45 protein-coding genes and 1 pseudogene are annotated in these 57,671 nt (G+C 41.4%); 27 read left to right on the top strand and 19 right to left on the bottom strand.

Annotated features, from left to right (window positions below; translation table 11 throughout):
• The first annotated feature begins 85 nt into the window (after positions 1 to 85).
• Positions 86 to 850, top strand: coding sequence for a peptidylprolyl isomerase (locus tag ACH784_RS11845; protein WP_404390445.1), 765 nt, complete (start codon positions 86 to 88; stop codon positions 848 to 850).
• 69 nt (positions 851 to 919) lie between these two features.
• Here ACH784_RS11845 and ACH784_RS11840 read toward each other — a convergent pair whose 3' ends face one another.
• Positions 920 to 2,173, bottom strand: coding sequence for an aromatic amino acid transport family protein (locus tag ACH784_RS11840; protein WP_404390443.1), 1,254 nt, complete (start codon positions 2,171 to 2,173; stop codon positions 920 to 922).
• 227 nt (positions 2,174 to 2,400) lie between these two features.
• Here ACH784_RS11840 and ACH784_RS11835 point away from each other — a divergent pair, with 227 nt between their 5' ends.
• The gene (locus ACH784_RS11835; protein WP_404390441.1) at positions 2,401 to 3,084 is read left to right on the top strand and encodes a hypothetical protein; all 684 of its coding nucleotides are present in this window, start codon (positions 2,401 to 2,403) and stop codon (positions 3,082 to 3,084) included.
• An 88-nt stretch (positions 3,085 to 3,172) separates the two neighbouring features.
• Positions 3,173 to 3,844, top strand: coding sequence for a hypothetical protein (locus ACH784_RS11830; RefSeq protein WP_404390439.1), 672 nt, complete (start codon positions 3,173 to 3,175; stop codon positions 3,842 to 3,844).
• A gap of 24 nt (positions 3,845 to 3,868) precedes the next feature.
• Here ACH784_RS11830 and ACH784_RS11825 read toward each other — a convergent pair whose 3' ends face one another.
• The 3 genes from ACH784_RS11825 to ACH784_RS11815 form a co-directional block, all read right to left on the bottom strand.
• A complete protein-coding gene (locus tag ACH784_RS11825; RefSeq protein WP_404390437.1) occupies positions 3,869 to 4,777 on the bottom strand; it encodes a bile acid:sodium symporter family protein in 909 nt (302 codons plus the stop codon).
• A 182-nt stretch (positions 4,778 to 4,959) separates the two neighbouring features.
• Positions 4,960 to 7,122 carry a M3 family metallopeptidase gene (locus ACH784_RS11820; RefSeq protein ID WP_404390435.1) on the bottom strand — a complete coding sequence of 721 codons (2,163 nt, stop codon included), beginning with the start codon at positions 7,120 to 7,122 and terminating at the stop codon, positions 4,960 to 4,962.
• Positions 7,123 to 7,159: 37 nt separating this feature from the next.
• A complete protein-coding gene (locus ACH784_RS11815; RefSeq protein WP_404390433.1) occupies positions 7,160 to 8,086 on the bottom strand; it encodes an endonuclease/exonuclease/phosphatase family protein in 927 nt (308 codons plus the stop codon).
• 168 nt (positions 8,087 to 8,254) lie between these two features.
• On the opposite strand from ACH784_RS11815, the gene ACH784_RS11810 reads away from it, so the two are divergent.
• The 5 genes and pseudogenes from ACH784_RS11810 to ACH784_RS11790 all read left to right on the top strand — a co-directional run bounded on the left by ACH784_RS11810 (position 8,255) and on the right by ACH784_RS11790 (position 14,162).
• A complete protein-coding gene (locus tag ACH784_RS11810; protein WP_404390431.1) occupies positions 8,255 to 9,586 on the top strand; it encodes a dihydroorotase in 1,332 nt (443 codons plus the stop codon).
• A 204-nt stretch (positions 9,587 to 9,790) separates the two neighbouring features.
• Entirely contained in the window at positions 9,791 to 11,950 is a 2,160-nt protein-coding gene (locus ACH784_RS11805; protein WP_404390429.1) for a S46 family peptidase, read from the top strand.
• A gap of 83 nt (positions 11,951 to 12,033) precedes the next feature.
• Positions 12,034 to 13,071 (top strand): annotated as a pseudogene (locus ACH784_RS11800) (NAD(P)H-dependent flavin oxidoreductase).
• A 229-nt stretch (positions 13,072 to 13,300) separates the two neighbouring features.
• Positions 13,301 to 13,600: a hypothetical protein gene (locus ACH784_RS11795; RefSeq protein ID WP_404390427.1), complete on the top strand. Its 300-nt coding sequence runs from the start codon at positions 13,301 to 13,303 to the stop codon at positions 13,598 to 13,600.
• Between the two features lie 22 nt (positions 13,601 to 13,622).
• The gene (locus ACH784_RS11790) at positions 13,623 to 14,162 is read left to right on the top strand and encodes a hydrolase (RefSeq protein WP_404390425.1); all 540 of its coding nucleotides are present in this window, start codon (positions 13,623 to 13,625) and stop codon (positions 14,160 to 14,162) included.
• Positions 14,163 to 14,335: 173 nt separating this feature from the next.
• On the opposite strand, the gene ACH784_RS11785 is transcribed toward ACH784_RS11790, so the two are convergent.
• The 7 genes from ACH784_RS11785 to ACH784_RS11755 all read right to left on the bottom strand — a co-directional run bounded on the left by ACH784_RS11785 (position 14,336) and on the right by ACH784_RS11755 (position 22,946).
• Entirely contained in the window at positions 14,336 to 14,653 is a 318-nt protein-coding gene (locus ACH784_RS11785; protein WP_404390423.1) for a DCC1-like thiol-disulfide oxidoreductase family protein, read from the bottom strand.
• Entirely contained in the window at positions 14,650 to 15,069 is a 420-nt protein-coding gene (locus ACH784_RS11780; protein ID WP_404390421.1) for a hypothetical protein, read from the bottom strand. Before ACH784_RS11780 ends, ACH784_RS11785 begins: the two co-directional genes overlap by 4 nt.
• A 38-nt stretch (positions 15,070 to 15,107) precedes the next feature.
• On the bottom strand, positions 15,108 to 18,263 hold the full coding sequence (locus ACH784_RS11775) for an HD domain-containing phosphohydrolase (protein WP_404390419.1): 3,156 nt from the start codon (positions 18,261 to 18,263) through the stop codon (positions 15,108 to 15,110).
• A gap of 104 nt (positions 18,264 to 18,367) precedes the next feature.
• Positions 18,368 to 19,261 (bottom strand): LysR family transcriptional regulator, encoded by an 894-nt coding sequence (locus ACH784_RS11770; RefSeq protein ID WP_404390417.1) that lies wholly within the window; start codon positions 19,259 to 19,261, stop codon positions 18,368 to 18,370.
• Between the two features lie 235 nt (positions 19,262 to 19,496).
• Positions 19,497 to 20,510 carry an L-threonylcarbamoyladenylate synthase gene (locus tag ACH784_RS11765; protein ID WP_404390415.1) on the bottom strand — a complete coding sequence of 338 codons (1,014 nt, stop codon included), beginning with the start codon at positions 20,508 to 20,510 and terminating at the stop codon, positions 19,497 to 19,499.
• A 9-nt stretch (positions 20,511 to 20,519) separates the two neighbouring features.
• Positions 20,520 to 21,317: a DUF6671 family protein gene (locus ACH784_RS11760; RefSeq protein WP_404390413.1), complete on the bottom strand. Its 798-nt coding sequence runs from the start codon at positions 21,315 to 21,317 to the stop codon at positions 20,520 to 20,522.
• A gap of 246 nt (positions 21,318 to 21,563) precedes the next feature.
• Entirely contained in the window at positions 21,564 to 22,946 is a 1,383-nt protein-coding gene (locus ACH784_RS11755; RefSeq protein ID WP_404390411.1) for a M20/M25/M40 family metallo-hydrolase, read from the bottom strand.
• Positions 22,947 to 23,039: 93 nt separating this feature from the next.
• Between ACH784_RS11755 and ACH784_RS11750 the strand changes: the two genes are divergently transcribed.
• On the top strand, positions 23,040 to 23,552 hold the full coding sequence (locus ACH784_RS11750; protein ID WP_404390409.1) for a hypothetical protein: 513 nt from the start codon (positions 23,040 to 23,042) through the stop codon (positions 23,550 to 23,552).
• Positions 23,553 to 23,562: 10 nt separating this feature from the next.
• Here ACH784_RS11750 and ACH784_RS11745 read toward each other — a convergent pair whose 3' ends face one another.
• Positions 23,563 to 25,395, bottom strand: coding sequence for a tetratricopeptide repeat protein (locus ACH784_RS11745; protein WP_404390407.1), 1,833 nt, complete (start codon positions 25,393 to 25,395; stop codon positions 23,563 to 23,565).
• Positions 25,396 to 25,515: 120 nt separating this feature from the next.
• Between ACH784_RS11745 and ACH784_RS11740 the strand changes: the two genes are divergently transcribed.
• Positions 25,516 to 27,015, top strand: a complete 1,500-nt coding sequence (locus tag ACH784_RS11740) for an amidohydrolase family protein (RefSeq protein ID WP_404390405.1) — start codon at positions 25,516 to 25,518, stop codon at positions 27,013 to 27,015.
• Between the two features lie 38 nt (positions 27,016 to 27,053).
• Here the strand turns inward: ACH784_RS11740 and ACH784_RS11735 are convergent, their stop codons facing one another.
• Positions 27,054 to 27,614, bottom strand: coding sequence for an HD domain-containing protein (locus ACH784_RS11735; RefSeq protein ID WP_404390403.1), 561 nt, complete (start codon positions 27,612 to 27,614; stop codon positions 27,054 to 27,056).
• Between the two features lie 99 nt (positions 27,615 to 27,713).
• Between ACH784_RS11735 and ACH784_RS11730 the strand changes: the two genes are divergently transcribed.
• The 6 genes from ACH784_RS11730 to ACH784_RS11705 all read left to right on the top strand — a co-directional run bounded on the left by ACH784_RS11730 (position 27,714) and on the right by ACH784_RS11705 (position 33,620).
• Positions 27,714 to 28,664, top strand: a complete 951-nt coding sequence (locus ACH784_RS11730) for a GlxA family transcriptional regulator (RefSeq protein ID WP_404390401.1) — start codon at positions 27,714 to 27,716, stop codon at positions 28,662 to 28,664.
• A gap of 88 nt (positions 28,665 to 28,752) precedes the next feature.
• Positions 28,753 to 29,052: a DUF3088 family protein gene (locus tag ACH784_RS11725; protein WP_404390399.1), complete on the top strand. Its 300-nt coding sequence runs from the start codon at positions 28,753 to 28,755 to the stop codon at positions 29,050 to 29,052.
• Between the two features lie 140 nt (positions 29,053 to 29,192).
• A complete protein-coding gene (locus ACH784_RS11720; RefSeq protein WP_404390397.1) occupies positions 29,193 to 29,513 on the top strand; it encodes a GNAT family N-acetyltransferase in 321 nt (106 codons plus the stop codon).
• Positions 29,514 to 29,645: 132 nt separating this feature from the next.
• Positions 29,646 to 30,176: a GNAT family N-acetyltransferase gene (locus tag ACH784_RS11715; protein ID WP_404390395.1), complete on the top strand. Its 531-nt coding sequence runs from the start codon at positions 29,646 to 29,648 to the stop codon at positions 30,174 to 30,176.
• Positions 30,177 to 30,512: 336 nt separating this feature from the next.
• Positions 30,513 to 32,183, top strand: a complete 1,671-nt coding sequence (locus ACH784_RS11710) for a S8 family serine peptidase (protein WP_404390393.1) — start codon at positions 30,513 to 30,515, stop codon at positions 32,181 to 32,183.
• A 186-nt stretch (positions 32,184 to 32,369) separates the two neighbouring features.
• The gene (locus tag ACH784_RS11705; RefSeq protein WP_404390391.1) at positions 32,370 to 33,620 is read left to right on the top strand and encodes an adenylate/guanylate cyclase domain-containing protein; all 1,251 of its coding nucleotides are present in this window, start codon (positions 32,370 to 32,372) and stop codon (positions 33,618 to 33,620) included.
• Between the two features lie 76 nt (positions 33,621 to 33,696).
• Here the strand turns inward: ACH784_RS11705 and secF are convergent, their stop codons facing one another.
• The 3 genes from secF to ACH784_RS11690 form a co-directional block, all read right to left on the bottom strand.
• Positions 33,697 to 34,599, bottom strand: coding sequence for a protein translocase subunit SecF (secF, locus tag ACH784_RS11700; protein ID WP_404390389.1), 903 nt, complete (start codon positions 34,597 to 34,599; stop codon positions 33,697 to 33,699).
• Positions 34,592 to 36,451, bottom strand: a complete 1,860-nt coding sequence (gene secD, locus ACH784_RS11695; protein WP_404390387.1) for a protein translocase subunit SecD — start codon at positions 36,449 to 36,451, stop codon at positions 34,592 to 34,594. The genes secF and secD overlap by 8 nt, the downstream gene beginning before the upstream one ends.
• A 72-nt stretch (positions 36,452 to 36,523) precedes the next feature.
• Positions 36,524 to 36,970, bottom strand: a complete 447-nt coding sequence (locus tag ACH784_RS11690) for a hypothetical protein (RefSeq protein WP_404390385.1) — start codon at positions 36,968 to 36,970, stop codon at positions 36,524 to 36,526.
• A 314-nt stretch (positions 36,971 to 37,284) separates the two neighbouring features.
• Between ACH784_RS11690 and ACH784_RS11685 the strand changes: the two genes are divergently transcribed.
• From ACH784_RS11685 to ACH784_RS11635, 11 genes are all read left to right on the top strand, one after another.
• A complete protein-coding gene (locus tag ACH784_RS11685) occupies positions 37,285 to 37,608 on the top strand; it encodes a hypothetical protein (protein WP_404390383.1) in 324 nt (107 codons plus the stop codon).
• A 110-nt stretch (positions 37,609 to 37,718) separates the two neighbouring features.
• Complete coding sequence (locus ACH784_RS11680) at positions 37,719 to 38,147, top strand: GIY-YIG nuclease family protein (RefSeq protein WP_404390381.1); 429 nt, start codon at positions 37,719 to 37,721, stop codon at positions 38,145 to 38,147.
• A gap of 289 nt (positions 38,148 to 38,436) precedes the next feature.
• Complete coding sequence (locus ACH784_RS11675; protein WP_404390379.1) at positions 38,437 to 38,862, top strand: hypothetical protein; 426 nt, start codon at positions 38,437 to 38,439, stop codon at positions 38,860 to 38,862.
• A gap of 215 nt (positions 38,863 to 39,077) precedes the next feature.
• Positions 39,078 to 39,380, top strand: a complete 303-nt coding sequence (locus tag ACH784_RS11670; protein WP_404390377.1) for a hypothetical protein — start codon at positions 39,078 to 39,080, stop codon at positions 39,378 to 39,380.
• 68 nt (positions 39,381 to 39,448) lie between these two features.
• On the top strand, positions 39,449 to 39,958 hold the full coding sequence (locus ACH784_RS11665) for a GNAT family N-acetyltransferase (RefSeq protein WP_404390375.1): 510 nt from the start codon (positions 39,449 to 39,451) through the stop codon (positions 39,956 to 39,958).
• A gap of 202 nt (positions 39,959 to 40,160) precedes the next feature.
• Positions 40,161 to 46,250, top strand: coding sequence for a cadherin domain-containing protein (locus ACH784_RS11660; protein ID WP_404390373.1), 6,090 nt, complete (start codon positions 40,161 to 40,163; stop codon positions 46,248 to 46,250).
• Between the two features lie 444 nt (positions 46,251 to 46,694).
• Positions 46,695 to 48,494 (top strand): endonuclease, encoded by a 1,800-nt coding sequence (locus ACH784_RS11655; protein ID WP_404390371.1) that lies wholly within the window; start codon positions 46,695 to 46,697, stop codon positions 48,492 to 48,494.
• 184 nt (positions 48,495 to 48,678) lie between these two features.
• Positions 48,679 to 49,320 (top strand): hypothetical protein, encoded by a 642-nt coding sequence (locus ACH784_RS11650; RefSeq protein ID WP_404390369.1) that lies wholly within the window; start codon positions 48,679 to 48,681, stop codon positions 49,318 to 49,320.
• 123 nt (positions 49,321 to 49,443) lie between these two features.
• A complete protein-coding gene (locus tag ACH784_RS11645) occupies positions 49,444 to 51,630 on the top strand; it encodes an OsmC domain/YcaO domain-containing protein (RefSeq protein ID WP_404390367.1) in 2,187 nt (728 codons plus the stop codon).
• Between the two features lie 307 nt (positions 51,631 to 51,937).
• Complete coding sequence (locus ACH784_RS11640; protein ID WP_404390365.1) at positions 51,938 to 52,336, top strand: hypothetical protein; 399 nt, start codon at positions 51,938 to 51,940, stop codon at positions 52,334 to 52,336.
• Between the two features lie 264 nt (positions 52,337 to 52,600).
• Entirely contained in the window at positions 52,601 to 53,386 is a 786-nt protein-coding gene (locus ACH784_RS11635; protein ID WP_404390363.1) for a hypothetical protein, read from the top strand.
• A 165-nt stretch (positions 53,387 to 53,551) separates the two neighbouring features.
• Here ACH784_RS11635 and ACH784_RS11630 read toward each other — a convergent pair whose 3' ends face one another.
• The 3 genes from ACH784_RS11630 to ACH784_RS11620 are packed head-to-tail and all read right to left on the bottom strand — an operon-like array spanning position 53,552 to position 57,660.
• Positions 53,552 to 54,610 carry a lipocalin-like domain-containing protein gene (locus tag ACH784_RS11630; protein ID WP_404395253.1) on the bottom strand — a complete coding sequence of 353 codons (1,059 nt, stop codon included), beginning with the start codon at positions 54,608 to 54,610 and terminating at the stop codon, positions 53,552 to 53,554.
• The gene (locus ACH784_RS11625; protein ID WP_404390361.1) at positions 54,610 to 57,000 is read right to left on the bottom strand and encodes an FtsX-like permease family protein; all 2,391 of its coding nucleotides are present in this window, start codon (positions 56,998 to 57,000) and stop codon (positions 54,610 to 54,612) included. Before ACH784_RS11625 ends, ACH784_RS11630 begins: the two co-directional genes overlap by 1 nt.
• A gap of 3 nt (positions 57,001 to 57,003) precedes the next feature.
• Positions 57,004 to 57,660, bottom strand: a complete 657-nt coding sequence (locus ACH784_RS11620; RefSeq protein WP_404390359.1) for an ABC transporter ATP-binding protein — start codon at positions 57,658 to 57,660, stop codon at positions 57,004 to 57,006.
• Positions 57,661 to 57,671 lie beyond the last annotated feature (11 nt).

Here is a 57,671-nt window from a genome sequence, read left to right as displayed (position 1 = left end):
TTGTTACGCAAAGCGCGTATTTTCTTTGCATTCAATCGATTAAACAGTAGTCTTCAACTCAAACATTCTTTTTGAGGCAAAGACATTGATTAAGCATTTAATTTCCGCTGCATTTTTATTAGGTAGCAGCTCAGCGATGGCAACCATTGTTGAGTTCCAAACGTCACAAGGTAGTTTTCAAGTAAACTTGTTTGATCAAACTACGCCAAAAACAGTCGAAAACTTCATGAAATATGTGAATGCTGACCGTTACCAAGACGTAATTTTCCACCGTTTAGAACCTGGCTTTGTACTACAAGGTGGTGGTTTTTTTTATGAGGGCAGTATTCCACTGAGTGCCGTTGAGTCATTTGGAAGTGTTGAAAACGAGCCTGTTTATTCAAATGTACGTGGCACAATTGCAATGGCTAAATTTGATGGTGATCCAGATAGTGCAACTAGCCAATGGTTTTTCAATTTAAAAGACAACAGCGCTAATTTAGATGTGCAAAATGGTGGCTTTACCGTATTCGGTCAGGTTATTGGTGATGGGATGGATATAGTAGACAAAATTGCTAACTTAGAGCGCTGTGGTTCAGTGCCATTAGTCGATTTTTCTCAGCAAAAATGTAATGACCAACAAATCAATCCAGATGAATCTAATTTTATCGCTATTAACTCGGTAACTATTATTGATAACAGTAACAATACTGCTTCAGATTTATCACCAGTAAAAAATACGCTTTTGAAACCAACAACACCAGATACTGGAAATGGTAATAACAATAACAGTAGTGATAGCAGCTCAGGCAGTTTATTTAGTTTATTAATGATGCTTGGCGCGGGTTTATTCTTTAGAAGACGACGTTAATTTAGCTATTCATATAAAAAGCCCAAACTTAAAAGTTTGGGCTTTTTTTAGAAAATGATTTATTGCTAATTACCAGCTAAATAACAACGCAGATACCGCAAGCAGACCAACTACTAAAACAAAGTAGGTGCTTAAACGACCTTTGTATTTATTCAGGCTTGGTACTTTGTAGATGGCGATGGTTGGCATTACGAATAAGATCATCGCAATGATAGGGCCAGAAATCGCTTCCATCATGCCCAGAATACTTGGGTTAATCACCGCGCAAATCCAAATTGTCACAAACATCACCGCAACACCAATTTTATCCGCAGTTGCATTACCTAATTTAGTTTGCTTAGTTACAAGACCATTAAAGCTTTCGCGTGCACCTAAGAAGTGACCTAAGAAAGACGATGTAATCGCAACAAACGCCACGAATGGGCCAAGTAAAGCAATATATGGGTTGTCGTAGATATTTGCTAAGAATGACAGCACAGATACATTTGCTTCTTTCGCTTGCGTCATTTGCTCAGGCGTCAAAGAGAAAATGCAAGAAAACACAAACAATAATACGAATAAGATCAGCATTAATGACGTGTATTTTAGTATTCTTTCACTCTTCGATACGGCTTCTGCACGGTAATGACGGCGCTGAACATTGGCAAAGCTAGAAATAGCTGCAGCATGACTGAATGAAAACACAATCACAGGTACTGATAGCCATAATGTACTGCTTAGCTCGCCTAAGTCAGGCGCTGACACCGCAGGCATTTGCCAGTTTGGAATAAGGTAAAGTGATAAGAATAATAAAATTGCCACTAACGGATAAACGAGCGCAGAGAAGGCACGCATTAACAGCTTTTCACCACCCAGCATTAAGCCAATCATAAAGGCAACAAGAACGCCAGATAGCGCCACACGAGGGATCGACTCCATACCTAATTGGTTCACCATAAAGCTGTCTACTGTATTGGTTAAACCTACGCCATAAATAAGCAGAATAGGGTAGATAGAGAAGAAATACAGTAGTGAGATTAAACGACCCGCACCCGCTCCAAAGTGCTCTTCAACCACATCGGTGAAGTCGGCATTCTCTTGTTTTGAAGACAGCACAAAACGGGCAAGACCTCGGTGTGCTAAAAACGTCATCGGGAAGGCTAGCAATGCCATAATCAGCAATGGCCAAAAACCACCAATACCGATATTGATTGGTAAAAATAAAATACCAGCACCGACCGCTGTACCGAATAGGCTTAGCACCCATTGTGTGTCGTGCTGAGTCCAGCCACCCCTACTGGCTGAAGACATATCTAACGTCATGGCTTCTGGGGAGTTACTCATACTTGTTGTCCTAGAAATTATTATTGGTTACCAACTCTGAAAAAATAACTTAATCAACAGAATTGGCATACGAATTATTTTTGCGCGCGCATGATATAAAAATTGGCGCCAAGATGCATTTATAAAGGCTTAATCGACACTGAATGGTGTAAAGGGAGTTTGACGAATTTGCAGTTTGTTCCTGAATTAGCTAGTTTACGTGTTTGTTATTGCACAAAGGACAGACAATGCACGCAATATTGAACATCGCTTTAGTCGGAGACTTCGACTCACAAGTACTTGCTCACCAAGCCATTCCAAAAGCATTGAAGTTAAATACTTCTCAGCAAATTGAATATCACTGGATCCATTCATCAGAAGTCGACCTAAAAGACTTATCTCAGTTCGATGGTATTTGGTGTGTACCGAAAAGCCCGTATGAAAATATGGAAAACGTTTTGTCTGTGATCCGTTTTGCTCGTGAGCATAAAAAACCATTCTTAGGCACTTGCGCGGGTTACCAACATGCTGCGCTAGAGTTTGCGCGAAATGCGTTAGGGTATGAACAAGCGGGAAATGCTGAAGTTGACCTAGAAACACCTATGCCTCTGATCAGCGCATTGGTCTGCCGTTTAAACAATGAGCAAAAGGGCATTGTTTTAAAAGAGGGCAGTAGAATAAGGCTGTTATATGCGCAGAGTGAAATTGCAGAAGCATTTAACTGCGGCTTTGGTGTGAACCCAAAATACCTAAGTTTGTTTGCTGAAAGTGATTTGCTTTTTAGCAGTGTTGACTATCATGGCGATCCAAAATCGTTAGAGCTGCGATCCCATCCATTCTTTATTGGTACAGCTTTTCAGCCAGAGCGAAGCGCTTTACAGAATAAGCAACACCCAATTATCAAAGCCTTTCTAAACGCTTGCTTAGGCTAGCTTTAGAAAAATATTGTTGCTCAGTCATCATATTTACCAATCTCAACTGCTATACTGCTTTTTAATCATAAGGTTAAAGAGAAGTAATATGAGATTAGTTTTTTTGTTATTGGGGTTACTTTTTACATGCGCGGTATTTGCTGAAGAAGAAAAAAAGCCAGAGCCTGAACCACTTGATCCTATGTATCATGGCGTTCACCCAATGGCCTTGGTGAATAAAGGCTCAAATATTTTTGCGGTCAATATGTCAGGATATCGTACGCCTCATGATCTACAAATTGTTTATCAAATAAAAAATCCCGATGTTGCTTTTTTAACTTTAGTAAAAGACGCAGAGCTGGTCACAATTAAACCAAAAGCATTTAACATCCAGCGTTTATTACGTGGTGAAGAAGTGACAGTAACCGCCGATGTATATATGGGCCACTTTGACAGAGGCGGCAGCCTTTTTTATGCGAACCGCACCATAGAGTTTACCGATAAGCTCTATGCGAGAGAGTTTAAAGAGTTACAAGATTCGACTCAGTGGCAAGAATATGATTATGTGGATATAAAAGGCAGTGAGCGTTTATATATTCATAAAATTCAAAAAGCTCCCAGCTTTAGTCACTTAATTCATATTGATATGACAGGCGCTTGTTTACAAAAATTCAGAACATCAAAGCGTGTGCCGAAAGAAAGCGAGCTTATTTATAAATTTGTAAATTGCGGTACGTTAAAACCGCTTTATTATGAAGCTGAAGATTTTCAAGAAAAGTAATATTTAAAGTCTAATTAGCGCGCCTTAATCGGCGCGTTTTCTTTGCCAATACCCGGCTAAGATTGACCCGCTGATATTGTGCCAAATTGAAAATAGTGTGCCTGCAATGGCAGTTGCAGGGGTAAAAAACTTAATCGCAAGCGCTACCGCCAAGCCAGAATTTTGCATACCCACCTCAAATGCCACTGTGCGACAAACCTGTTTATTAAAACCTAATTTTTTCGGAGCCCAGTAACCTAATGTTAGCCCGATGAGGTTATGAAGCATAACTGCAGCCACAATTAATAGGCTCAAGCTTTGCATCTTTTGCTGGTTCAAGGCGACGATAATGCTGATGATAAAAATGATTGCCAACATGGCAATTATTGGCAGCTTGCTGTGTACCTTCGCAATAATATTTGAAAAGGTGTAGTTAAGCGTAATGCCAGCTAAAAGTGGCAATAAGACAATTTTTGCTAAACTACTCAGCATTGAAAGCACAGGAATATCAACATTTTGACCAATCAAAAGGTTTGTTAAAAGCGGTGTCATGATCACCCCAACTAAGGTACTGACTGCTGTCATAGTCACAGACAAAGCAACATCGCCTTTTGCCAAATAACACAACACATTACTTGCTGTACCACCAGCAACAGCACCGACTAGTACCATGCCAATGAGCATTTGAGTGTCTAATGAAAATAGCTGGCTGAGCAAAAAAGCTGTGACGGGCATGAGAGTAAATTGCAAAACTAGCCCAAGCCCCACGGCTGTTTTATTCTCAATGACGCGTTTAAAGTCCGCTGGTTTGAGGGTTAACCCCATTGCCAGCATAATAAACATCAACAGCGGCACAATACTGGATTTAAAACCTGTAAACAGGCTTGGGTTAAAGTAAGCGATAGCAGAGCAAATAACAGCCCATAGAGGAAAAAGTTGCAGTGGTAGATTCATTTTAGTTGAATGTTTTTTATTTCATACTACCTATTAATATTGTTGATTGATATAGCAAAAGTACACATCAGCAAATGTGCTTAATGTGTCTGAATATAAAGAAAATAATACAAAAAAAAGCAACTAGGATGAAAGTGACCTTATCACAATGCCTAGTTGCTTTACTTGGTTATGATGTTGAATTAGTTAACCGTCACCGACAAACCACGACGCTTCAGCAATGCTTCAGTCGTTGGCTCTTGTCCACGGAAAGCTTTGTAAGATTCCATAAGGTCACGCGTGTTACCTACTTCAAGGATATTCTCACGATACTTCTGGCCAATCTTACGGTTTAAACCACCTTGTGTTTGCACATACGCATACGCATCTGCCGCTAAGATTTCACTCCACATATACGCATAGTAACCTGCTGCATAACCACCCATTGAGTGGTTAAAGTAGGCTGATTTATAACGAGGCGGGATGTAATCAATATTTACGTTATGTTTTTCAAGAGCTGCTTGCTCAAACTTAACAATATCTTGTTTTGGCGCAGAAGCGGGTAGTGAGTGCCATTCCATATCAAGTAGAGCAGCTGCAACATATTCAAAGGTGTCGAAACCTTGGTTGAAGCTACGAGACTCAATAACCTTACCTAATAAATCTTTTGGAATTGGTTCGCCCGTTTTGTAGTGTTTTGCATAGTTTGCAATTACTTCTGGGTGCATCGCCCAATCTTCTTCAAAAGTAGAAGGGAACTCTACGAAGTCACGTGATGTTGAAGTACCCGATAGTGTCGGGTATTTAACTTGTGACAACATACCGTGTAAACCATGACCTAATTCGTGGAAAATCGTCGTTGCTTCTGAGTAGCTGATAAGGGTTGGTTCGCCTTCAGGCGCTTTTTGAATGTTCATTACATTTACAATCACAGGGCGTTGATTGTCTAAACCCGACTGTTTAACGAACGCACTTTTCCAAGCGCCACCTCGTTTGCCTTCACGGGCAAAGTAGTCAGCATAGAAAATCGCTAAGCTTGTGCCGTCTTCATCAAATAGCTCATAGGCTTCAACGTTTTCATGGTAAACCGGTAGATCTGGACGCGGCTTAAACGTTACACCGTATAAACGGTTCATCGTGAAGAACACACCGTCTTTTAAAACACGATTAAATTCGAAATACTCTTTTACCGCGTTCTCGTCTAGATTGTATTTGTCTTTACGCACTTGTTCTGCGTAGAAGAACCAGTCCCAAGGTGCAAGTTTAAAGTTTGCACCAGAGGCATCAATTTTTGCTTGAATAGCGGCCGCTTCAGCGTCTACGTTTTGTAACAGTGAAGGCACCATGCTTGAAAGCATATCTAGCACCGCTTGTGGTTCTTTTGCCATTTGTGACTCAAGACCAAAGTGTGCGTAGCTGTCGTAGCCGAGTAATGCAGCACGCTCAGCACGTAGTTTGGTGATGGTGGGCACGATATCAGCGTTGCTGTTTTCGCCAGTTAGTGCACGCTCAGCAGAGGCACGCCACACTTTTTCACGTAGCTCACGGTTTTCAAGTGATGCTAAAATTGGTTGGCGAGTCGTGTTGGTGATCTTAATTAAATATTTACCGTCGTGGCCTGCTTCTTTAGCTGCATTAGCTAAAGAGGTGATATGCGCATCAGATAAACCAGCAAGTTGTGCCTTGTCTTCAACAATTATCACATTGCTTTTAGTCAGTGCCATGAGGTTTTGACCAAATTGTGTACCGAGTGTTGATAGCTCTTTGTTGATTTCACGAATACGCGTTTTTTGCTCTTCGTTTAATTTTGCACCCGCAAGCACAAAACCTTTGTAAATAACTTCTACAAGGCGCGTTTCTTCACCCGTTAAGTTTAGAGTTGCGCGCTGGTTGTAGATTGTTTCAATGCGTGAAAACAAAGTCGCGTTGAGATTGATGTTGTCACCGTGCGCGGCAAGCTTTGGCGCCATTTCAGACTGAATTGCACGACGCGCCTCGTTAGAGTCTGTACCATTTAAATTGAAGAAAATGCGGCTAGTGCGCGTTAAAAGCTCTCCGCTTTTTTCCATTGCCACAATGGTGTTTTCGAATGTCGGCGCAGCGCTGTTGTTAGCGATTGCTTCAATCTCTGCCAATTGCTCCTGCATACCTTTTTCAAATGCGGGAATGAAATGCTCATCTTTGATGGCATTAAAATTAGGTGTTTGATATTGCAATGTGCTTCTTACAAATAGCGGGTTTGTACTTTCAATTGAAGCAGAAACTTGCTCATTTTGCGCAGTTTTATTTGTTGTTGTGTTGCTTGGCTCTGAGCAAGCACTTAATAAAAGTGCTGAACTAATAGCGGTCGCGATCAGTGTCTTCATTGTTTTTCTCTATTTTGTGTTTAAAAACTAAAAATGGTTAAAAGGTAAAGTGTGCACTTGAGGCGCAGTGGTCGCTTAACATGTCGTCAATATTCATATTGTCGAAATAATGAAATTTTAAAGATTCACTGTTGTATTTAGTGCTTAAAGCACTTGAGACAAAAATATGGTCTATTGGCGCTGGGTATTTTGGGTGGCAACCCGTTTTACCATCAGTGAGGTTTTGTAATTGTTTATTGGGTCGGCTGGTGTCAGCAAATAAACCCGGTGAGTGAAATAAATCTTTTCTGAAACGATTATTAGGGTTCGCCAGTCTATGATTGAAGTCACCTAACACAATCCAATTTTCTTGATTTAATTGCTGAGATTCTAAATAGTTATCTAGAATTTTTATTTGTTGACTCAGCACGGCGCAAGACTCTTTATCTGAATCTAAGTAGTCATCTACAAAGCAGCCACTTTTTAGGTGAAGGTTGACGATGTGAAGCTTTTCATCTTCATGCTGAATAGTTAACTTTATACCTTGCCTCAAGCCGGCTCTTGGTGCAGCAATGGCTTTTAGTTGTTCAACATTGTCTATTTTTACTGAATTTTTCACAACAAAAGCGACTTTTTGTTGTGTTGATGTCAGGCCGCTTTCTCTGCAGGTATAAGTTTGAGAATCAGGACGGTCTGAGATGATTATTTGCCACTTTTCTTCAGGAAAGACACGGGCTACCGCTTTGGCTGATTCAACTTCTTGTAATGCAACAATGTCCGCGTTTAGGCTACTTGCATACGCTTTCAATTTTTCATAATCAGCTTCGGTGCGGGCTTTGCACCCTTGGCCATTATTCTCAGCCAAATGCTCTGTGTTCCAAGTCGCAACAGCCAGTGAGTTATCAGGATGAGTAACCGTGTCACATGCACTGAGTGCGATGGTCGCGCAGCAAGTAAAAAGTGAATGTTTAAAAAATTTGTTCATCAACATGCTTCAGAAAAATTCAAATCTCATGATATGTTATAAAGTAACAAATATTGATGCAATCATTATTGCGTTGAATGGCAGAGGCTCACGATAAGTGGTTAGACCAAGTTTTTTACCGTGAGCCTTCTGTTGGTGTATAAAATTCTGTTGAAAGGTATAGGCTGTATGGCATTAATTATTAAGCAAGCAACTTTAGTGAATAATGGTGAGGTGCGAGTTTGTGATGTAAAAGTCGAAGGTGAGCTAATCGCAAAAATTGCTGAAAATATTACAGTCACAGATACTGATTCAATCATTGATGCTGAAGGGATGTGGTTATTACCCGGTATGATCGATGACCAAGTACATTTTCGAGAGCCTGGCTTAACCCATAAAGGCCGAATTGCAACTGAGTCGGCAGCAGCCGTGGCTGGTGGCATCACCAGTTTTATGGAAATGCCCAATGTGTCACCGTCAACGACAACACGACAAGCTTTGGAAGATAAAATGGCCATAGCAGATAGGGACTCTGTCGCGAATTATTCGTTTTATTTAGGTGCTACACCTGACAACATTGGTGAAATCAAAGCGGTCGATGTTAATCGAGTATGTGGTGTAAAAGTGTTCATGGGCGCGTCGACGGGCGACTTGCTTGTTGATCATCCTGAGGCGCTCGAGAGAATTTTTAAAGAGTGCCCAATTTTAATCGCGACGCACTGCGAGCAAGGGGAGGTGATTAAACAAAATCATGCTCGAGTATTGGCTGAATGTGGTGTGTTAAACATTGAGCATCACCCAGTAATACGAGATGCAGAAGCCTGTTATCAATCTTCCTCTTATGCTGTTTCTCTGGCGAAAAAATACAATTCTGATCTACATGTTTTACATTTAACCACGGCCAAAGAAATGGCTTTATTTGAGTCAGGTCCAATCGAAGGTAAGAAAATTACCGCAGAAGCTTGTGTGCATCATCTTTGGTTTAACCAAGACGATTATGCCGCGCTTGGTAATCAAATAAAGTGCAATCCTGCGGTTAAATCAGAGCAAGATAGACAAGCGCTGCTTGTAGCATTACAAGAAGATAGGATAGACATTATTGCGACCGATCACGCGCCGCATACCTGGCAAGAAAAGTCAGTCCCTTATGAACAAGCACCTGCGGGTTTGCCCCTTGTAGAGCACGCACTTTTAAGCTTATTAGATCAGGTTAAACGCGGCACCATGTTATTGACTCAGGTTGTAGAAAAAACATCACATAATGTGGCTAAACGTTTTGCGATTGAAAAGCGTGGTTTTATTCAAGAAGGCTATTTTGCAGATCTCGTTTTGGTTGACCCGAATGCGCCTACTTATGTGACTCATGACTCTGTTCATTACATGTGTAAATGGACGCCTTTTAATGGCACAACCTTCTCACATAAAATCGCTGCAACCTTTGTAAATGGACAAAAGGTCTATGATGGCGAGTATGTAAATACAAAAGTGAAAGCGGCTAAGGCACTTGTTTTTAACCGCTAATTTTAGTGCTAGCTATCGCGGTGCTACTTATTATTCAATATCAAAAGTGTAATCACTTAAGCCACCTTTGCTTGTAACGAATTGAAACAATTTAATTACTCGAGCGCACCGCAAAAAATTGCTATTTGAAGATGGGGGAGTAAGGTGCTTCCCGAAAGTGAAAACACTCAATAATAAATAAAACACAAAACAGAAGGGAAAATTATGCGTATTAAAGCGTTAACAGCGGCTGTAGTGCTTGCTGCGAGCAACTTTGCCATCGCCGATGAAGGTATGTGGCAACCACACCAACTACCTGAATTAGAGTCTGTATTAAAACAAAAAGGGTTAGAAATTGATGTTAAATCAATTTCTAAACTAACTGAATTTCCAATGAATGCGGTGATCAGCTTGGGTGGTTGTACAGCATCGTTTGTGTCACCAAAAGGCCTAGTGGTTACAAACCACCACTGTGCTTATGGTTCCATTCAGTACAACTCAACAACTGATAACAATATTCTAGAAAATGGCTTTTTGGCAAAAAATCCATCAGAAGATTTACCTGCAGCACCGGGCTCACGCGTTTATGTGACTGAAGAAGTGACAGATGTGACAGCTCAAGTAAACCAAGGTACAGACGGTTTATCGGGTAAAGCACGTTACGAAGCAATTGATAAAAATCGCAAAGCGCTAGTTGCTGAGTGTGAAGCTGACGGCAGCTATCGCTGTAATGTCTATACCTTCCACGGTGGTCTTGAGTACTACCTAATCAAATCACTTGAAATCAAAGATGTACGTTTAGCTTACACGCCAGCAATGGGTGTGGGTAAATACGGTGGCGATATCGATAACTGGATGTGGCCACGTCACACAGGTGACTTTGCTTTCTATCGTGCTTATGTCGGTAAAGACGGTAAACCTGCTGAGTATTCAAAAGACAATGTACCATTTGCATCTGACTCATTCTTAAGCGTGAGTGCCAAGGGCGTACAAGAAGGTGACTTTGTAATGGTAACCGGTTATCCGGGCCGTACTAACCGTTATCGTATTGCGACTGAAGTTGATTACGTGTTCAATACAGCTTACCCGTTAGCACGAAAGCATAACTCTAAGTATGTTGAGTTGATTGAAGAAAATGCACCTGAAGGCTCTCAGGCACGCATTGCCTATGAAAGTACCATTGCGGGTTACAACAACTACATCAAGAACTACGGCTCAATGATTGAGAGTTTCCAAAAAGGTTCTATGTATACACGTAAGCAACAGTTCGAGAAAGATTTAGCGGCTTGGATCAACGCAGACAGCAAGCGTAAAGCTAAGTATGGTTCGGTGTTATCAGATCTAAGTAAATTAGTTGCAGAATCACAAGCGCATAATCGACGTGATCGCATGTTAGGTTATGTCCATCGTTCACAAATGATTTCAACGGCGCGTATGCTTTACCGTCTAGCTGTTGAAAAGCAAAAACCAGATGCAGAGCGTGAGCGTGGTTACCAAGAACGTGACTTACCAAAAATTAAAGCTCGCTTAAACCGCATGAGCCGCCGTTATGACGAAACGGTAGACAAGGCGATTTTACTTCATTTCTTAGAGCTTTATGCAGCACTGCCACAGTCTGAGCGTTTAGTTGAAGTTGATAAGGTATTTAATCTAACTAATGGCTTTAATAAAGCGAAACAAAAAGCATTGTTAGATGATATGTATGCAAACTCTAAACTGGCTGATGAAAAAGCCCGTTTATGGATGGCAGATCTAGAGTTCTCGCAAATTAACGCAAGTGCAGATCCGTTTATTCAATATGCTAAAGCCATTTTCACTGTAATGAAGCAAATTGAAGATCAAGACAAAGAGATTGCAGGTAAACAACAAGCGGCTCGTCCAGCGCTAATGGAAGCCATCATTGCTTACAACAAGTCATTAAATAAGCCGGTTTATGCCGATGCAAACAGCACGTTACGTGTTACTTACGGTACCGTTGGCGGTTACTCACCTCAAGATGGTTTAGTGGCGACACCGTTTACTTCTCTTGAGGGTTTATTGGCTAAAAACACCGGTGTTGAACCATTCAATTCACCAGAGAAACAAAACGAATTAATTAAGCAAAAACTTTACGGTGACTATACTGGTGGCATGAACACAGTACCGGTTAACTTCTTATCGAATGTTGATACAACAGGTGGTAACTCAGGTTCACCAACACTGAATGGTAAAGCTGAATTAGTTGGTTTGCTATTTGACGGTGTGTACGAAAGTATCATTGGTGACTGGGATTATGATGCTAATCTAAATCGTTCTATTCACGTAGATTCTCGTTATATGCTGTGGGTAATGGACAAAGTCGATAATGCACAGAACTTATTGAAAGAGATGAAAATTGTTAAGTAATTAGCGACTTTTATCGATATTCTAAAAAGGCGTTAACGTGAAGTTGACGCCTTTTTTTTACCTAAAAATCAGGGAGTAAGAAAATGATTTCAGTGACAGAGCGACTCGGGGTTGAATTGCCCATCATTCAAGCGCCAATGGCTGGAGTACAAGACTGTGAACTCGCAATCGCCGTATCAGAGTGTGGTGGCTTGGGCTCTTTTCCATGTGGCATGCTTTCGAATTCTCAAATAGAAGCTGAGCTTAACAAGATAAAAGCGTCTACGAGCAAACCGATTAATCTCAATTTTTTTTGCCACGCGCAGGTTGAAAAAGACCAAAGCAGGCAACGCCTATGGCAGCAAACATTAGCCCCGTATTTTAACGAACTCGGGATCGCGTGTGATGAACATGCGTAAAGTAACCGAGTACCTTTTAGTCACGATATAGCCGATGTAATAGAAGGCTTTTCGCCCAAAGTGATCAGCTTTCATTTTGGCTTACCCGACCCCAAATTATTGGCACGGGTAAAAGGTTGGGGCTCGGTAGTAATCTCTTCTGCAACTACACTTGCTGAAGCGAAGTGGCTTGAAGCGCAGGGGGTTGATGCCGTCATCGTTCAGGGTCTTGAAGCGGGTGGTCACAGAGGCATGTTTTTAAGTCAAGACATCACCACGCAACAGAGCTTGTTTAGTTTGCTGCCTAAGGTTGTGAATGAGGTGGATATTCCTGTGATTGCAGCAGGAGGCATTGCTGATAATAAGGGAGTTAAAGCCGCATTGTCACTCGGAGCGAGTGCGGTGCAAGTTGGCACCAGCTACTTACTTTGTAATGAAGCTAAAACCTCAAACTTACACAAAAGTGCCATTTTAAGTGAGCAAGCCGAGCACACGGCATTAACTAATATCTTCACCGGAAAGCCAGCCAGAGGCATTGTAAATCGAGTTATGTCTGAGCTTGGTTATATGTCAGATCAGGCACCTGAGTTTCCTTATGCAGCCATTGAATTAGGTCAACTTCGTAGCAAAGCCGAGGCGCAAAATAACCACGACTTTTCGCCTTTATGGTGTGGTCAAAATACCTCTGGCTGTGCAGCCATTTCTGCCGCAGAGATGACCTTAAAGCTTGCAGGCCATTTGTAAAATACAGTTTACACTGGTTTTTGATATCGAAGTTGGCTTTTAATGTGTTGATATAAAAGGATATTTATTAACTTCTTTACAGGTGGAAAGCATCTGAGATTTAAATGGAGAGGCCTCTTTTCTCATTGTAAAGCAACTTGAAAACTTTACATTGCTTAAAAAGTAGCGCAACTTGAAGCATGTCTAAAAGGTAATTTTGCCTAAAATTATCGTCATCAAGGAGATGTTTATGAGACTGTTTTTAAGATTATTATCTATCGCAGCGATTATTGCTGCAGTGGTAGTTGGTGTGATTTTTGGTAGCTGGAAATACGCCATTGCTGCCATGGCGTTGAGTGTTTTATTGTTGATTGTGACAATGAGAAAGTCGCAATCCAGTCACCCAGGTAGCGGAAAAAATTCAAACTCTGCGAATGCCTCAATCATTGCTGGCTCAAGTATTTCTACTAGCGGTTTATCAAGTGGTTCGTCTCAGTCTTCTAGTGGCTGTGATGCAGGCAGCAGTGGTGGCGCTGACGGCGGCTGTTAAGCAGGATCTTAAGGAGTATTAAATGCTAAATAGATATAACACAGGTCTAGTGATTGTTGATATTCAAGGTAAGTTGGCCACACTTGTGCACGACAGTGAAGCAATGATCGCGCAAACGGTGAAGCTGGTGCAAGCGGCGAAATTACTCGATATGCCCATTGTTTTTTTAGAGCAGTTGCCAGAAAAGCTAGGCCATACCGTACCCGAGTTACAGGTTTTACTCGAAGATATTCCCGCCATAGTGAAAAGCACGTTTGATGGCTGTGGCAGCGAAGAGTTTTTACAAGCGATAGATGCAGCCAGCGTTGATAACTGGCTAGTGTGTGGCATAGAAGCCCATATTTGCGTATACCAAACGGCGATGAGCTTAAAAGAAAGAGAGTTTGCTGTTGAATTAGTGCAAGATTGTGTGTCATCGCGCAATGTTGAACATAAACAACTGGCTTTACAAAAGATGAGTCAAGCAGGTGTTGGCTTAACTTGTTTTGAAATGTGTTTGTATGAGCTGATAAAAGACGCGAACGATCCAGTGTTTAAGCAAGTGTTACCGCTGGTGAAATGATCAAAAACGATCATTTCCGGTGCTATTTAACCTGAACTTTGGGTAAGAGATTTACTAACGTATTGATATTGAAATGATAAGCTCTTTTTGAAGTCTGCAGCCGGAGACTTTTAGCGATAACCAGGCGAATTTACGCGTCAATAGCTGGCCTATTGCAAGTTAATTCAACGCAGTTAACGTTGAAAGTAGCCGCTGGAGATAGATTTAAACAGCCAGTAATTCATTCTATTAAAAACACCAGAACGAGAACTTATTAGCGCGAGAGTGTGAATGGCATCCGCACCGTAATAAATCACCCCGCCCATCTTTAATACCATACCTTGATCGATATCGAGTCCAAGCTGAGTGATTTCTTCTAATACTTCACTGCTTTCTCTGGCATTGATAATTTTAAGTGCACCAATACTTTCTCGAATACGAACAACTTGGCAGTAGTTATCACAGGCAGGGCAGTCTTTGTCGTAAACCAGTAAGATTTCTTCTTTTTTCATAAATTAGCCCATTGTTGTTTTAAGCCGATAAAATGCACGAAACCAAACGATAAGCAGATGACCGAGCTCCAAAACCAAAACTCACTTGAACGACCCATAGGGTTGTTAATAAAGAAAAAACCAGCCACACCGCGAGCAGTGTAAATTAAGGTAATTAAAGTTAAAGCGGTTTTTAATAGCGGCAATTTTGTAATAAAACCAGCAGCAGAAAACGCATAAGCAGACCAAATACAAAGCATGAGCACGATACCACTGGTAATAAGAGCGGGTTTACTACTGCCTTGCTCAGCAAGTTGCGCCATTTGTTCACCAGCACCAAAAAAGCGATACCAAGGCGCGCCAAAATAAATACACCCTATATGCATGAGTGCGGCTAGGGCACTTAAAAAACCTGCGAAGATCAGAAAAATATTCATAATGAAAATGGCTTGTAGTTATTTTTTAAAAAGCTACTTTAAGCCACTTTTACATTTTCTAGCAATGCTTCAATATCAACCTCGTCAATTTGTGATGGGTCGAGATGTTGCTTGGCATAGTCTAAGTACACACCTGAAGTTAAAAACAAAGCAAATATATCTGCGTCTATGTGCTGGTCTTTGACCATAAATTGCATTATTTTCAGTGATTCAGATAAGGATTTAGCTTCTTTATAGGGTCTGTCAGCAGCGGTTAATGCTTCAAAAATATCGGCCACCACTAAGATACGCTCGGCAATCGATAGGTCTGCTTTGACTAACTTTCTTGGGTACCCTGTGCCTATCAAGGTTTCGTGGTGGGTTGATGCCCAACGCGGTACGTTGGCTAAATCTTCAGGGAAGGGTAGGCTGTCGAGCATTTTTATTGTGCTGATCATGTGCTCATTGATCCTGAATCTGTCTTCTTGGGTAAGTGTGCCGCGTGACACACGTAAGTTATAAAGCTCACCTTTATTGCTCAGTAATTCAGGAATATTCATTTTAATGCCGTATTTCTCATCGTAGTCTGGTGAGGCGCTCCGAGTTTGAAGGTGTTCTTTTTTGTCATTTAGAAGCATCTCAACACAGGGGAGAGGTAGTTTTTCAGCTTGTTTATGCGCTAATTCTAATTGTGATAACCCTAAAGAATCATCAAAGTGGCGCTCCCAAGTGATCACTGCCAAATTCTCAAGTCGGGTAATTGCCGCATCACCTAAAAACTCACCGCCTTGGTTACATTCAGCAATAAAGGCAAAGTCATCTTGCAGGTGTTTATATTTTCGCTCTAACTCGCTTTTATAAAATGCTTGAGAGTCAGGGTGAAGCTGCACGTTTTGGTGATATTCAATGATTGCATCGCGATACAGCACTTCGAAGCGCATGCGTACTTCATGAATGCGGTTATAAATGGTTTCTAGTTTTGTGGCTTTATCGACAATATGCTCTGGAGTGGTGATTTTTCCGCAGTCATGTAACCACGCAGCCATTTTGAATTCACGCTTTTGCTCAGTTGTATTTAGAGTGAAGTCTTTAAAAATACCATGTGGAGTATTAGAAGCCGCTTCAGCTAACCTAATGCCTATATCTGGCACTCGTTTACAGTGCCCTGCTGTATAGGGAGATTTATCATCGATGGCTTGAGCAATCAGTTCGACAAATGATTCCAGTAAAGTCGCTTGTTGCTTTTCATGCTGTTTGATAGATGCTGACATTTCTGCCAAAGACGCACCAAGCTGATCGAGTTCTTTAATATTACTTCGTTCAATCGTAACTTCATCATATTGCCTGCGCTTAATTTTAGTGTTTTGTTCCATCAGTTTATTTATCGGGTTAACAATGGGGGCAGAGAACAAATACGACAATGGAAGAAGGCAAATCAGACAAGCGGAGGTCAAGAAAATAGATAACTTAACCTCATTTAGACTGTCTGCAAAGATGACATCTCGGGAAGTGATAATAGCGAAGTAACTCTGCTGACGGTCATTAATTTTAACCGGGCTGATAAATACTAACTGAGACGTATCGCTTTGAATAAGTTGGTTTTGTAAGGCTTGATCAGACACAGCTTGCAACAAGGTTTTATTCGGCACAACAAATGTATCTGTTGCTAAATCGTCTTTATGATTGGCAAGCCATTGCTCACTAAGCACTTGCTCATGCCGTGCGCTAAATTGCGCTAACGCTTTGTTGATGATAGGCAACAGAGCTTGATGTTCTGGTTGCAACAGTAAGTGTAAGGTTTGCGGGAAATGTTGTGGCGCGAACGATAAACTCGGGTGCACTTTGACTTGTTCAATAAAGAACTGAGATTGTGTGTTTAGTAAGGTTAGGTGTGTATCTATGCCTGCAAAAGCGTGCCCTGACTTCACATAATCGAAAACGTCTCTGATGGTATCTACTTCAATAATTTGTACATCAGGAAATTTAGTTTTTAACTGCTCAGTAATAGACCAGCCTTTAGTGATTGCCAAGCGTTTATGGTTAAGTGAATTTATATGGGTTATATCTTCAACATGCTGCTGTGTAACTAATGCAAATGGAAGCTCTAATAGTGCGTCAGATAAACTGCCCATCTGTTCATTCTCTGGCGTTTTATAGACGGCTTGCAGCATGTCGAGTTGTTTGGTTTTATACCGCTCTACTAACTCTGGCCAAGTAAAGCCATTGATATACTCAAATTTAAGCCCGGTCATTTGCGAAAGTATCGACAGCTTATCGACGGCATAACCTTTGGGTTTACCAGAAATAGCAAAGTCAATTGGGCTCCAATCTGCAGAGTTTGAAACCAACAAAGGTGGGGTTTCAGCAATAAGCTCAGTCTCTTCCTGTGTTAAAGAAATGGCTGTGATGCGTTTAATAGAGCCGACGCTTTTGCTTAGGTTGATTTTGTTTGAGGCTATGACTTCCCCAGATTCTTGATATAAATAAATATCGCTATTATCACCGAGTTGGTGATCGCTTAGATATTGAGACAAACTGGTGAGGGCAATATCGACGCCAATAACGGCATTTGAAGCAGAGAGCTTTTGTGAATAGGTTAAGCCCGGCGCTTGCAATGACTGAAATTGATAAGGCACTGATTTATAGACTGCTGAATCAGAAGCACCAATAAACCATGGTCTAACCCTTGGGTCAAATTCATGTTCCGATTCAGATACATAGCGAACTTGGTAATGTTCATTTATGTATTTTACGCTGCGCATGGTTTGATTTTTGTCATTAAAAATATCTATTTGTAACCACCTGTCAGTATGCGCAGCATTAAAGCGACTTCTTACTGAGGTGTTGGCTTCAAGATTGATTAATTGAGTAAACTCGCCGTTTTCACGGCCTACAAATATGGAGTAATAAATAGGGTTATGTTGCATCGCTTTGGCAAAAACCAGCAGGTCAGAGAAGTCATTTCCACTTGAAAGTTTAAGGCTAGACGCCAGTAATCCTGTTAATTCAGTGGCTTGCAAATCAATGCTTTCGAGGTGGTCACGAGTATATTTAGCCGACATTTGGAACTGGTTGAGTGCACTCTTACTGGCTTGCTCTGTTGAAAAGTGGTACTGCAATAAAATGGCAATACCAGCAGTGAGGCAGGTTGCGATTAAAAAAATCGAAAACAGAGTAAGTTGGATAGAAAACCTGAGGCGTCGTTTAGCTGCCATTGCACTTCCTTGCAAAGTCCATCTGGATGGTTAGATACAAAGCTAAGCGTAGAAAATGATTGGCAAAAATACCAATGAATTAAATTCAAAATAAGTGAATTAATTCAAATCTCCCAATAGGGCACCTCGCCGAAATGCGCTTTCAAATAATCAATGAACACTCTTACTTTTGGGGCAAGTAAGTGAGAGCTAGGGTAAACCGCCCAAATTGAGGTATTGCTTACCAAGGGAGTATCTGTCAGTACCGGAATAAGTTGCCCTTTCTCGATGGCTTTGTATGCACACCACTTTGAACAGATAGTCAGGCCTAGACCGTAAATGGCTGCATCTCTTATTGCTTCGCCATTATCGGCGCGTAAGAAATACTTAATTTTAATCTGTTGTTCACCCTCTGAGGTGTTGAACGTCCAAGTATCAAATCCCATTAAGTCAATACATTGATGGTTCAGCAAATCTTGAGGTGTTTTTGGCGTACCGTGTTTTGCTAAATAATCCGGTGACGCGCAAACTTGCCGAGTATCCGCAGCAATTTTTCGAGCGATTAAGCTAGAGTCATTTAATGCTGCATTACGGATCGCTACATCAAACCCACCTTCTACCAAATCAACAATGCTGTCACTTAGCCTAATGTCGACTGTAAGATCTGGATAGAGTGACATAAAGTCATGCAATGCAGGAATGAGGTGCATGCGGCCAAATGAAGCCGGAGCGGTTATTCTTAGTTTCCCGGTAGGGGATAACTTTCTTGAGCCCACTGATGCACAAGCAATATCGACGCTGCTGATCACCTCTTGTGCATGGGGTAAAAATGCCACGCCATCTTCGGTCAAAGAAACTTTGCGGGTTGTGCGATGTATTAAACGTACACCTAAACTTTCTTCTAGTTTGTTTATATGACTACTTGCAACGGCTGCTGAAAGACCCATCTCTTTGCCCGCCAAACTGATGTTGTGGCAGGCAGCTACTCTGATAAATAGCTTTACATGTTCAATATTCACAATGTTTCCAAAAAGTGAGTTATGGACCAGTAGATGGTATTAGACCTTAAATGAACGTGATTTATTTTCAATAGAAAATTGATAAAAGCTCTAAATACATGCTCATTTTAAACAATATAAATTTTGAAATGTGATTATTAGTGCCTAGTTTGATTTGTGATAGCGGCAAAACGAAAGATACATCTTGGAGGGTAAAGAGCCATTCAACAATTGAATGGCTTTTTGTCAGATTAGATTACTCAGGAATAAACTCAAAAGATGCGGCGCGAGAAAGGCGGTTGTTAACTGCCAACCAGTCGTCGTTTACAGGTGGTGTTTCGACAAAGATTTTAGTCGGTGTGAGTTTATCTAAGCAGTACAAATCGTAGTAAAGGCCTTTACCGTAACCTGCTGCATCACTAGCAATCTGTTTGATGAGCTCTGGCTGTAAACCAGATTCACTTAGCTCAGCCAAAACTTGCTCTGAATAGGCAAGTACTGCGATGTTTTTGTTGCTTTCATTTTCAATGGCTTGAGTGAGCTCAGCAGTTTTCACCAAAGTCACCGGTGCATTTGGCTGATAGTGGGCTTTAACGTTACCTGGCACTGCTTCGTTATGCTCCATTGGCGTGGTGACCGGTTTACCTAAACATTGCTCAATCTCAGCGGCTGAAATTGGGCCGGCGCGTAATACTCTCAGCTCATCTGATGTTAAATCTAAAATAGTCGATTCAAGGCCATGTTCACATGCGCCACCTTCTAGAACCGCAGGAATACGACCCGTTAATTGCTCAACCACTTGTTCAGGTACCGTTGGACTTAATTGTTTATAACGATTTGCCGAAGGTGCAGCTAACCCCGTGTCTAAATCAATTAACACCTTTAAAAACAGCGGGTGAGAAGGCACGCGAAGTGCAATAGTATCTTTACCACCAGTGACTGGGTTATTTAGCCCAGCTTTGGTGTTTAAGATAACGGTTAATGGCCCCGGCCAAAATGCATCAGCAAGTTTTTGTAAATCAGCAGGAACTGACTCTGCCCAACGAGCAATATGGGTTTCATCGGGAATATGCACGATTAACGGATGATTTGATGGGCGACCTTTTGCTGCAAAAATTTTTGCCACGGCTTCAGGTTGCGTTGCATCTGCAGCAAGGCCGTACACGGTTTCAGTCGGCAGGGCGACACATTCACCTTGCTGTAGTAGCTTAACGGCTTGGGCGATCCCTTCGTCTCCGGTAAGAAGCTCGAGTGTTTTAAATTCATTCATAGGTAAACCTTAAGGATTACAGAGCTGACAATAATAGGGATCGGCAGCGGTTTGTTCGGTATTTTTTAATTCAGTATGGTCGCAGCATTCACAGTGATATTTATGCTGCTTTATTTGTTGTGTTGCAAGGCCGCATTGTTCACAAGGCAAACCTGCAACGGCTTCTTTTGCAACAAAGTTTTTGGCATTGCACTTAGGGCAAATGGCACTGAGCCTGTTTGCTAAATCGTCGGCAGCTTTACTGATCATTTGCTGGCGAAGCGGGCAGTGCATAGCGCGTAAATCTGGCTCAATTAACGCCTCGGTTAATTGCTTGTCAGTTAAAGTTGCAATCAATGCTTCGCTGCTTAAGCCTTTTAAAATTTGCTCATCAAATTTCAGTAACCAACGTTGCCCCTGAAAATGATTGAGCTTTTTTAACAAGGTATCGTGACAAGTTTCACTGTTTACTTGAATACTTGAGATTGCAAAAGGCCCTGAAGCACTCGCATAAATAGCTTGCCCGCTTGCACGTTCATAAAAGCATAAAATCTCGTCATTCCAGTTCACTATGCCGAGGTACGGGCCATTGCCAAAACTACCTTCGCTGCCCAAACCAAATTCGGCACCGAGCAACTCACACGCCATTTTTGCTTTTTTTAAAGCCGCTTCTTTAGGGCTGAGCGTACGTTCAATGTCGCCTGCGAATGTGCCTAAGCTATCGGTGTCAAACGCATTGCTTTCAACCACATCAAAACCAAGCGGCGCAAGTGCGTTTGCGATGCACTTGGCTTTATCATGTTTAGTGATAAGTACAGCTTGGTTCATAAATGACACGACCTCAAAACAACTCAACTACCGAAACGAGATTAAAATAACAAAAGCTCAAAGCCCTGATAAAAACAGGCTTTAAAAAGGGGCGCTATTATACGGCGAGTTGCACAAATTTGTCACTATTTTCGCCTTGTCAGCGGGGGGGGGGGGTATGGTTTTTAAAACTTACTAAGATGGGTGAAGAAAAGGAGAAACAGGGTGTTTCTCCTTATAAATCTGAGTTTAGTTAATTATACAAACTTACTTGCCCATCATTTTTGTTGGGCTTTGCGCTGCAAGGTACGCAAACACAGCGTAAACCGCTACGTTTTGGTTTAACTTTGCAGGGTCGATTTTATCTAACGTATCGTCTGCGGTGTGGTGGTAGTCAAAATAGTCAGTACCATCTTGATGTAGAGAGAAAATAGGCACGACTTTAGAGTCTTTAAATGGAATTAGATCCGGACCACCAAAAGCGTTGTTTCGCGCATCGTATTTAACCCCTAAGTCTTTTAAATGCTTAGCAATGGCACGTACTGTGGGTAATGAGTTTGAAGCAACGCGAGATTCAACTGCATAGATAAGATCGGCACCAAAGTCAGACTCAGCCGCAGCAACAATATTGCCAAGCTCGTTTTTATGCTTCTTCACGTAAGCTTTTGCGCCCCAAAGACCTTGCTCTTCAGCGGCGAATAACACCACGCGCACACTGCGTTTGGTCTTTGTTAGCTCACTAATGTGCTTTGCTGCGGCCGTGATAATCGCCACGCCCGCACCATCATCGAGTGCGCCTGTGCCTAAATCCCATGAATCTAAATGTGCGCCTAACAGCACGTATTCGTTTGGTTTTTCTGTGCCGGTAAATTCACCGATGACATTATAAGAAGTGCCCATGCCTTTTGATTCAGCTTGTACGTTTAAGCTAACTTCAACTTTGTGACCTAATTCCAGTAAACGCTCAATTTGGTCTGCATCTGGGTTTGCCAGTGCAACGGCAGGAATGGCTTTAATGCCATCTTTATAATGGTTACCGCCTGTGTGTGCAAAGCGGTGTTTGGCAGTACTGACAGAGCGCATCATAAATGCCACTGCGCCTTTTTGGCTGGCAACAACGGCACCTCGGTTACGCGCTTGCACAGCTGGGCCATAACTGTTGCCGTCTAGGCTGCGGTCCATACGGTAATTAATAAAGACAATTTTACCTTTTGCGGCATTTTTTGGTGCCGCTTCTAGCTCTTCTAAGGTTTCAAATATGACAATAGGTGCGCGCGTGCCATCTTTTGGCGTACTGACACTGTTACCAAGCGCGGTAATGTGAATAGGTTGTTTTGACGGCAGAATAATTTCGGCTGATTCAGAATAGCGCAACCAAGCAGGGAATTTTGCTGGCTCTTTCCAAACTTTGTCGAAGCCCAAACGCTTAAGCTCTTTCATCGCCCAGTCTACGGCTTCAAGATCTTTAGGCGTGCCCGCCATACGCGGCCCAACTTCGGTGGTTAGCCTTGCCACAATATCGTAAGCCAGTTCGCTATTAAGCGACTTTTCTTTTAATTGCTCGGTGACTTTAATGGTTTGTGCATCAAAGGTGTCGGCAGCAAACACATTGGCGCTTAACACCAAGACCGCCAATAATAACTTTTTCATTTTTATAAGCCTGTTGTAAAAATTAAAACAAGTCTGGAACGTTCCATAAATAAATACAAGTATTTGGGATGAATTGTCATTCATTACTTGCGTATGAAATTGATAAATGAGTATAAAGGTAAGAATATCGAAAGTTTGCTTAGCAAGCTCAAAAAAGTTGAGGAATATGGATTGAGATTACTTTTTATGTTGGCTTTGTTAATCGCTCTAAATACCAATGCTTGTGGTAACAAAGATAGTAATAATGTAGTAGAGGCGTTTATTACTTTAGAGCAGAATGGTGCAATGTCTTATGTATCTGTTTATGTACCAGTAAAGTATGGTAATGCAGAGGTCATGAATGCTCGTTTCTCACTCAGGAACTCTTTTGAAGATGAGCCAATATTTAATATCCTTACTCCAGCTCATAAAATTACTGATGAAGAAAAATTCACAGATTATGTAGCCTTTAGATTTGATATAGTTACTAGCAACTTTAATCAAGCGCATTTGACAGTCCATTATCGTGATAATTCTTTTGATTCAACAAGTACAGGAATTGCAATGTGTACCGGTCCAGTAAGACTGTACCGAGTAGATAAGTTACCAATAAAAGTATTCGACTAAAGACTATAATTTATCTTGTTTTTTGCATTAAGTATTTTGAAATAATTGATTCAGTAAACATATTGTCGTTATAGTCAGGTAACCAGTCGCTATTGAGCAATTTGGTCGCGGCTAATTTTACGTTTTCATCATCTTGTTTAATGACATGCCACTTAACTTCATTGAAGCCGCTAAACTCACCATTGAGTTCACGCCATAGTGCTAAGTCCTGTGTGAGCTTTGCAAGTGTTCGGCTTATTTCGGTATTTTCATGTTCAGTGTTCTTGTTTTCTAAACCTTGCAAAATTTGCGTATAAGTAAGATATAACCCAAGGTTCTGCTCAACAGGTGCAGTTAAACTCGCAAACTCAGCAAAGTGTTTAGTAAATAAATTAAGCGCCATTTGATGTTCATGATTAGCCATCAGGCCATGAATGTAAGGGATAACATAGCGATTTAATGCTGGGGCGAGTTGATACCTTTGCTCAAGTTTTTCGAGTGCTGAAGTTAAACGTCCTGTTTTAGCTGCAAGTGCCGCTTCAACATACCAAACAAAATCGTTATGAATATATTGTTTATCTGTTTGCTCAAATAAAGCTTCTGCATTCTTTAATTGGTTTGTACTGAGTAAGAACAGCACATGCTGTAATTGAAAGTGGGTAAATTTGTTTTTGTATTCATCACTTTCGTTTTCATAACTGTATTGTTCATACCAAGCTTCGTATTTAGCCGCAATAGGCTTAGTGAGCGGATAGAAATCGAGCGCATAAAGCGGGGCATTTCGTAAGTTTGGCGCAATTAAGCGGGCACGTTCAAAGTATTGCTGCGCTTTTTGGCGATCGCGCTTAACTAAATAGGCATAGGCTAATTTTATGAGCACCTCAGGATCATTTGGGCTTAGCTTGAACGCAGTTTGCAGTGAGGTGAGTGCCTCTGTTGTTTGTTGTTGCGATAGCAAGAAATCACCATAAAAAAGGTGAAATAAACTACTTTTCTGCTCTAGCAAGCGTCCTTGTTCGAAATAGGTTTTTGCTGTTTTTAAGTCACCATTTTGCTGGTGGAGCGCACCAAGTAGTGCAATGGCATTAATATGATGAGGTTCAATTTCTATGGCTTTTTGCAGCAAGGGTAAACAGCTTACGTAGGTTTTCGTTTGGTTGTGCTGACCGTAAACAAGCAATTGATAATCGCTGTTACACAAACCAAACAGGGCATTGGCGTTGTTGGGGCTCTCATTCAAAATGGTTTTATAGAGTTTGCTCGCTTGGTTAATTGCGCTAACCTCACGCTGTTTGACCAAATGATCTGCAAGGGTTAAATCTTCAAAATAAGCTTGTTCATTTGGCTGGTTTTTTACCTGCGCTTTTAAATTTTCTTTGTTTGAGCTGTTGTTCATAAACCAAAAAGCGATAACCGCAAACACAAGAACACATACAGCGAAAGCTGTTAACTTATGCTTTTTCGTTATTTTTTCTGCTGGCGCTTGTTTCTTTGAGCTGCCTTTTGCTAATGAATTTTGTTCTTCACGCTCAAACCTCAGTTCAATATGAGGGGAGAGCCTATAACCTTTTCCCGAAATCTGTTCAATTGCTTCTGTAATGGTTTTATCTTGATGAAGTGTTTTTCTTAGTTGCGCAACGGCCTGATAAATAGAGCTATCAGTAACCACGCGATCGGGCCAAATTTCTTTGGCGATAAAATTTAAACTCAGCGGTGTGTTTTGATGGCGAGTTAGCAAGACCAACAAAGCCATAACTTTAGGCGGCAGCGAGCACTCTAACGATTGTTCGGCTAAAGTAAGCCTATTCAAATGCGGCTCAACCCACCAATTGGCGAGTTTAAAAGGGGCTTCTGTCTTTTCCATCTTTATGATTATTATGCTTATTTTTATTTTGAGACAAAATTCAGAGTAAAATTATATGCTTTTTAGGTAATTAACCCAGTGTTTTTTTAAGGTGGTGTCAGTTTCAAAAAAGGAGTCGCCATGAAAACACTTATGCTAACTAGCTTACTATTACCTTTTGTTTTAAATGCGAAAGAGTTTGATGTCATCATCAAAAACGTTACCGTTATTTCGCCGCTTAACCCATACCAAGCCAGTGTTGCAGATAAACATTGGGTTGGCATTCAAGATGACAAAATTAAAACCATATCGGCAAAAGCCTTGAACGACGCTGACGCTAATGTGATTGACGGCACCGGCAAGTTTTTAATTCCCGGTTTGATGGACGCCCATGTGCATCTAAATCGCATGCCAGGGTTACCCTTAGCGCTTAGCAAGTTTAATGAAAAGGAGATAGCAGAGCTTGAAAGTTTACAGCAGCAATACCTGCAAAGGCAGGGCAAGAGTTACTTATATTACGGTGTAACTCAAGTGCTTGAGCCGGGTGCGAATAAAGAGAGTATGTCGTTATTTCAAAGTAACGGTGTGGCACCAACTAGCTATTTTTGCGGTGCTGTGCCTATTTATCAAGGATATAATGCACAAGGTATAAATTATGAACACCTACATGAAAAGCGCCCGTATTATGCGCATCAACATGGCGATCCAAGTCATCAATATGAGAACCACATATTAGAAAGTCATTCACCTAAACAATTAGTAAAACGCATGGCCGATGATGGTGCTATATGCACCAAAGTGTATTTAGAGGATGGTTTTGGTGAGCGTTCAGATATTCCGTTAATCGCTTCTAAAACTCTTGATGAACTCAAATCTGCCAGTGAGCAACATGGTTTAAAAATGATGGCTCATGCCAATGCCACCGACATGCAGCGTTTAGGGTTAACTCATAAAATGGATGTGATGGCGCATGGTAATTGGAATTGGCTCGACGAAAGCAGAGAAGGCACAAAAGGTGAATTACCACCTAAAGTAAAAGCTGTCGCCGATGACATTATACGCTCAGGTATTGCTTATCAACCAACACTCAATGTCATGCGCGCACTGACCGATGTGATGCGTGAAGGTCATATTACTCAACCGGAGTACAAAACAGTACTGAGTGAAGCACAAATTTCTTGGTACCAAACTGAAGCAGGGCAATGGTTTGCACGAGAAATGAAATCAGGCTGGGGCAATATGAGTGATGCACAAAAAATTGCACGTTTTGAATTTAACCAACAGCTTGGTAAACGCGTTTTAAATTACATATATCAAAACGGTGGTTTGATTTCACTGGCAACCGACACACCGCCTGCACCGACCTATGCATCACAACCGGGATTAGCAACCTATTGGGAATTAAAAGATATGCACGATGCGGGCATGAGTTTGGTAAGTATTCTTGCTGCGGCAACCTTGAATAATGCCAAGGCTTTTTCTTTGGATAAACAGTACGGCACAGTCGAGACCGGCAAAGTGGCTAATTTATTGTTGCTCAAAGCCAACCCTTTGCACAGTGTTGAAGCGTATAATCATATAGATACGGTTATTCTTAATGGAGTGCCAATTCAACGAAGTAAACTGGCACTTAGAAGGTAAATGAACATATATAAAAAATAGTAAAAGTAAACTGCAGCTTATTTTTTATAGATGTTCTTTGTACGTAGCATCGGCATTGGGTCCCAAGGTTTTCTAGTTAACTGAATGAGTGAAAAGCGCATCAGGGTAAAATGAAAGCCTGCATTAGGTAGGTGTGTTTTGACGTCACTAATAAATTTAGGGTCGACTCCATTTTTTATTAGGCCTAAAGAAAAATCGACAAGGTCCGCTTTACGAAAAGTTTCAGTGAGCTTTGCAAAGGGGCCTTGATATTCACTAAGGAGGTGGTGCATATCAATGATTATTTGTATTTCCTCATTGAGCTCTTTAAGGTCATTTCGTTCAAGGTAGCGCTGACATTCTTGATACGACGGTACTAAGTAGTCAACTCTGTCATGGGTCCACAAAGCAATATCATGAAATGCAGCGGCTATTTGTAACTTCATACTCTCCTGCTCTGAAATATCAGGGAGTAGATAATGACAAAAGTTAAGCATTCGAGTGACATGATTCCGGTAACCTTGGAAGTCTTTACCAATAATTTCTTTGTATTGTGACAATATGTCGTCCGTATATGGGTAACTAGTTCTAACTTGCATTGTAATAACCTGCTTATTGATGATGAGGCTATTGTATTAACCCACAAACTTTCTAATAATGGCTAAAATGACAGTTAACTATACTTTTTGGCCAATTTTGTGAAACGAGTCGCTATTTATGCATTTGAAGGAATGAGCCTGTTTCATCTTTCAGTACCACAAGCTATTTTTTCTGATGCGATTGGACAGGAGAATCCTTATTTTTCAGTACAAGTCTGTTCAGAACGCTTCGGAAAGTTAACGCTCTCTGGTGGACTGAATATTTGGGTTGAGAATGGTATCGACTTGTTAGCTCAGGCCGATATCTTAATCTTCCCAAGTTGGCTTCCAGAGCAAACACCCAGTAAAGAGTTAATTGATATAGTGCGCAATGCACACAAACAGGGTAAATGGATTGTGGGATTATGTTTAGGCTCCTATTTACTTGCCTATGCTGGTTTACTGAACGGTAAAAGGGCAACTTCACATTGGCGAAATAGCGCAGATTTTTTAACGCGCTTTCCAAAAGTAGACTTTGATACGAACCCGTTATTCTTGGTAGAAAATAATTTGGTTACATCGGCAGGCAGTGCGGCGGCGATAGATTGTTGTTTGCATATCTTTAAGCGCTTTTATGGGGTGAAAGCAGCAAACCAAGTCGCTAGAGTGATGGTGTCGTCACCCAGCAGAACAGGTGGTCAAAATCAATATATTGCCCACCCTGTTGCAAATCGCTCAAGCGACGAACGCCTCGCTAAGTTAATCGATTTTGTACTTGGCGATTTAGCCCAATCAATAAGCGTTGAAGAAGCAGCTAGCTATTGCTCCATGAGTATACGGAGCTTTACTCGACATTTTAAAGCGATTTACGGCAGTAGCTTTACGCAGTGGTCAATTCAGGCAAAACTCAATGCGAGCCTTGAGCTACTGGAGTCTTCAGATAAAAGTATTCTGTTGATCAGTGAAGAAACGGGTTTTAGCTCTGAGCAAGTTTTTCGTAAACACTTTAAAAAACGTTTCGACACCACACCACAAGCTTGGCGAAAAGTATTTAGAAGTCAGCAAGGTTAATACTGATTACATTGTTTTAATTTATTATGAGATATAAAAGAGGCTGGTTAAGATTATCAGCCTTTAAACCTTCTTGGAGTCATATCTTATGAAACCCGTTTTATTTGTACTTTCTATGCCTTTTGAAGATGGGCCAGGCAAAATGTGGATTTGTTCTCATTGCGCCATGATTGAAGGCGCTCTGGCTGTGAACAGACATTGGTATGAGCATGTTGAAGTTCGTCGAATAGGTTTTGAAAAGCCACGTCAAGAAGTGGTTGCACTCTTGGGTGAAGAAAACCAATGGTTACCCGTACTTATTTTAGAAGATAAAAGTATCATCACTAAACCTGAAGAGATAATCAATTATTTGGCACAGGCATTTGGTGGAGCAGCTGTGCATCCTTAGTGCAGCCTTAAACGTAAAGTGACCTAGTGAACTTTATGTTTAACTGCTATGGAGCGTCTCACTTTCATCAAGGCAGCAGTTTACTTATTGTAAGTTTGTATTCATTATAGGTGCTTGTTGAAGTTTAAAGGAGTAAACCAATGATCCGCCTTGCAAATCTAGAAGATCTTCCACACGTGCTCAACTTATACCGAGAACTACGTCCGCAAGACCCAGAGCTTGAAAAGTCATTTTCTGAGCAGGTGTGGGCAGAGATGATGAATTGCCCAGAAACACACATTGTGGTGGCAGATATCGAAGGCGAGTTAGCAGCAACCTGTGCACTGGGTTTAAATAAAAGCATTGCGAATGGCGGTCGACCTTTTGCCATTATTGAACATGTGATCACTGCAGAAAAATTTCGTCGTCGTGGATTAAGTCACAAGTACTCAAATTTGGCATTCAAAAAGCATGGGAGCTAAATTGCTACAAAGTCATGCTGCTTTCAGGTGAAAACCTTGCTGGCACGCACCGGGTGTATGAGTCGGTAGGCTTTAAAGCAGGTATTGAAAAGGGTTTTGTGATTAAAGCCCCAAATAAATAACAAAAAATAAATGAAAGAAACAACATTAATTACAGAACGGCTCATTCTAGCCCCATTAAATGAAAGCGATAAGGCTCTTTTTATAGAGCTGTGTATGGACCCTGAGGTGATGGAGCATTGTTATGATCCAAGTACCCTTGAAGAAGCCGAAGCGAGCTTTAAAGCATTTTCCCAGCCGTGGGATAGTAACGGTCATGATTGGCTGTGTTTTGGTATAACTGAAACCAGCAGTAATGAAAAAGTGGGTAATATCTCGGTAAAGGTCCTCAGTCATACTGACCGAATTGGCGAAGTTGGTTTTTTATTAAGTCCGCGAAAACAGGGTAAAGGCTTTGCGTTTGAAGCGCTAAAACGCATACACGAATTTGCTTTTGAGGTGCTACACCTTAATAAGCTCGTTGCATTTTGTTCGACGCAAAACTTAAGCTCCATAAAGCTGCTCGAAAAATCAGGTTTTGAGCAAACTAAATTGCTTAAAGATAGTGTAGTGATCAAGGGTAAATCAGTAGACGACTTTCAATTCGAATTACGCCGAGATTAGATTTCGGTAACTGTTCATTCTTCAAGAGATAGACTTCAAAACTATATCGTTTAGATCTTTAAAAGTGTTTTTTAAGGTCTTTAAGTTATATAAATGTGTAACATTTAATATACATTTATATTTTATTGGGAACTGGTTTTGGCTAAGGTTTTGTATTTAGACGTTTATACGTTCAAACATCTTTGTATTAAAAAATGTACAGTGAAAACAACGTAAATTAGAGTGTTTGCACCTAATTTAAAAACAAATTGACAGCGCTGGACATTTGTTCTTTTCTGTTTGGTGTAAATGATTTGTTAATCATTTGCACTCTAACAACAAGATCAAGGAATCAGAATGAAAACCAAGCTAAACAAAACCACACAAGCACTTATTTTTTGCGGTGCTTTAATTCCAACCGTGCACGCTGCGTCAGTGCTACCGAATGATTTTGACTTTAACGTTGAGCTAGACCAAGCTCAGCGTTATATCGTGACATTGAAAAGTGACAAACAAGCGGTGGCTTTGCCGTTTGAGCTAAGTCCGCAACAGGCAATGCAGTTACAGGTAAACCGTCTTGAGTCTCTGGCGGTGGGTGTTGCTGCGCAGGCTAAACAGGTTTTACCTTCAATCAATGCGGTGTCGATGTCGCTAACCGCAGAGCAAAAAGCACAACTCGAAGCTCGCTCTGATGTGTTATCGATTGAAGTTGACCCTAAACGTTATCTGATGGCTGAAAGCACGCCATACGGTATCAATATGGTGCAAGCGAACCAACTAGCAGACACCATGTCGGGCAATCGTAAGGTGTGTATCATGGATACCGGTTATACGCTTAATCATCCAGATTTACCTTCAACTGGGATCACAGGTGATGACGGTTACGGCAGCAACAACACAGGTAACTGGTATAACGATGGCAACGGTCACGGCACGCACGTAGCAGGTACGATTGCTGCGATTGGTGGCAATGGTCAGGGTGTGGTGGGGGTAAACCCATCGGGTCAGCTTGGTTTGCATATTGTAAAGGTATTTAATGACTCAGGCCGCTGGGCTTATGGCTCGGACCTAGTTAAAGCCATTGAGCAATGTCAGCAAGCAGGCGCAAATGTCACCAGCATGAGTTTAGGTGGCTCGGGTCAGTCAGCGGCTGAGCGCCAAGCATTTGCCAATAGCTACGCACAAGGCATGCTACATATTGCAGCGGCAGGTAATGGCGGCAATAGCTCAATGAGTTACCCTGCATCATATGATGCGGTTGTGTCGGTTGCGGCAGTTGATAATCGTGAAAATAAAGCGTCTTTCTCGCAATATAACAGCCAAGTTGAAATTGCTGCTCCGGGCGTTGCTGTTAACTCAACTTGGAATAACAACGGCTACAAGAGCATCAGCGGTACGTCGATGGCAACGCCTCATGTGTCGGGTGTTGCAGCGTTAGTGTGGAGTCATTTCCCTAATTGTACGAACCAACAAATTCGTGATGCACTTAATGCAACAGCCAAAGATAAAGGCGCAGCAGGGCGAGATACGTCATACGGTTACGGTATTGTGCAAGCAAAAGCGGCGTATGATTACCTTGCTGGTGGCCAGTGTGGCGCGGGTGGTGATGCAAAACCAGTGGCAAGTTTCAGCGTGACAATTAATGGTAAAACCATTCAACTTAAAGATGGCTCATTTGATGACAAGGGCGTAGCCGCATATGCATGGGAGTTCGGCGACGGTGCAACGAGTTCAAGCCAAAACCCAAGTCATACTTATGCTGCAGCTGGCGACTATACTGTAAAACTGACAGTCACAGACACCATAGGTCAAACAGCGAGCAAATCTCAGGTTGTCAAAGTAACTGATGGTAACACTGGCGGTTGTAATGGCGTTGCAGCTTGGTCGGCAAGTACAGTTTACCTATCTAAAGATCAAGTATCGCTTAACGGCAACTTGTACGAAGCAAAATGGTGGAACCGCGACCAAAATCCTGAGCAATTCTCAGGTCGTTGGGACGTATGGGCAAATAAAGGCGCGTGTAATTAATCGTCTTTAATCAATGCTTTTATAAGTAATTAAGAGCGAATAAATTCCCAATACTTTGGTTATTAAAGGCAATTTAGGTAACTAAACTGCCTTTTTTCTTGTCTTGTGACTATTCTATATATTCATTTTTCGTACTCATTGTTATGAGAGTCTATGTTTAGTAAAACCTTTTGAGCATGAATTGTAATGAAATGGCTAAAACACATAGATGACAGTTTTGACTCGCTTTTGACCGATTGCTATCAGCAGCGCGAAATGGAAATGGAAAACCACATCAACAAAATTCGTTTTTTTAGTTTGATGGCACTGTTTTTATTGGAGTTGCTGGTTGGTGTTTTAAATCAAGGGTTTGATCTTATTTTGATCAGTGTCGATCTGGTGTCGATGCTGATTACCGCCGGCTGGTGTTGGTTGGTGATGTATTTAGCAACCACGGGCAGCTACAAACCTTGGCTTAAATATGTGTCGATTTTATTCGATTACGTGATTATTTTAGCCATTACTTTAGAAATGGAATACCTCACCGAAGTCGGTCACTTCTTAAGAGACTTACACAAAACCCAGTTTGAATTAATGCTTATCAGCGCTCTGATTTTATTTAATGTCATGAGTGCATTCAGGCAAGGCAGGGTGATCATCTATTTCTCTACCTTATGTTGTTTGGGCGCAACAACATTGATTTTAGAGCACAGTCATACGGCTCGTACCATTGAAATACATGAGCAAATTATTGTGCTGTTTTCAGGGCTCCTTGCTTGGTCACTGTCTCATTACATTACTAATACTTACACACGTTTACGCCATCGCGAGCGGTTATTACGCTATCTGCCTGAAAAGCTGGTCAGTGCGGTCGAAACAGGAGCGGTAGACATTGAGCCCGGCGGTGAGCGTCGTAACGTGACAATTTTAATGGCTGATATTCGCAGCTTTACAGGTCTGTGTGAGCATAACGACCCAGAAGTGGTGACGGGCATGCTAAACCGATACTTTTCAGCCATGAGTGTGCCGATTTTCAAGCACGATGGCATGATAGATAAATTCATTGGCGATGCCATTATGGCGGTATTTGGCGCACCCCAAGAGAAAAATCAAAATGCCGACAACGCGATTTTAGCCGCACAGGAAATGCTGGCTCAGTTGACCGTTTTAAACAGCGAATTTGCTAAAGAAGGCTTGCCGCAGTTAGAAATTGGCATTGGCATTCATAGCGGCGAAGCCATTGCAGGTAATGTAGGCAGCATCAGTTGTATGGATTACACCGTGATTGGCGATACGGTCAATGTTGCAGCGCGCATTGAAAGCCAAACCAAAGCACTTGGTTATCACTTATTGATAAGCCAATCAACGGCCGGGCAGTCACAGCTAGACTCGTTGAACAAAGTTGCCAATGTGCGTTTAAAAGGGCGAGATCAAACCATCGACGTGTTTTCGTTGTAGCGAGTAAAAGCTTAAAACCTTAATACCTTAAAAGGTAAGCGCATTACTGACATAATGCGCTTTAAACAGCCAAAACTTATGGCTCGGCCAATAACTTTTTCACTTCTTCACTGTCTTGGTTTTGATAATTCGTAAAACTTAAACCCATAAACTCAGGCAAGGTCGCGCTAATAAAAATCGACGACAAGGTGCCTGCAGTTAGGCCAATTAACAGGGCGCTGGCAAAGCCATTTAAAGCATCGCCGCCGAGCAACCAAATCGCAAAAACCGTGGCAAGGGTAGTAAACGAGGTAATAAGCGTGCGACGTAAAGTGCTTTGCAACGCTTCATTAATTGAATGACCAATGTGTTGCTCGGGTTTTGCGCGAATAAGTTCGCGAATGCGGTCACCAATAATTATACTGTCGTTGAGCGAGTAACCTATGATTGCCAAAAGCGCAGCAAGCACAGTTAAATCAAAGACTAAGCCTAGCACGGCAAACAACGCAAGGGTGATCAACACATCGTGAAATAGTGCCACGGTAGCAGCCACGGCCAGTCGCCATTCAAAGCGTACCATCAAATAAATCAACACCGACACAACCGCAAACACAGCCGCCAGTGCGCCACTGGTTTTAAGCTCTTCGCCCACTTGTGCGCCCAAAAACTTACTCTCGACTATATTGGCATTTAAGTTCGCTTCTATCGCCGATTGAAACGTACTCACCGCATTGCTCTCTACGTTTGGTAAAAACAGCACGCGCCAATGGCCGTCTTGGCTTTGCGATAAGCTAAACGCGTCATGCGTCAATGCACTTAAGCTTGCTTGCAGTTCGTTTATATTGGTTTGCGACATTAACGTGAAGTCTAAAACGGTGCCGCCCGTGAAGTCTAAACCAAACACAATTGGCTTTAAAAACAGCACCAATAGGCTCACCAACATGGCGCTCATGCTGAATACAAAGCCCATTTTACGGGCGGGTTGCCAGAGTTTATGCATGGTTAGCTCCTTGTTCGGTTGCAGTCGACTTTTGGGTTGGTTTTTTACTTTCTTTTTTAAGAAAGAGCGGCGATAGGTAAGACGACACCAATACCCCAGAGAACAAACTGGTTAAGATCCCAAGTGCTAACGTAATGGCAAAACCTTTGATGGGGCCATAACCCACACCAAGTAAAACCAGCGCGGTGATCATAGTCGTCAAATTCGCGTCAATAATGCTCGACATGGCATGTTCGTAACCGCGTTTTAATGCGCCAAGGGTGCTGGCCCCTTGCTGTTTTTCGTCACGAACGCGTTCAAAAATAATCACATTGGTATCGACCGCCATACCTATAGTGAGCACTAAACCCGCAATACCCGGTAAGGTGAGCACCGCGCCCGGTAATAACGACATTAAACCCAGTAAACAAACTAAATTGATGACCAAAGCTATGATTGCCACCACACCTAAACGGCCATAACACAACAGCATAAATAATAGGGTCACGGCTAAACCCAATTTCAGCGCGTTAAAGCCATTCTCAATGTTTTGCTCACCAAGGCTAGGGCCAATGGTTTGCTCTTCAACGATAGTGATCGGCGCTTGCAACGACCCCGCTCTAAGTACCAAAGCAAGCTCTTGCGCACGCTGCATGGTGCCTAAATTCGTAATGCTAAATTGGCGATTTAGTGCTTGTTGAATGGTGGCGACCGAAATCACTTCTTGTTGCTTTACCACTTCGCCTTTTTGATTTTGGTGATATTCGCCATATAAAGTGGCCATTGGCTTACCAATGTTTTGACGTGAGAAACGACTCATTTTGTCGCCACCTGCAGGCGAGAGCATAAGTTGCACCAAAGGCTGACCCGACTCATCACGCCCGGCCTGCGCAGATTCAATATCTGAGCCGGTAAAAATAGGCAGAGGGTTTAGGTTCGTGGTGCCGCCTTCTTTATAAGCATAAGTTTGCCCGCCAATGTCTTTCAGCGCATGAAAAGACAGCTCAGCGGTTGCGCCAATTAAGCGTTTTGCGGCGGCGGGATCTTGCACGCCCGGTAACTCAATTCGAATATGCTGCTTGCCTTGACGCTGCGTAACCGCTTCTGTGATCCCCAATTGTTCGATGCGAGAGCGCAAGGTACTAATGGCTTGGCTAATGGCCTGCTCAGCCATTTGCTTTTGACTGGCTTCGTCAAAACCAAGTTGCCAAATGGTTTGGCTTGTGCTGTTTTGTTCAAGACTTGTAAGGCTAGGGTAGTCTGTTTTTAATAGCTTAAGTAAAGTCGCGAGATTGTCGGCTTGGGCATTATTGGCTTTTATGACCACGTTATTATCGCGTGCCGCTTCAATTTGAATGCCACGCAATTTGTGCTCAATACGATAATCTTTAGCCACTAAGCGCAGTTTTTCGAGTCGCTCTTCAAGGGCTTTGTCGGTGTCGACTTTTAATACAAATAAAACACCGCCGTTTAAATCTAAACCCAACTTCAAAGGCGATAAATTAAAACTTTGCAGCCATGCGGGTGTGGTTGCTTCGCTCTGCACGCTAATATTCGCAGCATCTTGCAATTGCGACTGCAACTTTTTTTGTAATACGGCTTGCGCAGTGACACTCGCGTTTGGATGTTCAAGCAATATGCGTATATCACCGGTTTGATGGTTCATTGTTGCTTCGCGCACAGGCAACTGTGCCTCTTCGAGATATTGGCTAATTTGATTGGCCGATAACGTATGGTTTTGACCGCTTACCTTTAATATCGTGTTATTTGGATAAAGGTTTGGGAGCGCGCTAATTGCCAAAAATACAATGACTAACAGTAGCGCCCACGGTGTCAAACGGTTGTTTGACTTAGGGTTTAATTGATTTTTCATAATTCACTCATCTAGGGCAGCAAAACGCAGTTTTGCCGAAAAAATTAAAAGATTTTTTTGCGATAAGTGAAATTAAGCGTGGTAAGTCAATCGCGCTTTATAAACTAAATTGGCAGGTTTGCAGGCATCAATAAAGCCGTGGTTTGGTCGAGTATTACATTGATACCAAGGTTGTTTGAGCTTGTCAGTTTGCAGGCGGGTTTCGCTAATGTAAGTGTCTAACATCAGCTCAAAAACTAAAATAAATTCGCTTTGTTGTTTAGGATGTAAAAAACGAATGGCCTGCTGCTGAGAAGGGCGTTCAATAACCGAAAACAGCCCAGAATCATCGGCAGTAATATGGTGCTTTTGCGACTGCTGCTGCGATAAAAGCTCGTGGCTTACAGCAATTTCAAACGGGCTTTGATAGCTAGTGTGGCTTTGAACATTATTTTGCGCATGCGTAACCTGTTCGGCAGACGACGGCGCATCGGCAAACAGTAAAAACAACACAGCAAGAATTTTTAAAATTCTGATCAAAGCAATAAGTTCAAATTAAAAGCGTGCAAGCATAATAAGGGCAGATTGGTTTTTATCAAGATGAAAATGAGATTTAGGTGATAATAAGTAAACATTTTCAAAAATGGCAAGTTGAGTAATGTATTTCGTAAAAACTTGATGTAGGTCGTAGCAAGTGTCTGTATTGGTTGGAGGTAATTTTTAGGCTGTTGAGCCTTTTTTTAGGAACGGTGTAATATTTATGAAATTGAGGAAAGAATGACTTCTGGTTTTGTATTAATAAGACTTAGCAGTTTTAATATGAAAAAGTTATTAGCTACGTAGAGGGTATCTGAATGGGTAATGATAATCTTGAAAAAAAATTTGATGACGCGATGATGAACATATACACGCAAGCTCTATCTGAAGTGAATTATAAGGCCACTGTATTTTTTAGGATGCTTCTAGAGCACAAGGGTCTAGAAACTGCTAAGCGATTAATACACTCTCCCAAAGTTTCTGACGGTTATACATCTCTTTGGGAGCTAGGTCGTTTAGATTTAACAGTTGAAGCACTAATTATTGATAATCCAGTTTGGCATGCTCTTTTTGATGAAGAAGAGCTCGCAATTTGCGTGAAGAGACTAAAAGACTACAAATATAAGGGTGTTATTAGCTAGAAATGTAGCAAAGGCAGTCAAAAAATTAATTCGCGCTGTACTTTTTCATGAATTTTAGCCAATAATTTCTGTATGTTGTAATTGCTTACGTAGAAAGAAGAAATTTTAATATGGATATTAATTATCTTGTTGGTGCTATTAAAGATTTTGACCTTAAATTTAAGAGACCACGCATAGACGCTCTAGAAAAATGCTTCTCCTCAGTTGATGTATCTGAAGAAAACTGGCCCCGACTTTGGGCTGATGGTGGTTTTTTTTGGAAACGAGCTAATGAGGCGTGTGTTTATTTCTTTTTTAATGAGGCTGGTAACCTAATTTATATTGGTAAAGCTGAGGTACTAGGCTATCGTTTTAGTGCTCACTTTTCTAAAGGTTCAAAATGGATTCGAGTTGTTAAAACTGTTGGTGTTTTAGCTGTTCCACGAGATTCATGGTTCGAAATATTAGCTATTGAAGCTTACCTTATTGAGCAATTGCAACCCTCAGAAAATAAGCTTGGTAAAAATAGTAGAAGACCCTTACAAAGCCGACTTGGGTAAGCATAATTTGTAAAAAGGTACATATGATTAACATAGCTCAGAAAGCATCCAATTTTTAACTGGGTGTTTTATTCTTAAAATCCACAATACTCCTCACCTTACTTAAACCCCCTTAACACCAAACCCACCCTTATAGTCAACGTCTATATTCATTACCACAAAAAATTGAACCCATTAATGAAACAATGTATTTTTAGCAAAAATTCGTTGAAAGTAGGCGGTTTTATTTTAGCGACGAAGAACTATTCGCTTTGAAAATTACCTAACTACTCTAGTTGTAAGGAAAATAATGAAAAAGTTAGTTGTACTTTGCTGTGTGTTAGGTCTCGCTGGTTGTAAAACAACAAGCGATTACATTGTCGAGAAAGAAACAGAGCAGTTAATGCTACATTTCAGTAAACCAGAAGTGGGTACATTTTTGACAACCGAGCAGCCTTTAAAAGCAGATTATGATGTATGTGCTAAAGATGCTTTTAATGGTGCAAGTTACACGTTCGGTGGCAAGACGGTGAGTGATCCAAAAGTTCTTACAATGATCTCTTTAGATTATGTTCAGTTTTTAGTGAATAGGTATATTGGTAAGCCAAAAGACGCTAACATTTTTGATAATGCTGAAATGAAAAATAATATTGAAAAAATCCGAGTGCATACCCTTGCTTTAGATAACTGTTTACAAGAAAAAGGCTGGAAGACTTCAGAAAAGCCTAATAGCTAATTGTTTATAAATACGAGTGAATTGAGAGGGGCATTTTTCAATTCGCTTTTTATACACCCATAAAATCAGATAGTTAAAAGTATGCAATTTACGTTGCCTTATCTGTACTGTGAACAGGCACGATATGGCGAATTTACTTTTGCTTTGTCGAATACACTTTAGCCAACTATTTTTAACCAGTTTGAATAGCTACATGCAACAAGGAGAGATTAGTTGTGGATCATTTATCTTTAAAAGAAAAAGTAGCTTCTGTTTTCTGTGTGATTTTTTCTTTCGTCATTTTATGTTCAGGGCTTTATGACTTCCTAATCGTTGATACTGCAATAAGGGAGTTAATTTTGTCAATTGGGGTGTTTTTACTTTTACTGAGTGCAGGGCTAACTCCCAAAATGTTCTTTTCGCCATTGGCGGAAATCTTCAAAGGAGAAGCGTTTCCGTCTATCGTAAATTCCAAATTACCTCAGTGGTTTTCTTTATTCGGTATCTTGTGTTGTGGTATTGGCTTAGTGAGCTTTTAAACTGGACATTGTCTTTAGTTACGATCTGTATTTTAAAAACGCAATAATTCAATTGAGTTAAGGATGAAATGAAAGCAAGTATAAACATAAGGGATGCAACGCATCTCGATGCTACGACATTAGCGGTTTTAAGCATTCAAGTTTGGCTTACAACCTATGCAAAAGAAGGTGTAAAAACTGAATATGCTGACTTTGTGATAAATACATTCAATACCAGTTCAATTCTAAATGACATCAATAACCCCGAAAAAATCATTTTAGTTGCTGAGCAAGCGGGTGTGCTGCAAGGCTATTTACTTGCAAATAAAAATAGCCATTATCAAGGTCAACCTGAGTTTGGTTATGAGGTTGAGCGCCTGTATGTTGATGCTAAGTTTAAAGGGCTTGGGATTGGTAAGGCGCTATTACAAAGGGTTCAAAAAGAATTTGGCTCGAACTTTTGGCTTTATACTTGGGTTGAAAATGACGCTAATGGCTTTTACCAGCATTTAGGGTTATCTAATATCGGACAATTTGTGTTCAACTTTCATGACGCAAAAATTCACAATTGGGTGTATTCGAGTACTAAATTGCTCTAAATTCTTTTCTATTAAAAAAACCACTAACTTTTTAAATTATATAAATCAATTGGTTATGCATGAAATTGGCATGTTATAAAAAAGTTAAAAACTTCCTTATTTGCTCCATATTTTGTTGAAAATCCTTCTTTAGCATATGCCCGAATGCGCATTCCATTGATTTTTTCTTTGGGTGCTTCTTTATCGATAGAAGGAAACCAACATGAACATTAAGCTTTCAGGCCTAGGAGGCAAGCCACTTAAAGTGCTCTCCGGTGCTTGTTTGCTGGGGTTAACGGGCGCTGCAATTGCAAGCCCAGTGCTTTACCCAGCGCAGTGGCAAGTTGCTGAAAACACGGCGAGTAATCAATTCGTCGGGCAGGTTGTGGCAACTAACGCCAGTGCGACAAAACAGCTGCAACTCGAGGTGGGCACAGTGTCGACCAAAGAGTGGATCACCAATGGTGGCACATTCGAAAGTGTTAACTTTACTGCGCCATTTGCGACTCAGCCAACGATTGTTTCTCAAGTACAAAGCTATGGTAACTACACGGTGATGTATCGTGTCGATACGTATTCGTACAAGGGCTGGCAGTCGAAAAAAGGCTATGAGATTTTCTTCCGTCCGCGTATGCAAAACGCCTCAAATACAGGTTTTGAAACCATTTTAGAAACCGACATTGATATGAAAGGCTCTAGCGTGGTTGAAGAGTTTGGCAGCATTGGTGGCAACGAGACCATAGGTTGGTTAGCAATTAACAGTGCCGAGCAAGGTCAGTTGAATGGATTGAGTTTTGAAACCATTCAAACGCCGGTTGAAGTGACGCAGGCGAATAAAACGGTGAATTTCTCTGGACCGTTTTATCAAGCGCCCAATATGTTTAGCAGTGTGACCACGACTAACGGCACCGATCAGGTCGGTGTAGGCGTTGAGCACATTCGCGACAACAACAGCAAAATCTATATGGATGAATTAGATGACGGCGACCACAACGCCGAGGCTGTATCTATGCTGATGCTGCAAGGTGCGGGTAACTTGTACGATGCGCAAGGGCAGTTGATTGGCGAAGTTGGCAGCGTGCAAATGGAAGATTCGCGTCGCGCAGATGCGCACACTATCGCGCTGACGCGAAGTTTTAATAACCCTGTGGTGTTTGTGCAAGCGGTCGGTGTTGATGAAAAAATTCACGATGCGGATTTTCGTTTTACCAATATCGCAGCAAATCAATTTAGCGGATATTTGCACGGCGATAACGAAAGCACAGGCTATGGCACATTCGATACGTTTGAGTTGCAATATTTAGTGTTAGAAGCAGGTAGCTGGCAGCTTAATTTAGAAAATTACAGTTATGAGATTGTGGCGGGCAACGACAGCGGCGCATTTAAAATTGACTCGAATACGGGTGAAATTTTTGTCGATAAAAGCACAGAACTCGACTTTGAAAGCGGCGTTATTCAGTACAACTTAACGGTGCAAGTTACTGACGGCACAGGCGACAGCACGACTACGACTGTGACTGTTGATATTACCAATGTGTCAGATTCTTTAAACTCAGATTCGCAAGCCATTTATGGGTTAGGTAGCAATGACTGGTTAGGCTATGGCGCAACGGCTGCAGGTGATGTGAACGGTGATGGCTTTGATGACTTAATCATTGGTGCGCCAAATAACGATACTAATGGTGGCGATGCGGGAGCGGCGTACGTGTTATTTGGTAACGCGACCGGTGTTTTAGCCAACCTAAGTGACGTGGTTAACGGCATCGGTGGCTTTGCCATTTATGGTGAGCGCGGCGGTGATAAAGCGGGCTTTGCGGTGGCGGGTAATGGCGATATTAACGGCGACGGCCTTGCTGATGTGGTTATTGGCGCACCCTATGCCGACGATTATGGCGACCAAGCAGGTAAAGTGTACGTGGTGTTTGGTAAAGCCGACAGTACGGCTGTGCAACTGAGCGAGGTTGCCGATGATAACAATGTGTCGGGCTTTGCCATGTTAGGACGCTCTACATTCGATCATGCCGGTGGCTCATTGGTGGTGTCGGACTTCAATGCCGATGGCTTAGCCGATATTCATATTGGTGAGGTAGTGCGCAAGAGTACCACCGCGGGCTGGGGCTTTAGCTCAACACAATATGGCGTGCCAAATTTAAATTACACAGTATTTGGTAAAACCGATGGCGCGAGTATCGCCTTAAGTGATATCGCCAGTGATGACGATAACCGTGGTTTTGCAATCGTCAAAAATAATCGCAAAATTAGTGACAGAGAGCAATACGGTGCGCAAGTATTGCCTTTGGGCGATTTTAACTCAGACGGTTTGAATGATTACATTTATAACCAAGGTGTATTTGGTGCAAGTAATGGTCGCAACTATGTGCAGTTAGGTCGCGCTACCAGCCACTCATTAACAAAAACTGAAGCCGAAACCCAAGGCATTATTATCAATCCAGAGCCAGCTAGCTATGTGTTTAACTGGGTTTATAAAGGTACTTCAACAGCAAATACATTACCAAGTTTTATTACTTCGCCCGCGGGTGATGTAAACGGCGATGGCATTGACGATATTGCGGTTATTTCAGCTGACAATAACTGCTGTGCAGGGTTTAGCAATCCAAGAGCATATATTGTTTATGGTTCAACCACTCCAAACTCGGTAATTGAACTGGCCGATATCGCGCAAGGTATAGGCGGTTTTGTTATTGAAAACGACTATTCGCAAATCGCCCATGAGCAGTGGAAAATTGTGTTTGGCGCAATTGGTGGCGCGGGTGATTTAAACGGTGACGGCTATGATGATGTGATCATAGGCGATCAATACGCTGAATCGGGTAATGGTCGATACTTTGTGGTTTATGGTAAAGCAGACCAAAGTGCAGTGATGCTGAGCGATGTGGTTAACGGCATTGGCGGCTTTAGCTCTGCGGGTAATGGCGGTGATGCACTCGGTCATTGGCTTGGCACTGCAGGCGACTTAAATGGCGATGGTATTGCAGATATGTTTGTCACTGCACCTATGGCCGATCCTGATGGTCTTGGCAACGCGGGTACTGTGTATGTCATGTTAGGTAAGGGCGACGCCATTACAACTTGGGGCTCTAACGCTGCAGATGAGTTCACTCTTGGGCTGGCAAGTGCGCAAAATGTTACTGGCGGCGAAGGCGATGACAAGATCACTAAGTCGAGCAGTGCCGACAGTATTTTTGCAGGCCCAGGTGATGACATTATTACGGTTAAAGATGGCAATATTCAACGCATCGACGGTGGTAATGGTTTTGATACCTTAGTATTTGACGGGCAAAACTTATTAATTGACTTAGCCTCAAAAGGTAGCCAAGTTCGCAGCATCGAAAAAATTGATATTCGCGGCACGGGTGCTAACCAACTGGCGTTCAATAAGCTTATTTCAAGCACGGGCTCAGTGGTTATTCAAGGTGACGCTGACGATGTGGTTTATTCGACCAACCAACAGTGGCAAAACAGCAATGTTACTGAAGTCATAGATAATGTGACTTATCAGGTCTACACCGCGGGCGATGCAAAAATGTATCTGCAAAGTGGCGTGACCATCAGCGTAAATGCTGCGCCTGTTATTGCAGCACAAAACTACACCATTGAAGAGTACACGCAAGGTGGCACTTTTATAGGTAATGTTTTAGCTGATCCAAGCGATGAAGGTGATGCAGTTAGTTACGCTATTATTACTGGTAATGAGCAAAATCTGTTTACCATTGATGCACTAACTGGAGCACTGAAAGTTGCTGATGCGGTTGGCCGTATTGACTACGAAAGTGCTGCGGCTCATATCTTAACCGTGCAAGTGACCGATCAGTTCTCGGCAACGGCACAAGCCGATATCACCGTAAATGTAACCAACCTCAGTGAAATGACCCACAGTGTAAAAATGGATGCCAGTGGTGCGTCGAGCATTTGGGGTGATTGGGGTTCGCTCGCAAACCTACTTGGCGAACGCTGGGAGCAAGGCTTTAGCGTGCAAGTTGGTTTGTCTGGTCGCAATATTGATACCCCAATTCTAGATTTAACCGCTGACGGCACCTTAGGCTTAGATGTTTCGGCTGTCGTTGAAGGCGGTATTATCGACGCGACTTTACCTGTTGATTTTTCGGTAAATTACCCTGATGAAGTTCAACCTGGTAACGCCTTTGAATTAACCACGCAATTTGGCTACGGCGAAGGCGCAGGGTTTGAAGTTACGTCACCTTATTTGAGTGTAAATGGCAAGCTATGGCTAGAAGACTATTACTTCTATGTGGGCACAGACTTACCGAATATGTTCAGCTCTAAGGTTGATAAATTCAACGGCGAAATCTCGGGGCAATATGATTCTTATACACACACCTACGAGAGTAAAGCGCATATTGCACGTGGTATTCAAGCCGCAGACAACCAGCTTCGTTTCGATGCCGAAATTGACGATCCAACTTGGATAGACCAACAAGTTACGTATCCGAAAAATTGGGGCGGTTGGGCGATGGGTATGCGCCATTCAGTTGAGAAATGTGAAGATGGTTTCTTTACGCCTATGGGCGGTGAAGACTTATCCATGCGCATGGAATTCTCAATGATGGAAGCCTACTTATGGTTTACCTCGTCGTTGAATCAAAAGTTCTCGGTGGAGTTAAAACCAACCGCGACGTTAGTCCTTGAAGATGGCACTGAGATCGCCTTTGATCCGCTACAAAATGTGCAGATCACGCCACAGCTTGAACAAGATGTGAACGGTGATGGTGTTATCGATGCGACTTTACGTGTGCAGCTAAATTCTTCGTTTAAAAACGACACAGACTTAATCAACTATGCGCGTTTACCGCTGAAATCTGCTTATGTGAATTACAACATTCAAGAAGCCTTATGTACGGCGAATAACGTTTATTTATATGGCAAAAATGGCGTTTACTTCGAAAAAGAAGAAGCGGGCCCAATGATAGATTTAGAGCTTAAAGCTGAACTGGGTTGGGACGGCGAAACCGATGTTGTACAAGACGTGTATGAATTTGCCCTAAACGAAATTGTTTATGTAGAAAAGCTAAGCTTTGACTTGTGTGACGGCGAAGGCTCTGCGTGTGCAGCACCACTTGTGCCAGACAATACTGCGCCAACAGCAGATTCAGTTGAGATAAGCGGTTTTGCCAAAGTCGACAGCCAACTGAGCGCAAGTTATCAGTATTTTGATGCAGACGCTGATCAAGAAATGGGCTCAAGTTTCCAGTGGTATCGTGCATTTGACGGTGCAGGGCAAAGTGTTGAAGCCATCAATGGCGCAACGGCGAAACAATATACTGTGACAGCGGCAGATAGCGGTCAGTATTTACAGTTCTGTGTGGAGCCATCTGATGGCAAAGATTTAGGCACGCAAGTATGTTCAGGCTTTACTCTGGTAAGTACTTTAAATACTGAGTTAGATGCTGGTTTTGCCGAAGCTGTACAGTTTACTGTCGCAGGCAAACAATATACGCGCATTCCAATGTCTGGTGCGTTTAACCCTGCGGCAAACGACTTTACTTTTGAAACTTGGGTGAAAGTAGACGACTACGGTAGCACGGGTAACATGCACTTTATTCAACAGCGTAATGGCTCAGGTACGGGGCGGACTATTTTGGGTATTAAAGGCGGTACAGGTCGTTTCTATTCTTATTTAGGTCGCACTAATTTACAGTCGAGTACGGTAGTGACTAAAGGTCAGTGGTATCACTTAGCGCTGAGCTATGAAAAGTCGAGTCGTAAACTGAAGATGTATGTAAACGGTCAGCTAGAAGCGCAGGGCACACGCAGCATTGAATCAACCAAAGGTGATTTAGTGTTTAGCGCCAATAAAGACATGAATAACCGTTATTTAGATGGCGCGATGGACGAAACGCGTTTATGGCAAAGTCTTCGTACGCAAACTCAATTGCAGAGCAGCATGAAATTAGCGGTAGATCCACAAGCTGAAGGGTTAATGGCGTACTACAAGTTTGACTCAGATGACGGCGTAACCTTGCATGATGAAACCGCACAATATCCGGGCAGCTATGCAAACTCTCCGAGCTTTACATCGGGGCCTGAAAGCGTTGTTATCAGTGGCAGCGGTTCTCTCTCAGGCGTACTTCCTGCAAAATCCAGCGGCGAGTTTGTGCTTGAAGTTGCCCCGCAGTTTGGTCAACTGACACTAGATGCAGCAACAGGGCAGTTTGTTTATGTTCCTAACGACACGAGCCTTACAGTCAATGACAGTTTTAGTTATTTTGTTCAAAATAGCCAAAACCAACATGGTTCAACCGTGGTTGTTTCTGTCAATGTTGTAGGTCAATAAAGGTTTAATACCCATTAAGATGTTTAAAGCGCACTTCGGTGCGCTTTTTTTTGCTTATAAATTCAGTCACTTGAATCTCTGTGCATATAACTTTGCCACAATTGTTTGTTATTAGAGTTTTACTTCTTCGTCAATAAACTTACCAATTCAAAGTTCCACTCTTTTGCCTATCACCTAGATCATTCAATCTCAATGTCTTTGGTCCGCATAGGATCTTTTTAATGTAAATGGATGTAAATGAAATAACTGCCTGTTTATTATGAATTATTTTTATTATTGAAATTTTGACAGCGTTGACACGTTAGATAATTTATTCTTTTGTTATCTTTATGTAACAAATTAGAGTGTATACTTCTGCGCGCTGACATAGGGTCGGCTTTTGGAAGTAGTTTGCAAAGGAGGGTGAATATAAAAATAAATTTTAATTAAAACAAACGGTTAAATATGAAATTCTCTCTTAGATTGACATCGATGGCGATGCTAGTGAGCTCGTTATCAGGTGTATCCTTGGCTGCTGCGCCACAAAACTATTACCAAAACATTGATAATGCAAATGCAACAACGCTGAAACAAAGCTTGCATACAATTATCAAAGGTCACACAAAAATTCCTTATACATCATCAAGTACAGATACTTGGGACGTGCTTGAGAAAGCCGATGAAAACCCAGATAATTCGTCTCAAGTTGTTGATGTATATAAAAATGCGGTTTATAGCAAAGTCGGTGGTGGTAATACTAACTACAACCGCGAGCACTCATGGCCGAAGTCTTATGGTTTTCCCAATGATGGCAGTCAAAACTTGCCGTATACAGACTTACACCACCTATTTATCGCAAATAGTAGCTACAATTCAAGTAGAAATAACAAACCTTATGCAAACTGTACTAGTGCATCTTGCTCAACAAAGACGACTGATGTAAACAACAACCGTGGTGGTTCGTCTTCTGAAGTTAACTTAACTATGGGATCTGGCCCTTTAGATGGTATTTGGCAAACTTGGCCTGGCCGTCGTGGTGATGTTGCTCGTGCATTGATGTATTTAGCTGTGCGTTATGAAGGTGGCACAAATGCCAATGGTTTCGTTGAGCCTGATTTAATTCTGACAGATGATCGCAGCAAGATTGAAGCTTCTAAGACCGGCGGAAACGAAGCAGTTGCTTATATGGGTCTAAAAACAGTGCTTATTCAATGGCACAAAGACGATCCAGTTGATGATTTTGAGCGTCGTCGTAACGATGCTATTTTCCAATATCAAGGCAACCGTAACCCATTTATCGATCACCCTGAATTTGCAGCGTGTATCTTTGAAAGTGATTGTTCTGGTACAGGCACTGGCACCGGTGGTACTGTCGGTGGCGATACCGGTGGTGGAGATACAGGCAGTAGCGATGCAACACCTTGGATAAACGAACTTCATTATGATAACAATGGTTCGGATGTGAACGAAGGGATTGAAATTGCAGGTGCTGCTGGAACAGATCTAAGTGGCTGGCAACTTGTTGCTTATAACGGTAACGGCGGTGCTGCTTATAAAACTATCTCACTATCAGGTACTTTAGCTGATCAGCAATCTGGCTTTGGTACTAAGTTTTTCGCCATGACTGGCCTACAAAATGGTGGTCCTGACGGTATCGCTTTAGTTGATAATTCTGGCAAGCTGGTTCAATTCTTAAGTTATGAAGGTACCTTTACTGCAACTGATGGTGCAGCGCAGGGTCAATCTTCAACAGCAATTCCTGTCTCTGAAACATCGTCTACTGCAGTAGGCCATGCATTACAACTTACTGGCTCAGGTTCAAAATACAGTGACTTCACTTGGCAAGTAACTGCTTCAACGTACAATCAAGTAAATACGGGTCAAAGCTTTAATGGCGGTGCACCTGTTACTGAACCTGTGGTTGAAGAAACATTCTTTGAAATGAATAGCGTTTCAGCAATTCCTGATAACAACGCAATGACCTCAACGCTTGATGTTGATAACTCAACGACATCTGGCACTGCAACCGTAAACGTTAATATCAGCCACACTTACCGTGGTGATATTAGTCTAGTGTTGACGTCGCCGACTGGTGTTCAATACCAGCTTAAAAACTATAACGGCAGTGACAGTGCAGATAATGTCGTTGAGTCTTATACGGTGAATTTGTCGGGTAGTGTGAAAGGCACTTGGCAATTAAGAGTGCAAGATCACTATAACCAAGACGTAGGCACATTAAACACTTGGTCGATTAAGATTAACTAAAGTTTTTTTAAGTAAGAAGCCCGCTTTGTTAAGCGGGCTTTTTTTGTTTCAACTTCATAATTTAATTAAATAAATATTAAGATAGAAAAATAATAGAAGATTAATAAGACGAATAAACCGCTGCGCTTTACAGTGAAAACCATCCAATGACAAAAAGCCTATTTAAGCAGGTGGGGAAAATACAATGAAGCGCAGAGAATTTATTAAAAGTGCAGCCTTAGGCTCGATGGGCGGTTTACTTATAAGCCAAACGTTTGGCGCACAGGCAGGCGCTAACATGTTAACCCCGAGAGAAGTTGAAGGGCCGTTTTACCCTATAACCCCGCAAAAAGACAAGGATGCAGATTTAACCCAAGTCGAAGGTAAAGTAGGGCGAGCCAAAGGCACGATTATAGATATTTTTGGACAAGTGTTTGATCAAGATGGTAATGCCATTGAAGATGTCACCATAGATCTATGGCAGGCTAATAGTTATGGTAAATATCATCACCCTCACGATAACAGTGAAGCGCCAATTGACCCGCATTTTCAAGGTTGGGCGATCTTGCAAAGTGGCAAACAAGGTCGCTTTAAGTTCAAAACTGTAATGCCGGGAGCATATCCGTTAAATGCACCGCAGCAACGTACACCTCATATTCATATAAAAATCAGTAAGTACGGATATGAATCTTTACTGACGCAGCTGTATTTTCCCGATCAGCCTTTAAACGACAAAGATGGCTTGTTTAAACGTAAATCTAAGCAAGAACAGAAAATGATGACGGCTAAAAAAACCAGTAAATCGAACGAGTATCGGTACGATATTTTTCTGCAAAAGGCATTTTAGTCTGCCGTTGGCGTTTTTTTATAATTAACCCAAGACAGTTGAGCAGAAAAAGCGGATAATTAGCGGTATTTTTAGAAAAGCGCTTACAAAGCATAGTAAGCGCGCGACCGTGGAAACCGCTCTATGGAAATCAAAGTTAATTTTCTTGATAATCTTCGAATTGAAGCGAAATTCGATGATTTCTCAATTATTGCCGATCAACCAATTCGTTATAAAGGTGATGGCTCAGCACCAAGCCCATTCGATTACTTCTTAGCTTCATCAGCAATGTGTGCGGCTTACTTTATTAAAGTGTACTGTAACGCCCGTGATATTCCGACTGATGGCATTCGTGTCGCGCAAAACAACATTGTTGATCCTGAAAATCGCTATAACCAGATTTTTAAAATTCAGGTAGAGATCCCAGAGCATATCTCTGAGAGAGATCGCGAAGGTATGTTGCGCGCGGTTGACCGCTGTACTGTGAAAAAGGTGATCCAAACTGGCCCTGATTTCCAACTTGAAACCGTTGAAAACCTAGACGCTGACGCGCAAGCGATGTTGATGACAACGCCAGAAGGCGGCACAGAGACATATATCTTAGGTAAAGACCTTCCGCTTGAGCAGACCATTGCCAATATGACATCGGTAATGGAAGACTTAGGCATGAAGATCGAAATTTCTTCATGGCGTAACATCGTACCGAATGTTTGGTCATTGCATATCCGTGATGCGGCTTCTGAAATGTGCTTTACCAATGGTAAAGGTGCTACCAAAGAGAGCGCATTATGCTCGGCACTCGGTGAATTCATCGAGCGTTTAAGCTGTAACTTCTTTTACAACGATCAGTTCTTTGGTACTGAAATCGCCAATGCTGAGTTCGTGCATTATCCAAATGAAAAATGGTTCAAGCCAAACGAAGAAGATGAATTACCAACAGAGATCTTAGACGAATATACGCGCGAGATTTACGATCCAGAGGGTGAGTTATGTGGTTCGCACCTAATCGATACTAACTCAGGTAATGTTGAACGTGGTATTTGTTCAATTCCTTACACACGTCACTCAGACGGTGAAACGGTTTACTTCCCAACCAACTTAATCGAAAACTTATTCTTAAGTAATGGTATGAGTGCGGGTAACAACCTAGCTGAAGCGAAAGTTCAGTGTTTGTCTGAGATTTTTGAGCGTGCGGTTAAGCGCCAGATCATCGAACAAGAAATTGTATTACCAGATGTACCACAAGCCGTATTAGATAAGTTCCCAGGTATTGTTGAAGGTATTCAAGGTCTTGAAGAACAGGGCTTCCCAGTTGTTGTAAAAGATGCATCACTTGGCGGTCAATTCCCTGTTATGTGTGTGACGCTAATGAACCCGAAAACGGGCGGTGTATTTGCGTCATTCGGTGCCCACCCAAGCTTTGAAGTGGCCCTTGAGCGTAGCTTAACTGAGCTACTGCAAGGTCGTAGCTTCGAGGGCTTAAACGACGTACCTAAGCCAACATTTAACAGCATGGCAGTACAAGAGCCAGAGAACTTTGTTGAACACTTTATTGATTCAACAGGTAAAATTTCTTGGCGTTTCTTCAGTGCTAAGTACGATTATGAGTTTGTTGAATGGGACTTCTCAGGCACAACCGAAGAAGAGTCAGACAAGTTATTTGGTATTTTAGAATCGATGGGTAAAGAAGCTTATGTGGCTGAATTTACACACATTGGTAATGCATGTCGTATTCTTGTACCAGACTACTCAGAAGTGTATCCAGTTGAAGACTTAATTTGGGATAACACTAATAAAGCTCTGCAATATCGTGAAGACATCTTAAATCTTCATCGTTTGAGTGAAGATGAATTGGCTGATTTAGTTGAGCGTTTAGAAGAGTCTGAACTAGACAACTACATCGACATCATCACATTAATAGGTATTGAGTTTGATGAAAACACAGTGTGGGGTCAACTGACAATTCTTGAGCTTAAACTATTAATTTATTTAGCACTAGGTGATTTAGAAGCGACTAAAGAACTTGTTGAAGCCTTCTTACAATACAACGACAACACCATTGTTGAGCGTGGTTTATTCTACCAAGCGATGGATGCAACGTTAGAAGTAGCACTTGATGAAGAACTTGAAATCGAAGATTACATTCACAGCTTCACACGTATGTTCGGTCAAGAAGTGATGGATGCGGTTGTCGGCTCAATCAATGGCGATGTGACTTTCTATGGTTTAACGGAAACCAGTATGAACCTTGAAGGTCTAGATAAGCATTTGCGCTTAATCGAAAGTTATAAAAAGCTACACGCTGCACGAGCACGTTTAGCAAGCAGCTAAATTTGATTGCGAGAATATAAGTATTGAAAGGCGCTTATTGATATAAGCGCCTTTTTTGTATTCGATTTATTCTCGAGTATGTCGCTAGACATAACCGCTTACATTTAAAAGCAAAATTGACATCAATTGGTGAAAATAAAGTAATACACTGTGAGCTCATTCAGGTTAGTTAAGTTAAACGCTTTTCTCCCACCAAGTTTGAGCTACTTTTGCCCCAATATTGATTGGGGCTTTTTTTGTCTAAACATTGTTGAAGTATCTGAAAGTATTTATTATTCACTGCAATTCTCGAGACGAGAGTAATCTAATGTTGCAAAGAAAAAAATCTTTAATTTTTATCGCTGTATTTACCGTTTTGGCGGCAATATTGAGTATTGGGGTCAACGTTTATAGTTCTATCGCTTTTGATATTTTTGAACCTTTTTCAGCTTTGTTATGCTTTGGCGGTGTGATAGCAAGTGTGTTGCTATTCAGAGAAAAGCTAATGGGAAAGTATTTAGTGACGATTTTTTGGTTAAGCCAAATACTCGTTGTTGGTTGGACTGACACTCAACTAGGCTTTTCTTTTTCGGTGGCAATTAGCTTGCATTTTAATATCACGCCTGACAGTTATGTGGTGATTAATCTTATCGGTGTGATAATGGCTGCCTTGTGTTTCTTAAAACTGAAAAAGTTAGAAATTAAAAATCAAGCTGTTCGGGCTTGAATGTTAACTGAGCGTGGCATAAAGCCACGTCTACATTCACTAAAAGCGGGAGTGGTTACTCATTTTCGCATTTTATTCAAACCAAACAAACTTTTATGAGTGTACTAGGTTCTTTGCCAAAGTTAATTTTTATATGCAAAATGTATCTATAAAACGGTGGAAGCTTAAAAGATATTTTTAAAAACATATAAGTATTCACTGAGTAAGCTGCATTTAAGAATCTTAGTTATTGAGATATTATATTCTACATTTAACGGGGGGCGAGTGAAGAAAAATAAAATGAAAATATTAGAGATGACTCTTTTTATTCTCAGCATCTTATTAGTAGCTTTTTCATTAATATCCACCATTTTGATAGGTATTACTGAATGGCCATTATACTTTGACTTCTCTTCAAAAGGTTTTAGTTACTTTTTAACTACTTACTCATTTTCTATAAAGTTACTTTCTGCATCTGTAGCTGTTTTCTCTGTTTGGGCTCTAATTCACAATATTCATAGGACAAGATTAGCATTTTCTCATAATCAGCTATCCCAAGAGTTATCTAAATGTGAAGAAGAAATTAAAGACATTACAGACATTAAGTTTTCGCCAAAAGACGTAGTTACAGTTTTTAAATATAAGCTAAATGATCCTCATCATATTGAAAAAGCATGTCAATATTTTGATGAAATAGCTAATGAGTATCTGTCCATTGATGAGATGATTCCACATTTTTCAAAGCTGAGCATTTATGAATCTTCAGGGGTATACAGGACTACCACCCAAAAACTAACATTAAGATTAACGCGCTATGTCATTGCTTTACTAGAGTTGAACGCAGTAACAGAAGATAAATTGCTCGTTAAATATTACGCTAATAAGTACATTCCTTTAATGATTGATTTATACCACTATAGAGCAGAGATTGATTTAGAGCTTATACATCTTTGTTTTCAATTTGCATCAGTAGATATCAAATATGAATTCGATTTTTCGAAAATAAATGATAATAAACATACTCAAGTAACAGAAAAGTTTTTCCAACTTGTGAAGTCTCAAAAAATATAATAATAGCTTACCTTTGTGATTGTTTAGTCTAAAGCTAAGTATCTTTCAGTCAATATGATTCATAAAAGATAGAGACATATACTTTGGTTACTACAATGTCAGACTTGAGTGAATCTTATTAACTTATAGATATAGTTAAAATCTAACAACTTACAAGCTAAAAAACTAATACCCAAATAACTCTGCGTATCCAACACCTTTAAAGCCGCCGCTGGCTTTAACTCTGCCTTCCCAATATTGGATTGAGAGCTTATTGAGAGAATCTTTGGTGATGGTTTCAATCACGATAGGCTCAATATTCGGCAAAGTAACACGCCACTTACTTGGGTAGCGTTTGTTATCAATACTAATGTGCTCAAGTTTTTCTAGCTGAATATCTTGTTTGTGAATTTGTTGTGTTTGGCCTTTTTCATCAATATGCGTGCCGCTGCAGTATTCATAGTTTTGTTGTGCATCTCGGATGCAGAATAACATTAGGCCTGTTTTTTGACTTTTATCAGTGCCACTTACAAGACTAAACCAATCCCAACCCGTTTGACTTTTGTCTATTAAACTTGCCGACCACTCTCGGTCGTACCATGCATTACCTGTGACTTTATACTCTTTTCCTTCGAAGGTGAGGGTACCAACGGTTTCAAGAAACGGGTAGCTAAAATAGTAAGAGGCATGGCCGCTTTGTGTTTTTTGGCTGTAGCCATTGTCACCATGTAACGTAAGTGGGCTGTTAGTTAGCGAAACATCAATGGCATAGTCGCCTTGTTTTGCTTTCATTTGCAAAGGTAGAAAACGATGCGCAGTACTTTCAAGTGACCAATCATCTAAAGAAGCAGCAAAGGGTTGCGCTGTTATTTGCGCTTGACCTGCACGGGCATAGCGCTCAAAGGCAACATGTTTTTGCTCATGTTGCAGGGCGAAGTGCGCGAAGTAGAGCTGATCGTCCCACCAAGTTGATTCGAATGGTAGCGGTACTTGGGTTCTAAATAGCGTCCACTGTGCACCAAATGTTTCACCTGATTCAGCCGTAAGGGTGGCTGTGATGTACCACCATTCAATGCCTTGTGCTACATGAGCGCCATGATCTTCAGGAAACTTCACACCACGTTTAGCATCGACAGGTTCACCACGCACGGTATGTAAAAGCTGTTTTTCTTGCGGCTGTTGTGCTTTTTCACAACCCAGTAGTGTCAATAGAGTGAATAATAAGACATAAACAGATTTCACAATTAGCGTTCCTTACGATGTAAGCTGGCAGTGAGTCTTTTCACTGGTAAATAAGCGCATATCACAGCAGATAACAGCAAGAATAAATAGGTGCTGAGCAGAGCAGGTATATCTAGATAGAAATGTATGGTCCAACCAAAAGCAATGGGCATAACGTATTTCAGCAATGCTAAACCTAAAGCTAACCCTAGCGGAATGGCAAATAGACATGTAAAACCAACTAAAGCAATGGTTTGTATGAATTTTAGTTTATGTAACTGTTTCGGGTCGACCCCTAGGCTATTCAGCACAGCCAGTTGTTTTGCGTGCTGGGCACTGAGGCTTAATAAGCTTATACATAAACTGATCAGTGCGATGGCGAGAATAAAACCATTGAGTATTTTCGTGACTTTAAAGGTGTCGTTAAATAGTTTGTTTGCGATTTCTTTAAAGCGTTTATTTTCTGAAATGGCGGCGCTATCAACCCCATAGCTATTAATCAACTTTTCAGTAATTTGAGATGCTGATACTTGTTCGTTTAAGGTCAATGATAAGCCATGCACTTGCCAATGTAATGGGCTTTGTTTTATGTTGTCTTCAAGGGTAATCAGGCCCAATGCGGTGTTGCCATAGTCATAAGCAAAGGCTGAAATACGACATAAGAAGCTGTGCTGGTTCTGTTTGAACATCACTGTATCACCAAGTTTAATACCATGCTTTATATGTGCTTGCTCATTGGCTATGCAGCTGCTGTCAGCAAAATGCGCCTGATTTACACGCTCGCCCGATGTTAAGTTGATATGTGAGAAAGCATCCGCGCTGTTGCCAAAGCTTTTTAGTATTGTTGGCACTTTTTGAATGTAACCATCTGATGCCATGTAAATACCCACGCGTTCAATGTCAGGATCATTGCTTAGTTGTGCTCTCAAAGTAGGTTGATACTTATCGACATAAATATACATGTCGGCACTGAGTTGTTTCTCAAGGTGTGCATTTAATGTATTACTGAAGCTCTTCACCATAATTTGCATACCAATAGCGCTACCAAGCGCAACCAAAATAGCCACAATAGCAATACGTAATTCAGTTAATTGAGATTTACTGTCGGCGTAAAGCCATTGCCAAAGAGGTTGCTTAAATGGGTTGTTGAAACTCAATAAACCTTGTAAGCAAATTGGTGTGAGCAGCACAAACAAGGCTAAGATGAAAAAGCACAATAACAGTGCTTCAAATTCAGTGCTGGCATTGAAGTACAAATAACTCAGTGCGGCAAGAATCCCAAGTAGCGATAGACCGAAAACCATATTGCCTTGGTTTTTCAGCGTGTTTTTCTGAGTAACAACCATAAGTGCCAATGTCGTTAAGTTGACAATAAATCCCAATGCTAAAGTTTGCCACTGCCAGCCGATAGTGAGTGCTTTATCTAATTGATATAAACCCATCAAGGTGCGGTTTATATCGAGCACCAGTGCATTGGCAATTAAAAAGCCTGCCACACTGCCAAGTAATGCGGTGATAAAGCTCATAAGGGTAAACTCTATGACAATGGCCGTCGTAATCGCCTGTTTTGAGCACCCTAACAGGTTAAATTGAGTGAGCAGTTTTTTGCGTCCAGCAATAGAAAGTTTAATGGCATTAAAACTTAAAAACGCAGCGACAATATAGCCAAGTAGCGCCAGTGCTGCGAGGTTAAAAAAGAAGGCTTCAGAAAGCGCATCAAAGTCTTGCTCTTGTGAGGCAATTAATCTTGCTTCATGGCCTAAAATGGCTTCAAGCTGCGAAACTTGCTCAGATGATAAGCCTGTAAATTCGATAAAACTGAGTTTACCTTGTGCTTTGAGTAGCATGTCTGCATAAGCAATATCGGTGAGCGACCAAACACCTATGTCATCAACTAATATAAATTTTGGCGTATGCGGATTGTTTTGCAGCGTAAGTTTGTTGTTGTCTTTATTTAGTTGATATCTTTGTGCTCGATTGCTGTCAATCATAATGGCGTCAAATGCAAAGCCTGTGTTCTCGTTCTCACCAGTTTGTGTAGAAAATGCCGGAATAGGCTGGGTCATCCAGAGCAGACTGTTTATGCCTTGAACGTACAGAGTCTTGCCTGAAGCAAGAATTAGCTTTCCTCGTAATACAGGTTGTGCGTTGGTGAAACCATTTTCGCGTAACTTTAACCATAGCTTGCCATCGAGATAGTCTTGCCCAATAGGGGGCTTTACGATGTGGCTAACTGCAGAGTCTATGAGGGCTGATGATTTACTGTGGCGATTTTTTGCTTCTTGGTTAAGTCCGGCAATGGCGGTGAGTAGGGCACTGCCTAAACTTAGCCCCACGATGAAGAGTAATAATAGCCAAGGGTGACGCCTAAAATAAACAATGTGCGTCGTTAATATGAGTTTAATTTCGGCCATGGCTTACTCGTTAAATTGCCCGTTAGCGAGCACTTTCACCGTATCAAAATACTGCGTAAGTTGCTGCGAGTGAGTAACCATAATTAAGTTGATTTGTCTTTCTTTACATAAGCTTGTGAGCATTTCAACCACTTGGTGGGAGCGAGCTTGATCTAAGTTTCCAGTGGGTTCATCGGCAAGTATAAGCTTAGGCTGGTTTAATAAGGCTCTGGCTATACCGACTCTTTGTTGTTCGCCACCAGACAATTGGTGCGGTAATTTATTTAACTTACCATTTAAACCAAGTTGCTCAATTAAAACATCAAATTCTGTAGCAGTTTGATTAGGGTAATTGAGCTGGTATTGAAACAAGATGTTTTGTTTAACCGTGAGGCAATCAAGCAATTGGTAATGCTGGAATATAAGACCTATTTTTCGACGATAATGGGCAAGTTGTTTGTCGTTATACGAAGATATAACCTCGCCATTAATACTGATTTGGCCGCTATCGGGTGTGAGTAATCCTGCGAGTAGGTGTAAAAGGGTGGTTTTTCCTGAACCACTGTCGCCAAGCAAAGCTACTTGCTCTTGTGCACTGACTTCAAAACTAAAGCCATCAAATAGGGTTTGTACTTGGTCGCCATCAGCGCGAGAGAAGCATAGATCAGTTACGCTTATCACTGTAATTCCTT

It is taken from the genome of Pseudoalteromonas phenolica, from assembly GCF_044788725.1.
In the GTDB taxonomy this organism is placed as follows: Bacteria; Pseudomonadota; Gammaproteobacteria; order Enterobacterales; family Alteromonadaceae; genus Pseudoalteromonas; species Pseudoalteromonas phenolica_C.
Note: the sequence above shows the minus strand (reverse complement) of the source record. Positions and strands in the feature narration are given on the sequence as shown.

What these genes read in the sequence shown, in the direction of transcription:
- ACH784_RS11715 (WP_404390395.1), top strand. Translation starts at nt 29,646, where the DNA reads ATGAAAGAAACAACATTAATTACAGAACGGCTCATTCTAGCCCCATTA.
- ACH784_RS11685 (WP_404390383.1), top strand. Translation starts at nt 37,285, where the DNA reads ATGGGTAATGATAATCTTGAAAAAAAATTTGATGACGCGATGATGAAC.
- ACH784_RS11745 (WP_404390407.1), bottom strand. Translation starts at nt 25,395, where the DNA reads ATGGAAAAGACAGAAGCCCCTTTTAAACTCGCCAATTGGTGGGTTGAG.
- ACH784_RS11830 (WP_404390439.1), top strand. Translation starts at nt 3,173, where the DNA reads ATGAGATTAGTTTTTTTGTTATTGGGGTTACTTTTTACATGCGCGGTA.
- ACH784_RS11640 (WP_404390365.1), top strand. Translation starts at nt 51,938, where the DNA reads ATGTTGCAAAGAAAAAAATCTTTAATTTTTATCGCTGTATTTACCGTT.
- ACH784_RS11765 (WP_404390415.1), bottom strand. Translation starts at nt 20,510, where the DNA reads ATGAATGAATTTAAAACACTCGAGCTTCTTACCGGAGACGAAGGGATC.
- ACH784_RS11740 (WP_404390405.1), top strand. Translation starts at nt 25,516, where the DNA reads ATGAAAACACTTATGCTAACTAGCTTACTATTACCTTTTGTTTTAAAT.
- ACH784_RS11720 (WP_404390397.1), top strand. Translation starts at nt 29,193, where the DNA reads ATGATCCGCCTTGCAAATCTAGAAGATCTTCCACACGTGCTCAACTTA.
- ACH784_RS11820 (WP_404390435.1), bottom strand. Translation starts at nt 7,122, where the DNA reads ATGAAGACACTGATCGCGACCGCTATTAGTTCAGCACTTTTATTAAGT.
- secF (WP_404390389.1), bottom strand. Translation starts at nt 34,599, where the DNA reads ATGCATAAACTCTGGCAACCCGCCCGTAAAATGGGCTTTGTATTCAGC.
- ACH784_RS11675 (WP_404390379.1), top strand. Translation starts at nt 38,437, where the DNA reads ATGAAAAAGTTAGTTGTACTTTGCTGTGTGTTAGGTCTCGCTGGTTGT.
- ACH784_RS11705 (WP_404390391.1), top strand. Translation starts at nt 32,370, where the DNA reads ATGAAATGGCTAAAACACATAGATGACAGTTTTGACTCGCTTTTGACC.
- secD (WP_404390387.1), bottom strand. Translation starts at nt 36,451, where the DNA reads ATGAAAAATCAATTAAACCCTAAGTCAAACAACCGTTTGACACCGTGG.
- ACH784_RS11840 (WP_404390443.1), bottom strand. Translation starts at nt 2,173, where the DNA reads ATGAGTAACTCCCCAGAAGCCATGACGTTAGATATGTCTTCAGCCAGT.
- ACH784_RS11645 (WP_404390367.1), top strand. Translation starts at nt 49,444, where the DNA reads ATGGAAATCAAAGTTAATTTTCTTGATAATCTTCGAATTGAAGCGAAA.
- ACH784_RS11735 (WP_404390403.1), bottom strand. Translation starts at nt 27,614, where the DNA reads ATGCAAGTTAGAACTAGTTACCCATATACGGACGACATATTGTCACAA.
- ACH784_RS11815 (WP_404390433.1), bottom strand. Translation starts at nt 8,086, where the DNA reads ATGAACAAATTTTTTAAACATTCACTTTTTACTTGCTGCGCGACCATC.
- ACH784_RS11625 (WP_404390361.1), bottom strand. Translation starts at nt 57,000, where the DNA reads ATGGCCGAAATTAAACTCATATTAACGACGCACATTGTTTATTTTAGG.
- ACH784_RS11805 (WP_404390429.1), top strand. Translation starts at nt 9,791, where the DNA reads ATGCGTATTAAAGCGTTAACAGCGGCTGTAGTGCTTGCTGCGAGCAAC.
- ACH784_RS11750 (WP_404390409.1), top strand. Translation starts at nt 23,040, where the DNA reads ATGAAATTGATAAATGAGTATAAAGGTAAGAATATCGAAAGTTTGCTT.
- ACH784_RS11755 (WP_404390411.1), bottom strand. Translation starts at nt 22,946, where the DNA reads ATGAAAAAGTTATTATTGGCGGTCTTGGTGTTAAGCGCCAATGTGTTT.
- ACH784_RS11665 (WP_404390375.1), top strand. Translation starts at nt 39,449, where the DNA reads ATGAAAGCAAGTATAAACATAAGGGATGCAACGCATCTCGATGCTACG.
- ACH784_RS11825 (WP_404390437.1), bottom strand. Translation starts at nt 4,777, where the DNA reads ATGAATCTACCACTGCAACTTTTTCCTCTATGGGCTGTTATTTGCTCT.
- ACH784_RS11760 (WP_404390413.1), bottom strand. Translation starts at nt 21,317, where the DNA reads ATGAACCAAGCTGTACTTATCACTAAACATGATAAAGCCAAGTGCATC.
- ACH784_RS11650 (WP_404390369.1), top strand. Translation starts at nt 48,679, where the DNA reads ATGAAGCGCAGAGAATTTATTAAAAGTGCAGCCTTAGGCTCGATGGGC.
- ACH784_RS11835 (WP_404390441.1), top strand. Translation starts at nt 2,401, where the DNA reads ATGCACGCAATATTGAACATCGCTTTAGTCGGAGACTTCGACTCACAA.
- ACH784_RS11810 (WP_404390431.1), top strand. Translation starts at nt 8,255, where the DNA reads ATGGCATTAATTATTAAGCAAGCAACTTTAGTGAATAATGGTGAGGTG.
- ACH784_RS11660 (WP_404390373.1), top strand. Translation starts at nt 40,161, where the DNA reads ATGAACATTAAGCTTTCAGGCCTAGGAGGCAAGCCACTTAAAGTGCTC.
- ACH784_RS11710 (WP_404390393.1), top strand. Translation starts at nt 30,513, where the DNA reads ATGAAAACCAAGCTAAACAAAACCACACAAGCACTTATTTTTTGCGGT.
- ACH784_RS11795 (WP_404390427.1), top strand. Translation starts at nt 13,301, where the DNA reads ATGAGACTGTTTTTAAGATTATTATCTATCGCAGCGATTATTGCTGCA.
- ACH784_RS11785 (WP_404390423.1), bottom strand. Translation starts at nt 14,653, where the DNA reads ATGAAAAAAGAAGAAATCTTACTGGTTTACGACAAAGACTGCCCTGCC.
- ACH784_RS11780 (WP_404390421.1), bottom strand. Translation starts at nt 15,069, where the DNA reads ATGAATATTTTTCTGATCTTCGCAGGTTTTTTAAGTGCCCTAGCCGCA.
- ACH784_RS11725 (WP_404390399.1), top strand. Translation starts at nt 28,753, where the DNA reads ATGAAACCCGTTTTATTTGTACTTTCTATGCCTTTTGAAGATGGGCCA.
- ACH784_RS11775 (WP_404390419.1), bottom strand. Translation starts at nt 18,263, where the DNA reads ATGGCAGCTAAACGACGCCTCAGGTTTTCTATCCAACTTACTCTGTTT.
- ACH784_RS11655 (WP_404390371.1), top strand. Translation starts at nt 46,695, where the DNA reads ATGAAATTCTCTCTTAGATTGACATCGATGGCGATGCTAGTGAGCTCG.
- ACH784_RS11790 (WP_404390425.1), top strand. Translation starts at nt 13,623, where the DNA reads ATGCTAAATAGATATAACACAGGTCTAGTGATTGTTGATATTCAAGGT.
- ACH784_RS11680 (WP_404390381.1), top strand. Translation starts at nt 37,719, where the DNA reads ATGGATATTAATTATCTTGTTGGTGCTATTAAAGATTTTGACCTTAAA.